The organism is Pseudomonas reactans, assembly GCF_013387025.1.
In the GTDB taxonomy this organism is placed as follows: Bacteria; Pseudomonadota; Gammaproteobacteria; order Pseudomonadales; family Pseudomonadaceae; genus Aquipseudomonas; species Aquipseudomonas reactans.
On record NZ_JACAQP010000027.1, the window covers coordinates 1 to 57,671 of the forward strand.

The following is a 57,671-nucleotide window of genomic DNA, read 5'->3' on the forward strand; positions in this document are numbered from 1 at the left end:
CTACTTCAGACCATCCCTAGGTACAGCTCACGGGGAAAGCTCTCCGCTTCCTCCCACTGTTCGATGTCCGGCAGCAGCTCGCGCTCGACAAAACGGCGCACGCTGTCGCGTACCAATTGGTGGCTGGGGTCGAAGTAGTCCTGGTAGGCAGACATCGGCAAGCTCCACGGTGAGGTGAAGCGAACTTACCAAGCGCTTGCTTGGTTATCAAGCCGTGCGAAAACTCTAATGACGACATAGAACCAATGTGGGAGCGGGCTTGCTCGCGAATGCAGGGTATCAGTCAACAAAGATATTGACTGATCCACCGCATTCGCGAGCAAGCCCGCTCCCACATTTTTAACGGTGTCGCCCGTTAGAGGGCGATGGGTTTGCGGCCTGCGAAGGAATGCGCCAGCGTGCCGCCATCGACCAACTCCAACTCGCCACCCAGCGGCACACCATGGGCAATACGCGAGGTGATCAGGCCTTTGTTGGTCAGCAATTGCGCGATGTAGTGCGCGGTCGCCTCACCTTCCACCGTCGGGTTGGTGGCCAGGATCACTTCAGTGAAAGTGCCCTGTTCTTCGATGCGCGCCACCAGTTGCGGAATGCCGATGGCTTCCGGCCCCAAGCCGTCCAGCGGCGACAGGTGACCCTTGAGCACGAAGTAGCGGCCGCGATAACCGGTCTGCTCCACCGCGTACACATCCATCGGCCCTTCGACAACACACAGCAGTGTGTCGTCACGACGCGGGTCGGCGCATTGCGGGCAGAGTTCTTCTTCAGTGAGGGTGCGGCACTGGCGGCAGTGGCCGACACCCGTCATGGCCTGGCTCAAGGCCTGGGCCAACCGGGCGCCGCCGCTGCGATCACGCTCCAGCAGTTGCAGTGCCATACGCTGGGCGGTTTTCTGGCCCACACCCGGCAAAATACGCAGGGCGTCGATCAGTTGGCGAATCAGGGGGCTGAAGCTCATGGGCGAAGGGTCCGACAAAACAACGAGACGCGGTTTATACCCGCGCCCCGGATAAGCGTCAAATGCGCACGACCAACTTGCCGAAGTTGCGCCCTTCCAACAAACCGATAAAGGCCTCGGGTGCCTGCTCCAGGCCCTCGACCACATCCTCGCGGAACTTGATCTTGCCGTCGCGCACCCACGGCGCCATGGCGCTCTGGAACTCGGGCTGGCGATCACCGTAGTCATCGAACACGATAAAACCCTGGATGCGCACGCGCTTGGTCAGCAGCGTGCGTTGCAGGGCCGGCAGCCGGTCGGGGCCACTGGGCGCTTCATGGGCGTTATAACCGGCGATCAGCCCGCACAGTGGAATGCGCGCCTTGGGATTGAGCAGCGGCACCACGGCATCGAACACCTTGCCGCCGACGTTTTCAAAATAGATGTCGACGCCCTTGAAGCACGCGAGGGCCAAATCATTGGCGAAGGTGGCGCTCTTGTGGTCGATGCAGGCATCAAAGCCCAACTCGTCCACCACATAGCGGCACTTGTCTGCGCCCCCCGCGATGCCGACCACGCGCAAGCCCTTGAGCTTGGCCACCTGCCCCACCACCGAGCCCACCGCACCCGACGCTGCGGCGACGACCAGGGTTTCCCCGGCCTTGGGCTGGCCAATGTCCATCAGGCCCATGTAGGCCGTCATGCCTGGCATGCCCAGCACACCCAGGGCCATTGACGGGCTGGTCAACCCCTTGGGCACCGGCATCAAGTTGCTTCCATCGGAAATGCTGTGGCTCTGCCAACCGGTCGAGCCGACAACCACGTCACCCACTTCAAATTTCGGATTACGCGATTGCTCGATACGGCTGACAGCCCCACCGGTCATCACTTCGTCGATTTCCACCGGCGCTGCGTAGGACGGTGCGTCGCTCATGCGTCCGCGCATGTAAGGGTCCAAGGACAGGTACAACGTCTTCAGCAGGACCTGGCCGTCTGCCAACTCCGGCAGATTCACGCGCTCCAGGCGAAAATTTTCCGGGGTCGGTGCGCCTTGGGGGCGTGAGACCAGGACAATGCGCTGGTTCAGGGTCGGTTCTTGAGGCATGAAGGGGCTCCTTTATCGAATCCATCGGTATAGGGTGCAGACCATGCGTGCCGTGCCAGGGTTCGATCAGATTTGGCACAAACAAAAATGCCAGGCACAAGGCCTGGCATTGGAGTCTAGCCAAAACTACCGGATCAGAACGGCAGCTTCATGCCCGGTGGCAATTGCATGCCAGCGGTCACACCGCCCATTTTTTCCTGGCTGTTGGCTTCGATCTTGCGCACGGCGTCGTTGACGGCCGCGGCGAACAAGGCTTCGAGCATTTCCAGGTCATCTTCACCAACGCCTGGCAGCACGCTTGGGTCGATGCTCACGCGCTTGATGTCGTGACGACCGGTCATCACCACGCTGACCATATCGCCACCGGCTTTACCGGTGACTTCGGCGTTGGCCAGTTCTTCCTGCATCTTGGCCATCTTTTCCTGCATCTGCTGCGCCTGCTTCATCAGGCCGGCCATGCCACCTTTCATCATGGGAATCACCTCAAAAGTACGTGGATCAAGTTAGTAGCCCGGTGTCAGGACGCCTGGGGCACCGGGGCTTCGACAGGTTCAATAGTATCGTGACGGACGACCGCACCGAACTGTTGCATCATTTGCTGGATGAGCGGATCACCGTGGATCGAGTCCTCGGCCTCACGCTGGCGGTTGATACGCCGGCGGGTCGCGGCCTGGGCCGGGGTTTCCTGCTCCGGCTTGATCAGCTCGATGGTAATGGTCAGCGTACGCTCATGGTACTGGTTCAGTGCGTCATTCAGGCGACGTTGCTGGGTTGCGTTGAACAGGGCGCTGTGGGCCGGGTCCAGGTGCAACAACCAGTGATCGCCGTCAATGGAAATCAGGGTGCAGTTGGCGGCGATGCTACCGGTCATGCCGGAAATCGGCAGCTTCGGAAACAATTCCAGCCATTGCAGGGCCAAGCCAGTGGCCGGCGCGGCAGCGGGTTCCGCCTCGGGTTCAGGGGCCGGCTCGGCGGTGTGTTCGCTGGCCAGGTCGTCCAGGTAGCTGTAAGCCGAATCCATGTCCGGCTCGATGTAGTCCTCGTCCAACGGCGGCTCGTCGTCGAGGTCGATGCCCGGCGTGGCGGCTTCCACTTGGGCCACGGTCGGCTCGGGAACCGGCGCGGACACCCATTCTGGCGCGTCCGGCACCACACTGTCCGGGGTCGGCGTGGGCATTGGGGTCAGCTCGGGCTGCTCGCCGGTGGTTTCCAGCACGGGCTCCACGGCGGGCGCTTGCTCGGCTTCGACTTCAGCGTCTACCGGGTCATTCCAAGGCAGGTCTACGACCGCTTCAGGTTCGACAATGGGATCCGGCTCGGGCACCGGCGCAGCGACCACAGGCTCAGGCTCGGGCACCGCAGCGGCCGGCGCAGGCGCAGCAACCACTGGCGCGACCACCGCTGCGCCAGCCACTGGTTTGGCGGAATCAACTGTGGCCTGGCTGATCCCCACTGGCTTTAGCGGCTGTCTCGGCGCATCGGCCGAATCGGCGGGCCGGAACGCCAGCATCCGCAGCAGCACCATTTCGAAGCCGCCACGCGGGTCGGGCGCCAGGGGCAGGTCGCGGCGGCCGATCAGGCCCATCTGGTAGTAGAACTGTACATCTTCGGCCGGCAACGCCTGGGCCAGGGCCAACACACGGTCGCGGTCGCCATGGCCATTGTCGACACCCTCAGGCAGGGCCTGGGCGATGGCAACGCGGTGCAACACATTGAGGATTTCCGAGAGCACGCCATTCCAGTCCGGGCCTTGCTCCGACAAGTGGCGCACGGCTTCGAGCAACGCCTTGGCGTCGCCTTCGATCAGCGCATGCAGCACGTCGAATACCTGGCCGTGGTCGAGGGTACCAAGCATGGCGCGCACATCGGCGGCCATGACCTTGCCTTCGCCAAAGGCGATGGCCTGGTCGGTGAGGCTCATGGCATCACGCATCGAGCCATCGGCAGCACGGCCGAGCAGCCACAGCGCGTCGTCTTCGAACGGTACGTTCTCGACACCCAGCACGTGGGTCAAATGCTCGACCACCCGCTCAGGGGTCATGTTTTTCAGGGAGAACTGCAAGCACCGCGACAGAATCGTTGCAGGAAGTTTCTGCGGGTCGGTGGTGGCCAGGATGAATTTGACGTAGGGCGGCGGCTCTTCCAGGGTTTTCAACAGGGCGTTGAAGGAATGGCTGGAGAGCATGTGCACTTCGTCGATCAGGTAGACCTTGAAGCGGCCACGGCTCGGCGCGTACTGCACGTTGTCGAGCAGCTCGCGGGTGTCTTCGACCTTGGTGCGGCTCGCGGCGTCGATCTCGATCAGGTCGACGAAACGCCCTTCGTCGATCTCCTTGCACACGGAACAGGTGCCGCACGGCGTGGAAGTGATACCGGTTTCACAGTTCAGGCATTTGGCGATGATGCGCGCAATGGTGGTCTTGCCCACCCCCCGCGTACCGGTGAACAGGTAGGCGTGGTGCAGCCGCTGGCTGTCCAAGGCATTGATCAGAGCCTTGAGCACATGGGTCTGGCCGACCATTTCGCGGAACGAGCGCGGACGCCATTTACGTGCAAGAACCTGATAACTCATCGAAAACCGTCGCAACTGGGAAACAGAAGCCGGTAATGCTAGCGGAGCAAGGGGGAAATTGCATCCGGCACGCTTGCCTAATCTGACTAAGCTCATGTGACTGGCCCCGAAAAGGCCTGAACCCGGAGAGCTTATGCGCGCAGTCCTGGGCGTTTTATGGATGATTGCCACGACCAGCCTTGCAGCGCCCGCACCGCTGCGCTTCTCGGTTTCCGACAGTTGGGCGATGCCCATGGTCCAACTGGAGGACGGCCGGCCTACCCAGGGCATTTTGTATGACGTGATGTTAAGCCTGGCCACCCAGGTCGGCCACCCTGCGCAATTCCATGTACTGGCCCGGGCGCGCATCTCCAGCGCCATGGAACACGGTGATATCGATGTGCGCTGTTATGTCACCCAGGCCTGGGTCGACGACCAGTCCGGCGACTACACCTGGAGCGTGCCACTGATGATGCAGCGCAACCTGTTGGTCAGCACCCACATCCCCCCGCAGCCCATACACATCGACACGCTCGCGCCACAAGCCATCGGCACCGTGCTCAATTACCGCTACGCCACTTTGGACCCGCTGTTTGCCAGCGGCCAACTCAGCCGCGACGATGCGCGCAGCGAAGAGCAGGTGCTGCACAAACTGGTGGCCGGACGTTTCAAGTTCGCGGTAATCAATGAATGGATACTCGACCGCTTCAACCAGCGAATGCCGGTGGGCAAACGCCTGCACAAGGTGGCCGTGATCGATGAACAGAACCTGGGCTGCACCGTGCGCAATGACCCGAAACTGCCGGTGCAGCTGATCCTGCGCACGTTGTTGCGGATGAAGATGTCGGGCGAAATTGACCAGATCATCCAGCTCTACACCGGTGAGACTCCTGACAAGAACTGACAGCACCGCCTTATAGACTCGGCTCCCTCACCACACGCGCTTCCAAGGAGCCCGCATGCACACCGTCGCCCATTACTTTTTGCTCTACGTCGACAGCCCGGCCACCAGTGCCAACTTCTATAGCCGCCTGCTGGACAAGCCGCCGGTGGAACTCAACCCGACTTTCGCCCTGTTCATTCTCGACGATGGCGTGAAGCTGGGACTGTGGTCACGCCATACCGTGCAACCGGCAGCGCAGCTCACAGGCGGTGGCGGCGAAGTGGGGTTGTCCCTGGCCGACAAGGCCGCGGTGGATGCCCTGCACGACCTGTGGGTAGAGCGCGGCGCGACGATCATTCAGTCACCGACCACCCTGGATTTCGGCTACACCTTCGTCGCCGAGGACCTCGACGGCCACCGCCTGCGCGCGTTTTGCCTGAGCGACTGACCGCCAGCGCCCTTCCAGGCTGATGGCAGCCACGCTGGCCAACACGATCACACCGCCCAGCACCACTTGCAGGGCGATGCGCTCAGCCAGTAGCGTCGCCGCCATCGCCATGGCCACGGGCGGGATCAGGTACATCGCCACCGAGGCACGGCTGACCTCGACATGTTTCAACACATAACCCCAGGCCAGGTACGCCAGGGCACTGGGGAAGATCCCGAGCACCAGCACCGCGAGGTTTTCCGGCAATGGCGCCTGCATCACGGCAGCGGGCAGGCCCGGTAGATTCACGCAGAGCATCAAGGTGCCCGCCCACACCATGTAGCACGCCATCGTCAGCGGGCTATAGCGATGGGCGTAGTGTTTCTGGATGGCGAAGTACAGGCTCCACGACACCGCCGCCAGCAGGATCAACAGGCCGCGCGGGTCGATATCGCCCATGCCATGATCACCCCAGATCACCACCAGCACACCCAGCAGGCCGAGCAACACACAGCTCCAGCGCCAGAGGCTGACCCGTTCCTTCAAGCAGAAAAACGCGATCAATACGCTGAACAATGGCGCCGATTGCGCCAGCACGCTGGACGCCGCCGCCGTCACGAATTGCTGCCCGTAATTCAGGCTGGTGTGATGCAGGAACACCCCGAAAAAACTCAACACCAGCAGCCACGGCAGATCCCGCAGGCGTGGCCGACCAATGCCCATCACCAGCGCCACACCGGCCATGAACACCGAGGCGATCAAGAACCGCAGCAACGCCAGTTGGCCAGGGCTGTAGCTGTGCAGCCCCATGTGCACGCCAATCGGCGAATAGGCCCAACAGAGGATGACGCTGGCGATGACTAGCGTAAGCTTCAGGGGTGACGGGGTGTTCATCGACGGCATCCGAAAACTGAGAAGGAATGCCGTCAGTCTTGGCCCGCACAAGGCGTAGGACAATTAACCGTTTCTGACTTCTGAAATCACTGGAACTGAGCAATGGAACTGGCCCAACTGAAAATGGTGCGAGCCGTGGCGCAAACCGGCAGCGTGGCCCAGGCCGCCGTGCAACTGCATTGCGTGCCGTCCAACATCACCACGCGCATCAAGCAACTGGAAAGCGAGTTGGGCACGCCGCTGTTCATCCGCGCCGGGCGTGGGCTGGCGATCAGCGCGGCGGGGGAGATTTTCCTCGAATACTGCGAACGTATCCTGGCCCTGGTGGACGAATCCAAACGCGCCGTGGACGCCAACGCCATCCCCCGCGGCACCTTGCGCATCGGCGCGGTGGAGTCCAGCGCCAGTGGCCGTCTGCCGCCGCTGCTGGCGGAATACCACCGACGCTACCCGGATGTCAGCCTGGAACTGGTGACCGGCGCCTGGGGCGAGTTGCTCGATGACCTGCAACACCATCGCCTGGATGTGGCGCTGGTGGCCGCCGGCAACAAACGCGCAAAGCTCGAACACAGCGTGGTCTACAGCGAGCGCCTGGTGTTGATCGCCAGCGCCTCCAGCGAACCGATCCGCAGCGCCGAAGACCTGGCTGGCCGCACCTTGCTGGTATGGCCACCGGGTTGCCCCTATCGGGCAGCGCTGGAGAACTGGGTCAAGCCCCATGCCTTCAAGCCGACCATTGCCAGCTATGCCAGTTGGGGCACGATCATTGGTTGCGTGAGTGCCGGGATCGGCGTCGCCCTGGCGCCGGAAGGCATCCTGGCCCGCTATGAGCAGGCCAATCAGTTGGCGTCGTATCGCTTTTACGAATTGCAGGCAGTGGACAACCTGCTCTTCTGGCACAAGGACACCCAGCGGCATCTGGCGCGGGATGCGTTTGCCGGGTTGTTGCGTGAGACCTTTGGCTGATCAGCTTTTTGGGGCTGACAAACGGCTGTACTGATCTTGGCTGATCCACCCGATAAACGAGCGGTCATCGGCATTGATGAACTCGACCTGGGCCCAGCCATCCTTGAAAGCCAGCACACCGACCACGTCATTCTTGACGATGTAGGGGCGCTTGGCGGCCTTGGCACTTGGGGTTTTCAGCAGGTAAGCCTTGGCAGCGGATACCTGCACCAGGCCGATCCACTTCTTGTTGGCGGTCTGGGTCAGGTCCAGGCCGGTGGCGATCTCTGGCATCAGAACACTCAAGCAACCGGGATGCTGGCGACCCTGTTCCACGGTCAGGGTCACGCCGTCCGAGGAAGGCGCCACGCTGCCGGGGTAGGCAGTGTCGTTCCAGGTGGTCAGCGCTGAGGGCTTGCCTTGCAGGTAGAACGTGCAACTGCGAGTAACGCCCTCGCCCATCTCTTCCGCGTAATAGCCTTCCACCTGATGCTCAGGCGTCACCGCCAGCATCAGCCCTTCGTATTTTCCGGAATGCAACGCAGGCGAACCGGCAAATGCGGGGACAACGGCGCACAAAGACAACACACCCACTGCTAGAAAACGGATCATCTTATTTTTTTCCTTCAAGTTTCTCGTAGGCTTCTTTCATCAGGACGTCATAGTTGCCGTAGTCCTTGCCGTTATAGTTACGGGCCATCGAAGTGAAATCCTTGGCTTTCATGGCCGTCATCAACGCCGGGCTGTTAGCGCAAAACGCGAGAAACGCCTTCAGTTGATTACCGACATTCACTTTTAATGCCGCGGCAAACTCAAACACCGTTTTGTAACCGCATGAGGCGTAGTTGAAGCCCATGGTCTGAAACATGCCCCACGACGCCGACATCAACGCCGCTTCCTGGTCCAGGGCGAATGCAGTGGCCATGGTTTCCCAGGCCTTGACCTGGTCCTTGTTATTGACCTGCCACTGCGGCCCGGCCTTTCTCACATAGATGTACGAAAGCAGCGGATGCGCCTGGTCGTAGATATGTTTGGTGTACTTGCGAAATTGGTGCCCTTCAAACGCAATGATCGGCAACTTGGCCGGCCCAAAACCCGAGCGACCACCGGACTCCACCGTGGCGAAGGCCCTGATGACATTCACCGAAATGCCGTTGCCCAACTGCTTGGCGGCATTCTGAAAATCCGTATCGGTGAGCGTCATGCCGCCATCGCACGTGGCCTGCAGCATCAATTGGCGATTGCGCCGCTCAGCCTCGATCATTGCCCGCATACGGTCCAGGTACACGTTGACGGTGGCTTGCACCGCGTCACCCTGGTTGTTACCGAATGCATTCAGAAAGCTTGGAATACGCATGCTCGGAAAGGCTTTCACCGGTACCTTCACCGCCTCTTCGATCAGGCTGTTGAAGGTTTTACCGGTCGGGTCAATCACACCATCGGGGTGCGCGTATTTGAGATGACGGAACTGATACTGGCTGATGCACTGCACCAACTGACCGTCGCACTTGCCGTTTTCGGCCAGTGGGAAGCCCAGTTTGGGAATGATCAGATTGAATAAATATTGGATGCACTGCACATCGGAAGGCAAGTTGCGGGCTTTACCGGGCGCGCCTACCGAAGCACTAATAAGACGCGGCAACCCTTGCAGGCTTTTCATCACAGACATCCTTGTTAGTTAAAGAAGTGATAGCACTTCAATATCAATTCCACACCCTTGTCATACTCTGAAACAAGTGGCTGGCGGAAACTAACAAGGTGGTTTTAGGTTGTCCAGAGCGACCGCTGAAAGTTGTGAAACAGCCGAATTAAATAAGTCAGTAACCGTGAAATTCACGGGTTTTCTGATACGTGTGGAAATCAATCCACTCAACCACGTCGTAAGGCAGGTAAAGCTGCATCCGCGCCCGGGAAATGGCGATGTACACCGCGCACAGTCGCTGGTCGAACGCGTAGGCGTCCTTGAACTTCACGTTGGTCAGCAGTTCGGGCGTCAGCAGCACCCGGTCGAACTCCATGCCGCCGGCCTCCTCCGCCAACATCAGCAGGCAGCGTTTGCCGGGGACACCGCTGAGGCGGTTCAAGCGCGTGATATCGGCAACGTTGAAACCTTTTTCCAACTCGCTCTCGACCCACAGGAACGACTCGTCGTACTGGCTGGCATCGCGCACCTGTTGCCAGTCGTCCATGTCGCTGAAGTAAGCATGGGGGCCGTTGTCGTTGTGCTCGTTGCTGTAGAACTCTGGCTTGAACAGCGCGATGACGCTGATCATGAAGCGCTGCAGATCCTGCTGCGCGGCACTGTCGAAGAAGCCAAACGGGCAGTTAGCCTGTTGCAACTGGATGGCCCATTTCATGGTGTCCCAAGGGGACGCGGTCAACACCACGCAGCCTTCGGGCGGCACGAAACCCTGAGGGTAATGCTCAATGCCAACGTCGGCATCCCGCGCGCCTTCGAAGGGTGTCTTGCCCTTCTGCGAGTGCACGCTGATCAGCGGGTTGACCAGGCGCTCGACGTTGCGGCCCGAGCGCACCGAGTAATTGATGTCGGTGTGCCGGACTTCGCGCTTGCGCCTGACCATTACACCGCTGGCCAATTGGTACTCATCGCCAAGGGTGATCAGCACTTGCCGGCCGCGTTCGATGATCTGCAACAACGAAGGCGGAATGTCCTGGCTTTCATCGATCAGCACATGGGTGTAGCGCGGCGGCACCACGCATCCATCGAGGCTCGCGCGCTTGATCAGCAACAGGGCTGCGAAGGCCGTCTGACCGGCCCACTGCGGGTTGGCTTGAACGTACGTCCACAACCGGCTGGAGTACTCCAGCAACGCCTGGGCATCCACGCTGGACAGAGGCTGTTTGAAATGCGGCAAATGCCTGGCCGACAGACTGTGATGGTTGGAGTGGCAGTAGCTGTCGAGCACCTTCAGGCAGATATCGAGCGTGGCCGCGCCATCGTGTCCGCGCCAGCCATGGATATTCAGGGTCTGGGAGACTTCGTGTTTGCCGGGCAACCGAGTTGGCGTGGCCTGCGCGGAGGGGCGCTGCCCCTGCAACAGCGCCTTGGCGAAGGCGGCGAAGGTCGAGCCGGTCTTGCTGTCCTTGGCCAGCCCCATGCGCTCACGCAGGGTGGCGAGTTTTGCTCCGGTGCGCGCCAGTATCAAGGTCTGGGCGGGCCGCAGGCACTCCATCAAGGCGCCGAGCAGGTGGCTCTTGCCGATGCCGGCGTAGCCCTGGACATGCAGGTCTTCGTTCAGGTTGGCGCGGAAGGTCCGCACCAGCTTGTCCTGCGCCGGGCTGAGCCAGCGCTCGCGGTGCCGGGGCGTGACCATCTGCTGGCTGAATGGATCGTTGCTGCGCAAATGGCGGACCTTGTAGCCGATATCCCATTTACCCGTAGGCAGCAGGTAATCCCGCGCCGCGACTTCTTCAGCCGAGAGCAGGCGCAGATTGACGGTTTTAAGGGCATTGAAGCCGAAGTACAACTTGCGTGGATCGAACAGCCGCTGGGCTTCGGAGAGCAAGGTCGCGGGGCCCTCTACCTGCGTATCCACTGCCCAATCGAGCAACTTGGCCAAGATGCGCTCGGCACCCGCGCAGGTCAGGTCCTTTTCCGCCGCCTGGGCCAGGTTCTGGATAACCAGCACCGCGGCCAGCTCCGGATCTGTCAGACCGACCAGGGCCGTGGCAGCGTCAGCGCCAAGCAGGGCCGTGCAGGTTTCCTCCGTGACAGGCAGGAAGACGGGGCTGGATAAATCAAAGTGTTCCGGTTGCATAACGCCTCGCCGCCAGGGAATCAGGCATTGCCCTGACCGCCCAGTTCAAACCGATACTCCCCCAGGGAGCCCGACATACCGCCGCAATGAGGGCCTGCGTCAGCCGTAGCAGCCATCGCGCTGACCTGCTGCTGGAGTTCGAAGACCGCCATATCCAGCAGCCGGCGCAGGTCCTCGGCGCTCTGTGCGGCTACATTCAATTGCAGCGTATAGGCGCCCGTAAGAGGCGGCGGCACTGGATCGGCGGGCGGTGCGGGCTCATTGGCCACCTCCCCCGTCCGGATCATTTCCGCCTGGCTGAGGATTTCCGCGTGCTCGTCGTCCATAAGGTCCAGCACCCGCGACAATTCCAGGGTCTGTTCAGGATGGGATTGAATGCGGTCCTTGATCTCCAGGCGCCGCATCTGCCACTCCCGCAGCTTTTCGCGCGTGAGGTCGTCGACTTTTTCCACGTGTATTGTCTCCGGATGCCAGGCACTGGAGTATGCCGCCATGGACTGCCCGATGGCAGATGGCTTGAAAGCATTTTTTTGAATTGATTTTGAGGAGGTGTTGCAAGGAAGAGCGTTATGGAGGCAACCCCACCAGCCACACCCCGGCACACAATGTTCCCGCTGTGGCTGCTGCCTTCCGGCTCTGACCAGGTTCACGGGTAATCGTTGCGGGGGGACCGATGGGGTCACCATAACGACGCCTGCCTCTCGGCAAGCGGGGCCATTGTACCGATCTCATCGGAAGTTACAACCGTTGGGGGCGGATTAAAAATATTCGATGGTTCAAGCACTTGACTGGTGGATTCACATAATTCTCCGTAGGAGCGAGCTTGCTCGCGAAAAACTAGAGAGCGTCTCGATAAACCAGGAACACTGCGTCATCGTTGACGTTCTTCGCGAGCAAGCTCGCTCCTACAAAAGAACGGCTTCGTCGGCTCGGCCACCTTCTTCCTGAATCACCAGGTGGATGAAGTGCAGCTTGGCAATCACCGCCGGTGGCAGCACAAAGGGATAGAAATCCGGCTGGCCCATGCTGCGCGACAGTTCATTGAGCATGCCGGCCAGTTCGATCCAGGCGTTGACGAACGACAGGAATGCCACGCCGCCAGGGTGCTCGGGGTCGTAGAGGGTGGTGAGCGGGAATGGCTGGTAATCCAGGTCCATTTCGCGGGCGCTCATGCCAAAGCCGAGGGCGGTGTCGACGGCGTCCATCATGTGCAGGTAATGCGCCCAGGTTTCGGCCCAGTCTTCCCAAGGGTGCATGGTGGCGTAGGCACTGACACAGGTTTGCTGCCAGTCCGGGCGTGGGCCATTCTGGTAGTGCTGATCGAGGGCGTCGGCGTAACTGGCGCGTTCGTCGCCGAAAAGGTGGCGAAACGATTCAAGCCAATGGGTATTGGCGATCAGCCGGTCCCAATAGTAGTGGCCGACTTCATGGCGAAAGTGCCCGAGCAGGGTGCGGTAAGGTTCGCGCATTTGCACGCGGACTTTTTCGCGGTGGGCGTCGTCGGCTTCCTTGATGTCCAGGGTGATCAGGCCGTTCGAGTGGCCGGTCATGGGGGCATTGCCTTCCAAGTCGATACCCACGAAATCGAAGGCCAGGCCGGTATCTTCGTCGACGCTTTTGGGCACCACCTGCAAACCCAGGCTGATCAGTTGCGCCACCAGACGGCGCTTGGCAGTTTCGACTTTGCGCCAGCGTTCGTGGTTTTCCGGGATCGATAAGTCAGGAATGGTGCGGTTCAGGCTGCACGCCACGCACAGCGGCGCGGTGCTGTGCGCCGGAATCAGCCAGTTGCAGGCGGCCGGCGTGTCGAGGTTGGCACAACGGCGGAAAGCGCCGGCGTCGAGGTTGCCGTCCTGTAGCCAGGTGCCTTCGACCGGGCCGGGTTGCAGGGAGGCGAGTCGACTTTGTTGGGGTTGATAGCCCAGCAGGGCCTGGCAGGCCAGGCACTGGCTGTTGCGAAAGAACAGCGATTGGCCACAACGGCACTGCCAAACTTTGCTGTCGCGGGAGCTGCCGGCTACGAAGGGGGCTGCAATGCGCGAACTGAGTTGCTCGAAGTAGCGGAACATGGCGATCTCTCCCTGGGTGACTGAGACTAGATCATTTCCCGTTACCGATCGTTCAACATGCCTTCTGTAGGAGCGAGCTTGCTCGCGAAGAACGTCAACGATCACGCAGTGTTCCTGGTTTATCGAGGCGCTCTCAAGTTTTTCGCGAGCAAGCTCGCTCCTACAGTGGGATCGGTTCAGACGGTGATGTTGTGCTTGGCGAGGAAGGCGACGAAAGCCTCTTCGTCCAATACCTTCAGGCCCAACTCGCTGGCCTTGGCCAGCTTGGAACCGGCGCCCGGCCCCGCCACCACGCAGTGGGTTTTCGCCGACACGGAACCCGCCACCTTTGCGCCGAGGCTTTCGAGTTTTTCCTTGGCCACGTCGCGGCTCATCAGCTCCAGGGAGCCGGTGAGCACCCAAGTATGCCCCGCCTCCGGCAAGCCTTCGACGACTTTCTTCTCGCTGTTCCAATGCATGCCGAAGTCTTTGAGCTGCTGCTCGATGGCCAGGGCGCGGCGGGCATTCTCGGCGTTATCGAAGAACTCGCGCACGGCCTTGGCTTGTTTCTCGGGCAGGGCCTGGCGCATGTCCAGCCAGTCGGCCTTGATCACGCCTTCAAGGGTGACGAATTTATCCGCCAGCTTCTGCGCCGCGCCGGGGCCGACGCTCGGTACGTGCAGCTTGTCGAGCAACCCGCCCAGGGTGGTGCTGGCGGCGAACTCGGCACTCAGGTCGCCCTGCTCCTGCAATTGCAGGCCACACTCTTGCGGCGACAGCAGCGCGCCGATCACGTCCTGGTTATGGCTGTCTTCAAAGAAACTATGAATCTCATGTGCCACTTCCAGGCCCACGTCCGGCAAGTACGTCAGCACTTCCGGCAAGGCCTTCTGCACGCGCTCCAGCGAGGCCAGGGAGCGCGCCAGCACCTTGGCGGTCTCCTCGCCCACATCGGGAATGCCCAGGGCGTAGATAAAGCGCGCCAAGGTCGGGGATTTGCTGTTTTCGATAGCGGTGATCAGTTTCTTGCTGGAAATGTCGGCAAAGCCTTCCAGGTCGATGATCTGTTCGTACTTGAGTTTGTAGAGGTCGGCCGGCGAGCCAATGAGCTTTTCATCCACCAACTGCTCGATTGTCTTGTCGCCCAAACCATCAATGTCCATGGCGCGGCGCGAGACGAAATGGATGATCGCCTGCTTGAGCTGCGCGCCACAAGCCAGACGCCCGACGCAACGGTATACCGCGCCTTCGCTGACGGTTTCCTTGCCCTTGCTGCGCTTGACCAGTTGCGTGCGCTCCACGTGGGAACCACACACCGGGCAGCGCTCGGGGATCGGCACCGCACGGGCGTTCTCCGGGCGGCGCTCAAGCACCACCGAGACTACCTGTGGGATCACATCCCCGGCGCGGCGGATGATCACGGTATCGCCGATCATCACGCCCAGGCGCGCCACTTCATCCATGTTGTGCAAGGTGGCGTTGGACACGGTGACACCCGCGACCTTGACCGGTTTAAGGCGCGCCACCGGCGTGACGGCACCGGTACGGCCGACCTGGAACTCCACGTCGAGCAATTCGGTCAGCTCTTCCAAGGCAGGGAATTTGTGGGCGATGGCCCAGCGTGGTTCGCGGGCACGGAAACCCAGTTCACGCTGGGAAGCGATGCTGTTGACCTTGAAGACCACGCCGTCAATCTCATACGGCAGGCTGTTACGGCGCTCGCCAATATCGCGGTAGTAGTCCAGGCAATCCTGGATGCCCTTGGCCAGCTTCAGCTCATGGCTGATGGGCATGCCCCATTTCTGCAACTGTTGCAGGTTGCCGATGTGGGTGTCGCTGATATCAGTGGTCACGCCGTAGCAGCAGAATTCCAAGGGTCGGCTGGCGGTGATCTTCGAATCCAACTGACGCAGGCTGCCGGCAGCGGCGTTGCGCGGGTTGGCGAAAGTCTTGCCGCCTACTTCCAGTTGCGAGGCGTTGAGCCGCTCGAAACCGGCCTTGGACATGAACACTTCACCGCGCACTTCCAGGGTCGCCGGCCAGCCGCTGCCGTGCAGTTTCAACGGGATATTGCGCACGGTGCGTACGTTGACGCTGATGTCTTCGCCGGTGGTGCCGTCGCCACGGGTTGCGCCGCGTACCAGTTCGCCGTCCTGATACAGCAGGCTGACCGCCAGGCCATCCAGCTTAGGTTCGCAGCTATATTCCACCACCGCGCCACCGCCAAACAGATCGCCGGCCGGCAGGTCGAGGCCTTCGGTGACCCGGCGATCGAATTCCAGCATGGTTGTTTCGTCAAAGGCGTTGCCGAGGCTGAGCATGGGGGTCTCATGCTTGACCTGGGTGAATGCCGACAACGCCGCACTACCGACCCGCTGCGTCGGAGAATCGCGCGTGACCAGGTCCGGGTGCTCGGCCTCGAGGGCCTTGAGTTCATGGAACAGCCGGTCGTACTCGGCGTCCGGGATGCTCGGCTCGTCGAGGACGTGGTAGCGGTAGTTGTGCTGATCCAGTTCAGCGCGCAGTTCGAGGATGCGGGTGTGGGCGGCGGTCATGGGTGTTCTCTCAGAAAGCAAAAGAGCAGCCGAAGCTGCTCAATATGTTAGTGCGCTTATTCTATCCGACAACGCCGAGGAGCAATCCTCAGCGTTTTTGTGTCAGGGCGCGACGCTCGAACTCGACGATGCGCTGACGGTAATGCTCGATGGTCTGGGCGGTCAGGACGCTGCGCTGGTCGTCCTTGAGTTCGCCATTCAGTTCCTGGGACAGCTTGCGGGCTGCGGCCACCATCACGTCGAACGCCTGTTTCGGGTGACGTGGGCCTGGCAGGCCAAGGAAGAAGCTCACCGCTGGAGTGCTGAACAGGTCGATATCGTCCAGGTCGAAGGTGCCCGGTTTGACCGCGTTGGCCATGGAGAACAGCACTTCGCCGTTGCCGGCCATGCTTTCGTGGCGGTGGAAGATATCCATCTCGCCGAAACGCAGGCCGCTTTCCAGAATATTTTGCAACAAAGCCGGGCCCTTGAAGCCGGCGGCGTCGCGGCAGATCACGCTGATCACCAGCACTTCTTCGGCGGCAGGCTGGTCGTTCACGGATTGGCGCGGCGCGTTCTTGCCAGCGTTTTCATCCGGGAAATCATCGTCGCGGCTGCTGAAGCTCGGGCCGTCATCAACGTCCAGGTCCAGGTCGGCCTGGCGCGGTTCGGCCACCACCGGCGCGGCGCGCTTGCCACGTTTGGAAGACGGCTCGCGGGCTTCACGCACCGGCGCGCTCATCGACGGCAAGTCGTGCTCGTCCAGTTGCGGTTCTTTATGGGTATCCAGGACACGGGGCGGCCCCAGCAGCTCGGCGCTGCCGTCGTCGTCAGGCAAGTTGGACAGGTTGCGGTCCAGACGGAATTTGAGCTTGCCCTTGCCACCGCGCATGCGGCGCCAGCCATCAAAAAGAATACCGGCAATGACAATAATGCCGATGACGATCAGCCACTCGCGCAGACCGATTTCCATGTAATCCCGTGCCTCTAATAAAAAATGCTGAAAAATAAGGGGTTTAGCAACGTGCAAACCGCTTTAAAACGTGGCGCCAACTCTATGTTCTGACTGACGTTTTGCCCACGCATACGAAAATTTGACATTAAACTAGCACGACCAAAGATAACTTTACACCGTCTGTCAAAATGCCTTGAACAAATATGTCCATTTGCCACTTTCGCCAGACCGGTAAAGCGTCTTACCGCGTGCTATAAAAATTCTGTCCCGGCATGGATCAAGACTCCACCATTGCCATCGCTTCTTCCACATCCACCGCCACCAGACGCGAACAGCCCGGTTCGTGCATCGTTACGCCCATCAATTGATCCGCCATCTCCATGGCGATCTTGTTGTGGGTGATATAGATGAACTGCACGGTCTGGGACATCTCTTTGACCAACCGCGCGTACCGTCCAACGTTAGCGTCATCCAGCGGGGCGTCAACTTCGTCGAGCATGCAGAACGGCGCCGGGTTCAACTTGAAGATGGCAAATACCAGGGCCAATGCGGTCAGGGCTTTTTCGCCGCCGGACAACAAATGGATGGTGCTGTTCTTCTTGCCCGGAGGCCGCGCCATGATCGTCACCCCTGTATCGAGTAGATCTTCGCCCGTCAGTTCCAAGTAAGCGCTGCCACCGCCGAAAACTTTTGGGAATAAAGCCTGTAAACCGCCATTAATCTGATCAAAGGTATCTTTGAAGCGGTTACGGGTTTCCTTGTCGATCTTGCGGATCACGTTTTCCAGGGTGTCCAGGGCTTCGACCAGGTCGGCGTCCTGGGCATCCAGATAACGTTTACGCTCGGACTGTTGCTGATACTCGTCGATGGCCGCCAAGTTGATCGCGCCCAGGCGTTGAATACGCGCAGCAATCCGCTCAAGTTCTTCTTCGGCTTCTTTCTCGTTGGCCTGGGCGGTCAGGGTATTGAGCACGCCGTGCAAGTCGTAGCCGTCTTCCAGCAACTGGTCTTGCAGGGTTTTGCGGCGCACGGTCAGGGCTTGCCATTCCATGCGCTGTTGTTCGAGCTGGCCACGGATCAGCTGGGATTGCTGCTCGGCCTGGGTGCGGCGTTTTTCAGCGTCGCGTAACTCGCGGTCGGCGTCTTCCAGGGCGATCTGCGCAGTCTTGAGTTCTTCGTCGACGGTCATGCGCTTGTCGAGCAATTCTTCAAGCTTGAGGCGCAGCTCTTCCAGCGGCGCTTCGCCCTCTTCCAGGTTGAGGCTCAGTTGTTCGCGCTTTTCGGTGAGGCGCTCGGACTGCATCTCCAGGCGTTCAAGGGCCTGGGCCGTGGACGCGTGCTGGGCCTTGAGCGAGCCCAAGCGCACTGCCAACTGGTGAGCGTGATCCTTGTGCTGACGGGCTTCCTGACGCACGCGGTCGAGGCGTTCGCGCAGGCTGTCGCGCTGGGCCAGCAGCAGTTCGCGCTGCTCGGTGTCCAGCGCCATGCTGTCGAGGGCCTCCTGCAATTGCAGGCGTGCTTCGCCGACCTGTTCGTGTTCCAGGGCGCGTTGCTCGCCCATCTCGGCGACTTCTTCGTCGAGGCGGGTGCGGCGCAGGGTCAGTTGCTCGACCTTGGCTTTGCTGGCGGAAAGCTGGGCTTTCAGTTCGCCTTGCTGGCGCGCTTCGTCCTGCAGCAGGCGGCGCAGGTGTTCGCGGCCGGTCTCTTGCTGGCGCTGAGTGGCGCGCAGGGTTTGCAGTTCGGTTTCCAGGCTTTCCAGGGTGGCTTCGCGTTCTTCGCGTTCGGCGATCAGGTTGACGATTTCCTGGCCACGGGCCAATACGCCGCTTTCGGCTTCACTGGCGCGACGTACGCGCAGGAAGTGCCGGCCGACCCAGTAGCCGTCGCGGCTGATCAGGCTTTCACCGGCCGCAAGTTGGCCGCGTTGGGCCAGAGCCTGCTCAAGGGATTCAACCGGCTTGACCTGGCCCAACCAGGGTGACAGATCAATCGCCGCTTCTACCTTATCCAACAGACTGCCCGGCACCCGCGTGCCATCGACGGCCGGGCTGAGCAGACGCAAATCGCCTTGGGCAAAACCGGCCAGATCGAAACCAGCGAAGTCGTCGACCAATACGGCTTGCAGATCGGCGCCGAGCACGGTTTCTACCGCCAGTTCCCAGCCTGCTTCCACTTTCAAGCCTTCGGCCAATCGTGGGCGCTCGGCCAGATGCTGATCGCGCAGCCATTCGGCGGTGCCGGTGCCTGGGTCCAGCGCGGCTTGCTGCAAGGCTTCCAAGGATGCCAAGCGACCGTTGAGCCGCTGCAAATCACCCTGGGCCTGCTGCTGCGCCTGGGTCGCCTGTTGCAGCTGCTGACGCAATTGCTCCAGGCGCTCCACTTGTTGCTCTTCACTGGCTTCCAGCTCTTCCAGCGTCATTTCGCTTTCGGCCAGTTGCTCGCTCAGCTCCATGATCGCCGCGTCTTCCGGGTCGGCGGACAGCAGTGCACGCTCTTCCTGCATCCGGCGCTGGCGCTCGGCCAAACGCTCCATGCTGGTTTCCAGTTGCTGGATGCGCGACTGCTGCACCTCGGCCTGGCGGCGAGGCTCGGCGGATTGCAGGTTGAAGGTGTCCCACTGCTCCTGCCAACCATGCATGGTGGTTTCGGATTCTTCCAGGGCGGCGGCGGCTTCTTCGGCGGCGGCGCTGGTGATTTCCTGCTCAGGGGTGAGCATGTCCAGCTCTTCGCCAAGGGTCAGCAGCAAGGTGCGGTCGTGGCCCAGGTGGGATTCAGTCTCCAGGCGTGCGCGCTCGGCTTCCTTCAAATCATCCTGCAATTGGCGCAGGCGCTGCTGGCCGTGCTGGATGCTCTGCTCGACGCGGGCAATGTCGCCTCCCACCGAGTAGAACCGGCCCTGCACCAGATTGAAGCGTTCGGACAGGTCATGGTGACCGTCACGCAGGCGTTCGATGCTGGCGTCGGCGTTGCGCTGCTCGGCCACCAGGGCTTCAAAGCTGATTTCCTGGGTGCCGATGATCGCTTCACGCTGGCCGACCTGATCATTCAGCGCCTGCCAGCGCAGGGCCGAGAGTTGCGCCTTGAGCTGGCGTTCTTCGCCCTTGTATTCCTGATACTTCTCGGCGGCCTGGGCCTGGCGGTGCAGGCGTTCAAGTTGACGCTCCAGCTCTTCGCGCAGGTCAGTCAGGCGGGCGAGGTTTTCATGGGTGCGGCGAATACGGTTCTCAGTCTCGCGGCGGCGCTCCTTGTACTTGGAGATGCCGGCCGCTTCCTCGATGAAGTTACGCAGGTCTTCGGGCTTGGCTTCGATCAGCTTGGAGATCATGCCCTGCTCGATGATCGAGTAGCTGCGCGGGCCCAGGCCGGTGCCGAGGAAAATATCGGTAATGTCCCGACGGCGACACTTGGTGCCGTTGAGGAAGTAGCTGTTCTGGCTGTCGCGCGTCACTTTGCGGCGAATGGAGATTTCCGCGTAGGCCGCGTACTCGCCGATCAAGGTGCCGTCGGAGTTATCGAACACCAGTTCGATGCTGGCCTGGCTCACCGGCTTGCGGCTGGTGGAGCCGTTGAAGATGACGTCGGTCATCGACTCGCCACGCAGGTTCTTGGCCGAGCTCTCGCCCATCACCCAACGGACGGCGTCGATGATGTTCGACTTACCGCAACCATTGGGCCCGACCACCGCCGCCATATTACTGGGGAAGTTCACCGTGGTCGGGTCGACGAAGGATTTGAACCCCGCCAGTTTGATGCACTTGAGCCGCACGTTTAGGCGTCCGCCAACGCAGCGATGACCAGCGAGCAACTACGTTCGCCGTAGGCCGACAGCACTTGGCGGATCTGCGGCAGGTCACGGGCCAGTACGGCGGCGAGCAGTTGCTCGAACAGCACCAGGTACTCGCTCATGGACGCCTTGCGTTGATCCAGCGCCAGGTAGTAAGCGCGGTTCATCGCCGGTTGCAGGTTCTCGACGGTTTCTTGCAGGTACGGGTTGTTGGCAAACGGGTACGCGGCGCGCATCACGTTGAAGCTTTCTTCGACGAAGGCACGGATGTCCTGGCGTTCGAAGCTGGCGATCAGGCGCTGCTGGATCTGCATGAACGGCGCCATGTCGGCCTGGGTCTGCCAGCCTTGGGCCACCGCGTTGCCGAGCAGGATGTACAGCTCGCCCATCAAGGTGCACAGGCTCTGCACCTTGTGCGCCGTGAGTTCGGTGACGTGGGCGCCACGGCGCGGCAGGATCGCGATCAGGTGGCGACGTTCGAGGATCAGCAAGGCTTCGCGCACGGAACCACGGCTGACATTGAGTGCCAGCGTGACCTTTTGCTCCTGGATCCGCTCCCCAGGCTTGAGATCGCCGCGAATGATGCGTTCGGCGAGGTGGTGAGCAATTTGCTCGGCGAGACTGTCCGGCGCCTTGAACGTCATGTTTTCCCTTCAAAATCTTCTATCGGTACAAGCGCGGCAGTGTAGCGCATTGGCTGGCTGATGGCGCTACGCCCACCTTTCAGAATTTGGCACGGAATAAGCAATGATGAACACCCACAAGCCCCCAAAAACGCCGGTTCCAGAAGACTGGACCATAATTGAAAGTGTTGCGACTGCATTTTCTTGACCTTCTGGTCAGAAAATCGTTGACCGAAAAGTCAGACATGACTAGATTCGGCGCAAAGCGGTTAACAACAATAATGAGTCTGCGAGGCCTTCCGTGATCCAGTTTTTACTTAACCAGGAACTCCGTAGCGAGCACGCCCTGGACCCCAACCTGACGGTGCTCAACTATCTGCGTGAGCATCTGGGCAAATCCGGCACCAAGGAAGGCTGCGCCAGCGGCGATTGCGGTGCGTGCACCGTGGTGGTCGGCGAACTGCACACAGATGATCAAGGCGCCGAGCAGATCCGCTATCGCAGTCTCAATTCGTGCCTGACCTTTGTGTCGTCGTTGCACGGCAAGCAACTGATCAGCGTCGAAGACCTCAAGCACCAGGGCCAACTGCACAGCGTCCAGCAAGCCATGGTCGAATGCCACGGCTCGCAATGCGGCTTTTGCACCCCAGGCTTCGTGATGTCGTTGTTCGCCCTGCAAAAGAACAGTGATGCGCCCGACAGCCAAAAAGCCCACGAAGCCCTGGCCGGCAACCTGTGTCGCTGCACCGGGTATCGCCCGATCCTTGCGGCCGCCGAACAGGCCTGCTGCAACAAACCCCAGGATCAGTTCGACAGCCGGCAGGCCGAGACCATTGCCCGCCTCAAAGCCATCGCGCCGACGCAAACCGGTGAACTCAACAGCGGCGACAAACGCTGCCTCGTGCCGCTGACCGTCACCGACCTGGCCGACCTTTATGACGCCTACCCGCAAGCGCGCTTGTTGGCGGGCGGCACCGACCTGGCGCTGGAAGTCACCCAGTTCCACCGCACGCTGCCGGTGATGATCTACGTCGGCAACATTGAAGAAATGAAGCGCATCGACGACTTCGACGACCGCCTGGAAATCGGCGCCGCCACCGCCCTCTCCGACTGCTACACCGCACTGCACCATGAGTACCCGGACTTCGGCGAGCTGCTGCACCGCTTCGCCTCCTTGCAGATCCGCAACCAAGGCACCCTGGGCGGCAACATCGGCAACGCCTCGCCGATTGGGGATTCACCGCCGCTGTTGATTGCCTTGGGCGCGCAGATCGTCTTGTGCAAAGGCGAAACCCGCCGCACCTTGGCGCTGGAAGATTACTTCATCGACTACCGCGTCACCGCGCGCCAGGACAGCGAGTTCATCGAGAAGATCATCGTGCCCAAAGGCCACACGCTGTTCCGCGCCTACAAAGTCTCCAAGCGCCTGGACGATGATATTTCCGCCGTCTGCGCCGCGTTCAACCTGAAGATCGAAAACGGCGTGATCAACGAGGCCCGCGTCGCGTTCGGCGGCATGGCTGCCACGCCAAAACGCGCCAAAAGCTGCGAAGCCGCGTTGGTTGGCGCCACCTGGAACTCCGCCACCGTGGAAAAAGCCTGCGCCGCCCTGGCCGAGGATTTCACCCCGTTGTCGGACTTCCGCGCCAGCAAGGAATACCGCCTGCTCAGCGCGCAGAACCTGCTGCGCAAATACTTCATCGAACTGCAAACGCCGCACATCGAGACTCGGGTGACCGCTTATGTCTAACCATCACGCCGTCGTTAAAACCCAGGCCGAACTCACCGAGCTGTTCGCCCAGGACCTCACTTCCGGGGTCGGTCGCAGCGTCAAGCATGACAGCGCCGCCAAGCACGTGTCCGGCGAAGCGCAGTACATCGATGACCGCCTGGAATTCCCCAACCAACTGCACCTGTATGCGCGGATGTCCGACCGCGCCCACGCCCGCATCCTCAGCATCGACACCGCGCCCTGCTACGCCTTTGAAGGCGTGCGCATTGTCATCACCCACGAAGACGTGCCGGGGCTGAAAGACATCGGCCCATTGATGCCGGGCGATCCATTGCTGGCCATCGACACCGTGCAGTTCGTCGGCCAGGTCGTGCTGGCGGTCGCCGCCCGTGACCTGGAAACCGCGCGTAAGGCCGCCATGGCCGCCGTGATCGAATATGAAGACCTGGAACCGGTGCTGGACGTGGTCGAGGCCTTCCGCAAGAAGCATTTCGTGCTGGACAGCCACACTCACCAACGCGGCGATTCGGCCGGCGCCTTGGCCACCGCAAAAAACCGCATCCAGGGCACGCTGCATATCGGCGGCCAGGAACACTTCTACCTGGAAACCCAGATCTCCTCGGTAATGCCCACCGAAGACGGCGGCATGATTGTCTACTGCTCCACGCAGAACCCCACCGAAGTGCAGAAACTGGTGGCCGAAGTGCTGGACGTGTCGATGAACAAAATCGTCGTGGACATGCGCCGCATGGGCGGTGGTTTCGGCGGCAAGGAAACCCAGGCGGCCAGCCCGGCGTGCCTGTGCGCGGTGGTTGCACGCCTCACCGGTCAGCCGACCAAGATGCGCCTGCCGCGCGTCGAAGACATGCTGATGACCGGCAAGCGCCACCCCTTCTATATCGAATATGACGTGGGCTTCGACGACACGGGGCGCCTGCACGGGATCAACCTGGAGTTGGCGGGTAACTGCGGCTGCTCGCCGGACCTGTCGAACTCGATTGTCGACCGTGCGATGTTCCACTCCGACAACTCGTATTACCTGGGCGACGCCACGGTCAACGGCCATCGCTGCAAGACCAACACCGCCTCCAACACCGCTTATCGCGGTTTCGGCGGGCCACAAGGCATGGTCGCCATCGAGGAAGTGATGGACGCCATCGCCCGCCACCTGGCCCTCGATCCGCTGGCCGTGCGCAAGGTCAATTACTACGGCAAGACCGAGCGCAACGTCACCCACTACTACCAGACCGTCGAGCACAACATGCTCGAAGAGATGACCGCCGAGCTTGAAGCCAGCAGCCAATACGCCGAGCGCCGCGAAGCGATCCGCCTGTACAACGCCCACAGCCCGATCCTGAAAAAAGGCCTGGCGCTGACCCCGGTGAAATTCGGCATTTCGTTTACCGCCAGCTTCCTCAACCAGGCCGGTGCGCTGATCCATATCTACACCGATGGCAGCATCCACCTGAACCATGGCGGCACCGAGATGGGCCAGGGTTTGAACACCAAAGTTGCGCAGGTGGTGGCCGAAGTGTTCCAGGTCGAAATCGACCGCGTGCAGATCACCGCTACCAACACCGACAAGGTGCCCAACACCTCGCCAACGGCGGCTTCCAGCGGGGCCGACCTGAACGGCAAGGCTGCGCAGAACGCCGCCGAAACCATCAAGCAACGCCTGGTGGAATTCGCCGCACGCAAGTACGACGTGAGCGAAGCAGACGTGGAATTCCACAACGGCCATGTGCGCGTGCGCGATCAGATCCTCACCTTCGAGGCGCTGATCCAACAGGCGTACTTCGCCCAGGTTTCGCTCTCCAGCACCGGCTTCTACAAGACCCCGAAAATCTTCTATGACCGCAGCCAGTCGCGCGGTCGGCCGTTCTACTACTTCGCGTTCGGTGCGGCCTGTTGCGAAGTGATCGTCGACACCCTGACCGGCGAATACAAGATGCTGCGCACCGACATCCTCCACGACGTCGGCGCCTCGCTGAACCCGGCAATCGACATTGGCCAGGTCGAAGGCGGCTTTATCCAAGGCATGGGCTGGCTGACCATGGAAGAGCTGGTGTGGAACAACAAGGGCAAGCTGATGACCAACGGCCCGGCCAGCTACAAGATCCCGGCCGTGGCGGATATGCCGCTGGACCTGCGAGTGAAGCTGGTGGAAAACCGCAAGAACCCGGAAGACACGGTGTTCCACTCCAAGGCCGTGGGCGAGCCGCCGTTCATGCTCGGGATTGCTTCGTGGTGCGCGATCAAGGATGCGGTGGCGAGCCTGGGTGACTATCGCCATCAGCCCAAGATTGATGCGCCGGCGACACCGGAGCGGGTGTTGTGGGGGTGTGAGCAAATGCGCAAGTTGACGGCGGCGAAGGTGGTTGAAGCTGATACCGAGATGGCTTCGCTTTAGACCGAGGCGCGGCCTTCGCGAGCAAGCCCGCTCCCACATTTGTAATGCATTCCCATGTGGGAGCGGGCTAGCTCGCGAAGACGGCCGAACTGACAACAGAAATGTTGAGGTAGACATGAACAACTGGATCAGCGCCCTCGCCGACCTGCAGAACCGGGGTGAACCCTGCGTATTGGTAACCATCATCGAAGAACTCGGCTCCACGCCGCGCAATGCCGGTTCGAAGATGGTGATCAGCGCCGCGCAAACCTTCGACACCATCGGCGGCGGGCACCTGGAATACAAGGCGATGCAGATCGCCCGCGACATGCTCGTACGCGGTCAGCAGAACACCCACCTTGAGCGCTTCAGCCTGGGCGCCAGCCTGGGCCAGTGCTGCGGCGGCGTGACCGTGCTGCTGTTCGAACCCATGGGCCAGGTGCAGGCGCAGATCGCGGTGTTTGGCGCCGGCCACGTCGGCCGCGCGCTGGTACCGTTGCTGGCCAGCTTGCCGTGCCGGGTGCGCTGGATCGACTCCCGTGAACAGGAGTTTCCAGAACATATCCCTCAGGGCGTGCGTAAAATCGTCAGCGAAGAGCCGGTCGACGAAATTGCCGACCTGCCAGTGGGCAGTTACTGCATCGTCATGACCCATAATCACGCGCTGGACCTGGAACTCACCGCCGCCCTGCTCAAGCGCAATGACTTCGCCTACTTCGGCCTGATCGGCTCGAAGACCAAGCGGGTCAAGTTCGAACACCGTCTGCGTGATCGCGGCTTCGACGCCGCACAGTTGCAACGCATGCGCTGCCCCATGGGCCTCACCGAGGTGAAGGGCAAGTTGCCGGTGGAAATCGCCATCTCCATCGCCGGCGAAATCATCGCCACCTATAACGCCAATTTCGGCCAGCACACCGCCAGCGCCGAACCTATTGCCAAACTGCTGCCGGCTTCACGTCGCAGCCAAGCCCTTTGAATTGAGATCACCATGCCTTTGACTCGCAAAGCCTACCGTGCCGCCCTTCTGCACAGCATCGCCGACCCTGCTGAAGTGGGGATCGACGCCTCCTACGAATATTTCGAAGATGGCCTGCTGGTGATCGAAAACGGTCAGATCAGTGCTGTTGGTCATGCCAGCGATTTGCTGCCAACTCTGCCTGCCGACATCGAAATCACCCATTACCAGGACGCACTGATCACGCCCGGCCTGATCGACACCCACATCCACCTGCCGCAAACCGGCATGGTCGGCGCCTATGGCGAGCAGTTGCTGGACTGGCTCAACACCTACACCTTCCCGTGCGAAAGCCAGTTCGCCGACAAGGCCCACGCCGAAGAAGTCGCGGATATTTTCATCAAGGAACTGCTGCGCAATGGCACCACCACCGCGCTGGTGTTTGGCAGCGTGCACCCACAGTCAGTGAATGCGTTCTTTGAAGCCGCCGAGAAACTCGACCTGCGCATGATCGCCGGCAAGGTGATGATGGACCGCAATGCGCCGGACTACCTGACCGACACCGCCGAATCCGGCTACCAGGAAAGCAAGGCGCTGATCGAACGCTGGCACGGCAAGGGTCGCCTGCACTACGCGGTCACCCCACGTTTTGCACCGACCAGCACACCCGAGCAACTGGCGCTGGCTGGGCAACTGCTGGGGGAATACCCGGACCTGTACATGCAGACTCACATCAGTGAGAACAAGCAGGAAGTCGAGTGGGTGAAGGAACTGTTCCCGGAGCGCAAAGGCTATCTGGATGTGTACGACCACTACAAACTGCTGGGCGAGCGCTCGGTGTTTGCCCATGGCGTGCACCTGTGTGATGACGAATGTGCGCGGTTGGCGCAAACCGGTTCGGCTGTCGCGTTCTGCCCGACCTCGAACTTCTTCCTCGGCAGCGGTTTGTTCAACCTGCCGATGGCTGAGAAGCACAAACTGAATGTGGGCTTGGGCACGGACGTGGGCGGCGGCACCAGTTTCTCGCTGCTGCAAACCCTGAACGAAGCCTACAAGGTCATGCAATTGCAGGGCGCGCGGTTGAGCCCGTTCAAATCGCTTTACCTGGCAACGCTGGGCGGCGCGCGTGCATTGCGCTTGGAAGACAAGATCGGCACGTTGCAACCGGGCACCGATGCGGACTTCCTGGTACTGGACTACAACGCGACGCCGCTGCTGAGCTATCGCCTGAAGCAGGCGAAGAACATTGCCGAGACGTTGTTTGTGCTGATGACGCTGGGGGATGACCGGACGGTGTTGCAGACCTATGCGGCCGGGCAGCTGGTGCACCAGCGCTAGTCCCAAGAACACCATAAAACAAATGTGGGAGCGGGCTTGCTCGCGAATGCGGGGTGTCAGTCAACAGATGTATTGACTGATCCACCGCATTCGCGAGCAAGCCCGCTCCCACATTTTTGTCCCCGGTGAATCAGGGAAATTACAGCTTTATTGAGGAGCGACCCGGCTTCTTGGTCTGCAACAAATGCGAGAACACTGCATGCAGATCATCCGACGCGCTCTCTTCATCGAGGTTGAGCTTGCTGTCGATGTGGTCCATGTGATGCATCATCAGGTTCACCGCCAACACCGCGTCCCGCGCTTCGATCGCATCGATCAGTTGGGTATGCTCGTCGTAGGAGCAGTGCGAGCGGTTGCCGCTTTCGTACTGAGCGATGATCAATGAGGTCTGGGACACCAGGCTGCGCTGGAAGCTGATCAGCGGCGCGTTCTTCGCCGCTTCGGCCAGCTTGAGGTGGAATTCGCCGGAGAGGCGGATACCGGCGCCACGATCGCCACGGGAGAAGCTGTCGCGCTCGTCGTTGACCATCTGGCGCAGCTCGGCCAGTTGTTCGGCCGTAGCGTGTTGTACCGCCAACTCGGTGATCGCCCGCTCCACCAGACGCCGCGCAAGGAACACCTGGCGGGCTTCTTCGACGCTCGGGCTGGCCACCACCGCACCGCGATTGGGCCGCAGCAGTACCACGCCTTCATGGGCCAGGCGCGACAAGGCGCGGCGAATGATGGTGCGGCTCACGCCGAAGATTTCGCCCAGTGCCTCTTCACTCAATTTGGTGCCGGGTGCCAGGCGTTGTTCGAGGATCGCCTCGAAGATATGCGCGTAGACGATATCGTCCTGGGTTCCGCTGCGACCGGCCTTGCCGGCTCGCGGTTGTTTCTTGAGAGGTTGCAACTGTTCGTTCATGGGCACTCGGGTTTGGAGAACGGCGGCGAATTAACGGTAATACGGCAACAGCGGGTCGCTGGCAAGTATCACCTAAAAACAGGGCACATTGTACACAACCGGATGCGCCAACACACTGTACGGCTGTTTGCGGCGTCGGCTGTATTGCAATGAGTCGTTACGTTTGAGTTTAGGCTTGAATCCAAGATTTCCCATGAACGACATCCCACTGTAGGAGCGAGCTTGCTCGCGAAGAACCTGAGAGCGCCACGACCATCCCGTATGCCCGCGTCAGCATTGACGTTTTTCGCGAGCAAGCTCGCTCCTACAGTAGTCTAGCCAAGGAACACCTCTTGATGACTGACGCCGCCCAAGCGCCTCTGCGCCCATTGGCCGACACCTCTCCCTCGGCCATCGTCGCCGGCTTCATCGCCATGATGACCGGCTACACCAGCTCCCTGGTCCTGATGTTTCAGGCCGGGCAAGCCGCCGGTTTGACCACGGCGCAGATTTCTTCATGGATCTGGGCGATTTCCATCGGCATGGCGGTGTGCAGCATCGGCTTGTCCCTGCGCTATCGCACGCCGATCACCATTGCCTGGTCGACGCCGGGCGCGGCACTGCTGATCACCAGCCTGGGCGGCGTGAGTTATGGCGAGGCCATCGGTGCCTACATCACCTGTGCGGTGCTGGTGACGATCTGCGGGCTGACCGGCAGCTTTGAAAAACTGGTCAAGCGCATCCCGGCGTCACTGGCGGCGGCCTTGTTGGCGGGGATTCTGTTCAAGATCGGCAGCGAAATCTTCGTCGCCGCGCAGCATCGCACCGGGCTGGTGCTGGGGATGTTCTTCACTTATCTGGTGATCAAGCGCCTGTCGCCGCGTTATGCGGTGCTGGCGGCATTGGTGATCGGCACCGTATTGTCCGGATTGATGGGGTTGCTGGACTTCAGTGGTTTTCACCTGGAAGTGGCGACGCCGGTGTGGACCACGCCGCACTTCTCGCTGGCTGCCACCATCAGCATCGGCATCCCGTTGTTCGTCGTGGCGATGACATCCCAGAACATGCCCGGCGTCGCCGTGCTCAGGGCCGACGGTTACAACGTACCCGCCTCGCCGCTGATCACCGCCACCGGCCTGGCCTCATTGGTGCTGTCGCCGTTCGGCTCCCACGGCATCAACCTGGCAGCGATCAGCGCGGCCATCTGCACCGGTCCCCATGCTCATGAAGACCGTAACAAGCGCTACACCGCCGCCGTGTGGTGCGGGGTGTTCTACGGGATTGCCGGGGTGTTTGGCGCGACCTTGGCGGCCTTGTTCGCAGCTTTGCCCAAGGAACTGGTGCTGTCGATTGCGGCATTGGCACTGTTTGGCTCGATCATCAATGGCTTGAGCATCGCCATGAATGAGCCGAAGGAACGGGAAGCGGCGCTGATCACCTTTATGGTTACCGCGTCTGGCTTGACGCTGTTTTCCATCGGGTCGGCGTTCTGGGGAATCGTGGCGGGGGTGTTGACGTTGCTGATCCTGAACTGGCGCAAGGTATAAAAAAACGGCGACCCTGAGGTCGCCGTTTTTTTCAGTATCACTTAGCCGCGTTGATCGGCTTTTCCGGATACCACACGTCCAGCAGCGGGCTGACTTCAGCCTTGGTCAGCTCGGAACGGGTTTTCAGCCAGGCTTCAACAGCAGCACGCTGCTCTTCGGAGACCGAGCCGCGCTTCTGCAGGCAAACCAGACCGAAGTCATCGCCGCCCACATAGCCCAGACCGTTGGCTTCCATGGCTTCTTTGATGAATGCTTCGAGGAAAGCGTCGATAGCTTCTTCACTCAGGCCTTCGTTGAAGTCCAGGTTCAGTTCGAAACCCAGCTCTTGAAATTCATCAACGCACAGTTTTTTGCGCAGACGCTGGGAACGGTTAGTCGCCATTGGAACAATCCTCATAAGTAATAACGGGCGGCACTTTAGCAGTTTAAGGCGGCGATTGCCCGACTCTCTGGGACAGGCGGCACTTTGCGTGTAAAAAAACGCCGAATTCCAGCTATCGTTCAGCTACAAGTGGATCCACCTTGGGGCATAATGCCGACACTTTCATGACCATTGAGGGATTTTTCTTATTTACCCCTCGCCTTTTTCACCCTCCTCAGCAGTAGGGTTTTACTTCTTATGATCAAATCTTTGCGTTCAGTGTTTTTTGCCGGTCTTATTCTGCCACTGGCCTTTTCCGTCTCCGCTGCCCCCGTCAACAACACCCTGCCGCCCAATGTTCAACAGGCGCTGGCCAAAGCCAAGCTGCAAAATACTGCGTTGTCCCTGGTGATGATCCCCCTGAATGGCCCGGGCACGCCCACCGTCTTCAACGCCGACGTGTCCGTGAACCCGGCCTCGACCATGAAGCTGGTCACCACGTACGCGGCCCTGGAAATGCTCGGCCCCAACCACCAGTGGAAAACCGAGTTCTACACCGACGGCACCCTCAGCGGTGGCGTGTTGCACGGCAACCTCTACCTCAAGGGCGGCGGCGACCCCAAGCTGAACATGGAAAAACTCTGGCTGCTGATGCGCGACCTGCGTGCCAACGGCGTGCAGCAAGTCACCGGCGACCTGGTGCTGGACCGTGGTTTCTTCAACCAGCCGCTGTTGCCGGAATTCAATGACGACGGCAACGACGAGAACAAACCGTTCCTGGTCAAGCCGGACGCGCTGCTGGTCAACCTCAAAGCCCTGCGTTTTGTAACGCGTAATGATTCCGGCCGCGTGCTGGTGTCAGTCGAACCGCCGATTGCGAGCATCCGCATCGACAACCAGGTCAAGGTCTCCAACGCCAAGCAGTGCACTGGCGATGTGCGCTACAACCCGGTCACCGCCGCCGATGGCAGCGTGACGGTCACGGTCAGCGGCCAATTGGCCGATGGCTGCAGCTCGCAGACTTATCTGTCCTTGCTCGATCACGCCACCTACACCGCCGGCGCCGTGCGGGCGATCTGGCAGGAACTGGGCGGCACCATCCAGGGCCGTGACATCCAGGCACCCGTGCCCAAGGATGCCAAGGTGCTGGCCCGGGCGTTCTCACCGGACCTGGCGGAAATCATCCGCGACATCAACAAATACAGTAACAACACCATGGCCCAGCAACTGTTCCTGAGCCTGGGCGCGCAGTTCCGCAACGACGCCGACGGCGACGATGCCAAGGCAGCCCAACGTGTGGTGCGCCAGTGGCTGGCGAAGAAAGGCATCACCGCGCCGCACCTGGTGATGGAGAACGGCTCTGGCCTGTCGCGTGCCGAACGCGTCAGCGCCCGTGAAATGGCGGCCATGCTGCAAGCCGCGTGGAAAAGCCCTTACGCCGCAGAGTACATCAGCTCGATGCCGATCGCCGGCACCGACGGCACCATGCGCAAACGCCTGAAGACCACTGCCATGCGCGGCGAAGCCCACGTCAAGACAGGTACTTTGAACACCGTACGTGCCATCGCCGGGTTCAGCCGCGACAACAACGGCAATACCTGGGCCGTGGTGGCGATCCTCAACGATCCGAAGCCATGGGGCGCTTCGTCGGTGCTGGATCAGGTGTTGCTGGATTTGTATCGCCAGCCGAAGGTGGTGGCGGCCGCTCCGGTACTCTGATTTATTGAACGGGACCGCTGCGCACTCCAGCGGGAGCAAGCTCCCTCGCCACAACTTCCACCCGGTCCCTGCCCGCCTGCTTGGCCACATACACGGCCGAGTCGGCGCGTAGCAGCAACCCGTCAATGCCTTCATCCACCCGCCAGCTGGCCACGCCAAAGCTGGCGGTGACGATGCCCACCGGTTCCATCGGCGCACTGCGCAGCGACGTCCACAATTCCATCGCCAGGCTGTAGGCCTGTTCGCCATCGGTGTGCGGGCACAGCACCATGAACTCCTCGCCACCCAGGCGACAGAACACATCGGTGCGCCGCAGGCGCTGGCTGATGCGTTTGCACAACTCCTGCAACACCCCATCGCCGACGGCGTGTCCGTGCTGGTCATTGATGCGTTTGAAGTGATCGATATCCAGCATGATCACCGACAAGTTGCCCGAAGTCCGGTTGAGCCTCACCATCTCGGCCTTGAGGCGATCCTGGAAATAGCGGCGGTTATGGATGCCAGTCAAAGAGTCGGTGATGGAGAGCGCACGCAGTTCTTCTTCCACCCGCTTCAAATCGGAAATATCCGACACGTAGCCATGCCACAACGTACCGCCTGCGGGTAATTCTTCCGGAGTCGCCTCGCCCCGAATCCAACGCAGGCCGCGTTGCGGCAACAGCACGCGGTATTCCTCGCGCCAATGGCTCAACTGCAATGCTGACAAGCGGATCGAAGCACGCACGCGTTCCGCATCCAGCGGGTGGATGCGCTCGAAGACCTGCTTCGCATCCTGCTGCAACACATTCGGTTCGATTTCATAGATGTCGCGCATGCCGTCGCTGGCGTAGATGAATTTCCAGTTGTCCTGGGGTTCCAGGGTGAACTGGAAGATCCCGCCGGGCACATGGGCGCTGAGTTTCTTGAGCAGGCGGTCGCGGGCCGCCAAGGCCTCGTAGGCACGTTTCTGTTCGGTAATGTCCAGGTAGATCGCCAGGTGGCCGATCCACAAACCATGGTCGTCCAGCAACACCGTGGCCAGCATGTTCACAGTCAACTGGGTGCCGTTTTCGCGGATCAAGGTCCATTCGCGGGCTTCGTGCAGCGTGTCCGGGCTCTCTACCAGCATCGCCTGGCTGGCGGGAATACGCTTGCCCAACGCCACACTCAGGCTGGCTGCGCGCGCTTCCAGCTCCGACGCCAGGTGCAGGCTTTCCAAGGTGTGGGTGCCCATCACGTGCTCGGCCTTGAAACCCAACATCTGCTCGGCACCGGCGTTGAAGGTATTGATCACGCCGCGCAGGTCGGTGGCAATGATCGCCACCTGGGTCGCGGCATTCAGCACACTGCGCAATTGGCCATGGGCGCCACGCAATTCCTGTTCACGCAGGCGCAACTGGGCAGTGCGTTGTTCCACCAGCTTCACGGCGCGCTGGCGTTGGCTGACCAGCACATAAAGCAAGGCACTGAGCAGCAGGCTGAGCAGGCCGCCCATGGTCAGGATGGTGTTCAGCGAGGAATGGTTGGCTTGGTCGAACACTTGGCTGGGGCGCAGTTTCAAGGCGTACACATGGTCGCCGAGCGTGAGACGACGCGCACCGACCAGGTCGCTGCTGCCTACATCATTGCTGGATTCGAAGAGCACGCGCTTCTGCAGGTCGGACGTGTCGATGATCTGCATCACCAGGTTGTCCCGCTCCGGCTTGGGCAGACCGTCGGCCACCAGTTGGCGCATGCTGATCACCGCCATCACATAACCATAGGGCTCGTTCTGCGACTGATCGGAGGTGGGCAGGTGGCTCACCGGCGCAACCAGTAAAACTCCGGTGGCATACGCCGGCTCCACTCCCACCAATTGCATGGGCTGGGACACTGCCAGCTTGCCGGTCTTTTGTGCACGTTCAAGGGTTGAGCGGCGCAGAGGCTGGGCCAAAAGATCAAAGCCAAGGGGCGCGCCCAACAGGCTTTGGGTCTGGCTGTACAGCACTGGCACGTATTCGTCACGCTCTGGCGCAGGGGCCAGCTCACCGGCTGTATTCAGTTCACGGATCACGAAAGGTAGGCCGCGCTGGCTGGAGACGTCTTGCTCAAACTGGCTGCGCTGTTCGCGATACACCCGTGGCGCCCAGGAGTAAGCGCGAGCGCGCAATAACAGGGGCTGGGCAAAACCGTCGAATTCTTCGCGAGACACATCATCGGAGTTGACGAAGAAGCGCCGCAGGCTGTTCAGCCGTTGCTCCTGGTCTTCGAAACGCTCCTGCAGGCGGGTGTAGCGCTCATTGACCAGCAACTGAAAGCGCTGGCGCACCTGTTGCTGATAGAGGTCGGCAGCCGCCCAGGCGACAATCGCCGTCAAGGCAAACCCTGCCAACAACACCACCAATGCCACCAGCCAAGCCGACGCCTGCTCACTGATAAAGCCTAGGATTTTCGGGCGAACGGCTTGCAACGGCATAGGCAACACTCACAACGCCAGCGTGCGGGGGGTGTCACTTTGGCTAGGCCTTAAGTTATAGCCATCGGCCCGGTATTTGACCAGCCAAAAGAACTGTAGGAGCGAGCTTGCTCGCGAAGAACTTGAAGGCGCCGCGTTTATTCAGAAAAAACGCGTCGTTCTTGAGTTTTTCGCGAGCAAGCTCGCTCCTACAAGGGGCGATCAGCGTGCGGTGATTTTCCACGCCCGATGGATCTTCGCGTTGCGCGCAAAATCCGGGTCGATGGTCTTGTCGCTGATTTCCTCGACCGCATAACGTTCGCTGAGGTTGTCCTCCAGCGCGAACTTGCGGAAGTTGTTCGAGAAGTACAGCACGCCGCCCGGTGCCAGGCGCGCCATGGCCAGGTCGAGCAACTGCACGTGGTCGCGCTGTACGTCGAATATGCCTTCCATGCGCTTGGAGTTGGAGAAGGTCGGCGGGTCGATGAAGATCAGGTCGAACTCATCGCGGCTGGCCTCCAGCCACGCCATTACGTCACCCTGCTCCAGGCGGTTCTTGTCGGAGAAACCGTTGAGCGAGAAGTTGCGACGCGCCCAATCCAGGTAAGTCTTCGACAAATCAACGCTGGTAGTGCTGCGCGCGCCGCCCTTGGCTGCATGCACGCTCGCGGTGGCGGTGTAGCAATACAGGTTGAGGAAACGCTTGCCCGCCGCTTCTTTCTGGATGCGCATGCGCATCGGGCGGTGGTCGAGGAACAGGCCGGTGTCGAGGTAGTCGGTGAGGTTGACCAGCAACTTCACGCCGCCTTCGCTGACTTCGGTGAATTTGCCCTGGGCGCTCTGGCGCTCGTACTGCTTGGTGCCGCTCTGACGCTCGCGACGCTTGACCACCACGCGGCTCTTGTCGATGTTCAGCGCCTGGGGAATCGCCGCCAGCGCATCGAACATACGCGCGGAGGCTTTTTCCGGGTCGATGGATTTCGGCGCGGCATACTCCTGCACATGCACCCAATCGTGGTACAGGTCGATAGCCATGGAGTATTCCGGCATGTCGGCGTCGTACACACGGTAGCAATCCACGCCTTCACGCTTGGCCCACTTGCCCAGCAGCTTGAGGTTCTTCTGCAGGCGGTTGGCGAACATCTGCCCGCCTTCACTCAGGCGCGCCTGCTCGACCACCGGGGCCGGAGCAGGTTTGATCGGGTTGCCGTTCTTGTTGTACTGGCGCTCTTGCGGCTCGGCCGGGGCTTGGTCGTAAGCGGCTTGCTCACGTTCGGCCTGGCGCTGTTCCGGGGTGCGACGCTCGCCGGTGACAAACTGGTCTGGGTTGACTTTGATCAGCAGCAACTTGCACGGCAATGCGCCGTTCCAGAACGAATACTGTTTGTGGCTGCGAATGCCCATGCGTTTGCCCAGGTCCGGCGCGCCGGTGAACACCGCCGCCTCCCAGCCCATGCACGCCTGGCGCAGGCGCTCACCGAGGTTCTGGTAGAGGTACAACAGGCTGGCTTCGTCGCCCAGACGCTCGCCGTACGGCGGGTTGCAGATGACCAGGCCTTTCTGGTTCTGGTCCGGACGCGGCTCGAAGGTGCCGACTTCGCCCTGGTACACCTTGATCCAATGGCTCAGGCCTGCGCGCTCGATGTTGTTGCGTGCGGGTTGGATAAGGCGTGGATCGGCTTCGTAGCCTCGGATCCACAGGGGCGGCTTGTTCATGCCGATGGCGGCGCGTTCGGCAGCCTCTGCGTGCAGCTTCTTCCACAGCGCCGGGACGTGGCCCAGCCAGGTGGTGAAACCCCACAGTTCGCGGTTGAGGTTGGGCGCCATGTCGGCGGCAATCATCGCGCCTTCCACCAGAAAGGTGCCCACGCCGCACATCGGGTCGCTCAGCGCGCCGCCTTCAGCGGCAATGCGCGGCCAGCCTGCACGGATCAGGATCGCGGCCGCCAGGTTTTCCTTCAACGGTGCCGCACCCTGCTGCAGACGGTAACCGCGCTGGTGCAGGCTGTGGCCGGACAGGTCGAGGGACAGGATGGCTTCGCCACGGTCCAGGCGCAGGTGGATGCGCAGGTCCGGGTTGATCTTGTCGATGGACGGGCGTTCGCCGGTCGGGGTGCGCAGCTTGTCGACGATCGCATCCTTGACCTTCAGCGCGCCGAAGTGGGTGTTGTCGATGCCCGAACCGTGACCACTGAACTCAACGGCCAGGGTGCCGTCCGGGACCATGTGGTCGGCCCACTCGATGTCCAGCACGCCGTGGTAGAGGTCTTCGGCGTCCTTCATCGGGAAGCGCTTGAGCACCAGCAGCACGCGGTTGGCCAGGCGCGACCATAGGCAGAGGCGGTAGGCGGTTTCCATGTCGGCCATGCCGCGCACGGCCGAGGTGTGCTCGCGGGCTTCCTCAAGGCCAAGCCCGACGGCTTCCTCGATCAGCAGGCCTTCGAGGCCCTTGGGGCAGGTGAGGAAGAGTTCAAAACGGTCCGACATGGGGCATTCCAGGCTTTTCAGCAATAAATGAACGGGCGACGCATCGCCAGCTCGGTTTTCAATCAAGCACTTTTCTTGAAGAGTGCTCGCGTGGCACGAATGTGCCGTCCCACCCCGTCCGACAGGCGCTTGGGCCTTTATTGACGGGGCAGATAAACAATTAGCTGTAACAAAAAGAAATATTCCGACCCTTCGTCGAATAATAACCGACTGCAACGGGCGGGCATTCTCACTAAAGGATTAAACCCATCCTCTTTGCAGGGTGCATCATAGCTGGGTTTGCCACACAAATGGGGCGAAAAGCCATCCCAGCTTATGGCTATAGCATCGTTATCGTTACGTGCTTATGACAAAACGATCATTGAATCCATGTGACCTATTGGTTAGAACTCAACACAGGTTGGCGCCGTAACGACGCCGACACATAGGCTCGCCACGCCGGCAGCGAGCCCACCAACGGCAGAAAAACTCTGCCCGGCCTCGGACGAGGCCGAAGGATATCAAGACAGTCAACAAGTGAGGGAAACACCCTATGAGAAGACTTAAGCGTGATCCGTTGGAAAGAGCATTTTTACGCGGATATCAATATGGCGTTCATGGCAAATCCCGTGAGCTTTGCCCATTTACTCTACCGTCGGTACGCCAAGCCTGGATCAACGGCTGGCGAGAAGGACGCGGCGACAACTGGGACGGTATGACTGGCACTGCGGGCATCCACAGACTCAACGAACTTCACGCCGTCGGCTAATCAAGGGCAACTTATTCCGACACCACCTTTGAATATGTAACGACTTACCATGCACGCCCCATCCGGGCGGCGGGCTTCGGCCCAGGGGGCTCCTTAAGGGAGCCCTTTTTAATGGGTCCAGTTCAGGCTTTTGGCAGTGCTGCGATAGCGTCCACCGACTGGCGGATCAACGCCGGACCCTTGTAGATAAAGCCGGAGTACAACTGGACCAGGCTGGCACCCGCAGCGATCTTCTCGGCTGCGTGCTTGCCTTCGGTGATGCCACCGGCGGCGATGATCGGCAAACGTCCAGCCAGCTCGGCGGCCAGCACCTTGACGATATGGGTGCTTTGCTCACGTACCGGCGCCCCCGAAAGACCGCCTGCCTCATCACCATGGGCCAGGCCTTCGACACCCACGCGGCTGAGGGTGGTGTTGGTCGCGATCACCGCGTCCATGCCGGAGTCCACCAAGGCTTGGGCGACCAGTACGGTTTCTTCGTCGCTCATGTCCGGGGCAATCTTGATCGCCAGCGGCACGCGCTTGCCGTGGCGCACGGCCAGATCTTCCTGGCGCTGGCGCAGCGCTTCAAGCAGTTGCTTGAGAGAGTCACCGAACTGCAGGCTGCGCAGGCCCGGGGTGTTGGGCGAGCTGACGTTGACCGTTACGTAGCTGGCGTGGGCATAGACCTTGTCCAGGCATATCAGGTAATCGTCGACGGCACGCTCGACCGGCGTATCGAAGTTCTTGCCGATATTGATACCGAGGATGCCCTTGTACTTCGCCGCCTGAACCCGCGACAGCAGATGATCAACGCCCAGGTTGTTGAAGCCCATACGGTTGATGATCGCCTCGGCCTCCGGCAGGCGGAAGATGCGCGGCTTGGGGTTGCCCGGCTGTGGTCGTGGGGTCACGGTGCCGATTTCGACGAAACCGAAACCCAGCTGTGAAAAGCCATCGATGGCCGCACCGTTTTTATCCAGGCCAGCCGCCAACCCGACCGGATTGGGGAAGTCGAGCCCCATCACCGACACCGGCATTTTTGCCGGAGCCTTGCATACCAGGCCATTGAGCCCCAGGCGTCCACCCGCACCGATCAGGTCCAGGGACAGATCGTGGGAAGTTTCCGGGGAAAGTTTGAACAACAGCTGGCGGGCCAGGGTATACATGGGCGGGCTAGACTCGGAGGCGGCGAAAGGTGGCGGCGATTATAGCCGGGGTGACAGGTAGCGCGCGAGGCGTGAACCTCAATCGTCAGTAACGGTGCGCGACCAACTGCTCGTAATACGCCCAGATTTTCTGTGCATATTGCAGGCGCAACGCCTCACGCTCGGGCCCGGAGCCTGTCCCTACGTTGTAGGAACCCACTGCCGTCCAGTTGTAGCCAAAGCGCTGGATGAACTCGGCCAGGATCGACGCTCCCACCTCAATTGACAGACAGGGCTCATTGATCAAGCGATCCTCGGTAATACCCTGCTTGAGCAAGCGTGGCAGGTGAATGCTGTTGATCTGCATCAGGCCGATGTCCCGCGTGCCATTACGGTTGGCGTGATTCATCGCTTGCGCACGATTACCCGACTCCACGACCGCGATCGCCTGCAGCAACTCCGGCTCGATGCTGTATTGACTGGCAGCCTCCTCCCAGCAGTAGGCCAACGCTTGATTGCTGGTCATCAAGGCAACCAGCAGCCAGCCCTTGATCCAGAACCTAGCCACGTTTCAACACCCCCTGGCTGACTCGGCCACAAGCGGAACACACCTGCTCCGCACGCCCCGACACGGCACTCACCGGACAGGTGAAACGATACCCCCGACCGTAGATCGTCTTGATAAACCCCTTATCGGCACCAAGGTACTTGCGCAGCGAGTAAATGCAGCGGGTCAAGGACTCCTCGGCGACTTCTTCCTGGGGCCAGGCCAGTTCCAACAAGCGATCCTTGGTCATCAACGCACCACCGGAGACCAGCAACAGCCGTAACACCTGCCATTCCTTAGGCGGCAACTGGACATCCGAACCCTCCCCCGTCAGGCGACCATGGTCATGCAAAGTCCAATGCGCAAAAACCAGGGAAGTCGTCGTCCCTCCATCATCCATGACGCTACCCCGACCTGCGACTACTGACATTGACGTCCTCATTTCAATCACTGGCTCATGTGCCCACGTCATGACTATAAAAACCTGCCTCACTGCTCGCCCGAGGAAAAAACCCATACATCAGGCGTTTTTTTACATCGCGCCGTAGGACATTCCGCTACCCTCCTCCAGGCAACCACGTCTGATACACCTCATGCAGCTCAACCCCGAGCCGGTCTTCCAATTGCACCAACTCGCCCAACGCCAACAATTGCCCATTTACCCGGACCTCCACGCAATGGATGATCTGCGGCATCAATGGCAACACCTTCCCGGGCGCAAAGGCTGCCAGGCGCCTGCGGCTGATCAGTTGTTCCTGTAGAAGAATTTCCAGATGCATGGGTTAACACCTTGTTTACGGTGAAACATCGCGCTGCTGTCGTACAAACGCACGCTGAACATGTTGGTACTGCGTAGGCGTCAAAGGTGGCGGCTGGCCCGTCTCTTCAAGCCCCTTTGATTCGCTGCCCACCGGCCTGGCCTGGATGACAAACAAGCGCACTTGGGCCGGGCGACCAGCGCCCCGCCCTTCCGACTCCCGTTGAAACGTGCCCAACCATAGGCGCCTACCCGGTGGCAAACGCACCACACTGTTGACGCCGACTCGCCCAACCGCTGTGTTTCCCCCGCGCGGCTCCGCCACACTCGTCCGGCGGTCTTCTTCGACATCAAGGCGCATCTCGATCTGGTTAGCCTCGGCAAAACGCGGCAGCACACTCACCTGGGTGCCATAACGCACCGGTTTCCAGTCAGCGCGGTCATCTGTGCGGGCTGGCAGATAGAACGTATGGCTATCCTGGAACACCGCAGGCACGTTCTCCTGGGTGAGTATCACCGGCAAAGTGGTTACCTTCGCTCGTCGACGGCGTTCCAATGCACCGATTTTTGCCATGAGGCGGCTGTCGTCCAAAGGGGCCAAGACACGCGAGGCCGACGCCTGGGTTTCCCCATCCCAGTCCAGACCCAGCTTTTTCAGTTCGTCGCGCTCAACATCCACCAGCCACAGCGAGACCTCGATCTCTCGCTTGGGGATGTCGAGTTCCGCCACCAGTTTCTGGATGAAGTTCACCTGGGCCGGCTTGCCCTTGATCAACAGGCTGTTGCTATCCGGATAAGCGATCACGCCAAGGCTCTTGTCCGAGAGCGCCCCCTTGTACTCACTGGCCAGCAGGGTTTCGATCATCGACGCCATCCCCGGCACGGTGACCGGCTTGCCACCCGTGCCGTACTGTCGGTCCACCACATCGGCGTTGAGCACCTGGACGACTGCAAAGGACTGCGCGCCCACTCGCAGATCCCCCCTTTGCCGGTCCATCAACTGGGCCAGGCGCAGCACATGGTCGACGTAATTCGGTGGGCCGGATACATAGAACGTGCGCGTTCCGCTTTCACGCAGGGGATGGCGTGACTCATCAAGGCCCGATCGGCGCATCAGGCCACGCAGCCTGTCGACCGAGATATGCCGCAAGGTGACCGCAGAGCTTTTTGCCTCGCCGGCGTCATAGACATACAACGCCTGCCCATCGCTGTACCAGATCAACCCTTGTTCACGTGCAAGCGCCTCCAGGGCCTGCTGTGGCGCTTCGAAATCCAGGCTGGCACTGAGGCGTTTACGGGCGACCTCGCGACTGACGACAATGGGTAGCCCAAGTGGCTCCGACAGGGCGGTGAGCACGGTATACAGGCTTTCGTCCTTTGCCTGATAAAGCGCCCCCCAGGCCATTGCACTTCCCAGCAACAGTGCAGAAAACAACAACCCACGGCAGTACTGGCGGCAGGAAGTCGTTGCGAGAAAGTCGGCGTGCACCGTGGGGAGTTCCTGGACGATTGGGCATTGAAGGTGCGGCCATACTGAGAGCCCGTCCGCTTTCAATCATGATGGAAAGTTGATGAACCTCCAGACCCACCCAGCCGTGGCATGTGCCTTGCTATGAACTCTGTATCAGAGCACGCGCCAGCGGCGGCGCGAGCTGACGGACAAAGGCGTCGTTACCCGCGTTGGCTTACATCGCCATCTGAGGGAACGACGCTTTTTTTTGAAAGAAAAGGTAGGTGTTGATGAACGATTCGGTTGGCAACAGCCCGACGAACGACCCGCTGGCCTGGGTCAACGGCAGTGATGCACCGGAAAAAAGCAGCCTCGACCTAGGCTTCATTGCGTTGAGCGATTGCGCCTCGATGGTGGTGGCGGCCACCCAGGGCTTCGCTCAACCTTATGGGCTGACCTTGAACCTCAAGCGTCAATCGTCCTGGGCCAACTTGCGCGACAAACTGGTCAGCGGTGAACTGGACGCCGCCCATAGCCTGTACGGCCTGATCTACGCCGTGCACCTGGGCATCGGCGGTGTTGCACCCACCGATATGGCGGTGCTGATGGGGCTCAACCAGAACGGCCAGAGCATCAACCTGTCCCACGGTTTGCAACAACTGGGGGTGACCACTCCTGAGGCACTGGATCGCCACGTGCACCAAAGCCGAACAAAACTGACCTTCGCCCAGACATTTCCCACAGGCACCCATGCGATGTGGCTGTATTACTGGCTGGCAAGCCAGGGCATTCATCCATTACAGGATGTGGACAGCGTAGTGGTCCCACCACCGCAAATGGTTGCGCACCTGCAAGCCGGGCGCATCGATGGGTTTTGCGTCGGCGAGCCCTGGTGCGCCAGCGCGGTCAAACAGAACCAAGGGTTTACCCTGGCGACGACCCAGGCGATCTGGCCGGATCATCCGGAAAAGGTGCTCGGCTGCACCCAGGCGTTCGTGGATCAAAACCCGAACACGGCACGCGTGCTGGTGAGGGCAATCCTGGAAGCCAGTCGGTTTATCGAAGAAAGCCGCGAAAACCGCCGCTCCACCGCGCAACTGCTCAGTGGCTGCGACTACCTCGATGCCCCGCTCGACTGCATCGAGCCGCGCCTGCTGGGGACCTATGACGACGGCCTGGGCAATCAGTGGCAGGACCCCCACGCTCTGCGCTTCTTCGCCGGTGGCGAAGTAAACCTGCCGTACCTCTCCGATGGCATGTGGTTCATGACCCAGTTTCGGCGCTGGGGCCTGCTGCGTGAAGACCCCGACTACCTCGGCGTTGCGCGCCAGGTGCAACAGCTGGCGCTGTATCGCCAGGCAGCCGATGGACTGGGTATTGCCACGAACGACCAGGACATGCGCAGCAGCCAACTGATCGACGGCAAAATCTGGGACGGTTCCGACCCCGCCAGCTATGCCCGCAGCTTCCGGCTGCATGCGCTGGCCGATCCGACCCACCGCCAAGCCTTGCGCTGACAGGAGGACCTCCATGCTGCGAATCCTGCTGATCAACGACACCCCACGCAAGGTAGGCCGACTCAGGACTGCGCTGATCGAAGCCGGTTTTGACGTGATCGACGAGTCCGGCCTGACCATTGACCTGCCCGCACGCGTCGAAACGGTGCGCCCGGATGTGATCCTGATCGATACCGAGTCACCGGGGCGCGATGTGATGGAGCAAGTGGTGCTGGTCAGCCGTGACCAACCCCGGCCCATCGTGATGTTCACCGACGAACACGATCCGAACGTGATGCGCCAGGCGATCAAGTCCGGCGTCAGCGCCTACATCGTCGAAGGCATCCAGGCCCAGCGCCTGCAACCGATCCTTGATGTGGCCATGGCCCGTTTCGAAAGCGACCAGGCCTTGCGCGCGCAGCTTCAAGCCCGCGACCAGCAGTTGGCCGAGCGCAAGCGCATCGAGTTGGCCAAGGGCATGTTGATGAAAATGAAGGACTGCAACGAGGAAGAGGCCTACACCCTGATGCGCCGCCAGGCCATGAGCCGCCAGCAGAAGCTGATCCAGGTGGCGGAGCAGATTATCGCCATGAGCGAATTGCTCGGCTGATGTGGCGCAGCTCTTGCTAAGCATTCACCACAGGTAGCCAACGGCGGTTGCCCCTCCCCGACAAAGACGTCGCACACCCGGTTTGCCCTCGCGAACCCGGTGGCGGCGTTTTTTCGTTTTGGCCTTCTTGCAAGACTCCCAACCGTTGAGGTGCGTGATGAAATCAAGCTTCTGGAAATCCGGGCACACCCCGACCCTGTTTGCCGCGTTCCTGTATTTCGACCTGAGCTTCATGGTCTGGTACCTGCTGGGCCCCTTGGCGATACAGATTGCCGCCGACCTGCACCTGACCACTCAGCAGCGTGGCCTGATGGTCGCAACGCCGATCCTCGCGGGCGCGATTTTGCGCTTCTTGATGGGCATGCTGGCGGACAAGCTGTCGCCCAAGACTGCCGGCCTGATTGGCCAAGTGATTGTGATTTGCGCCCTGTTCGGCGCCTGGAAACTCGGGATTCATAGCTACGAACAAGCGCTGTTGCTGGGCGTGTTCCTTGGCATGGCCGGCGCCTCGTTTGCCGTTGCACTGCCGCTGGCCTCCCAGTGGTACCCGGCTGAACATCAGGGCAAGGCGATGGGTATCGCCGGTGCGGGGAACTCCGGCACCGTGTTCGCCGCGTTGCTGGCACCGGTATTGGCGGCCGCCTTTGGCTGGAGCAACGTGTTCGGCTTCGCGCTGATCCCCCTGGTGCTGACCCTGATCGTCTTTGCCTGGCTGGCACGCAATGCCCCGGAACGCCCGAAGGCCAAGTCCATGGCCGACTATTTCAAGGCCCTGGGTGACCGGGACAGTTGGTGGTTCATGTTTTTCTACAGCGTGACCTTCGGCGGCTTTATCGGCCTGGCAAGCGCCCTGCCCGGCTATTTCAATGACCAATACGGCCTGAGTCCGGTGACAGCCGGCTACTACACCGCCGCCTGCGTGTTCGGCGGCAGCCTGATGCGCCCGCTGGGCGGCGCGTTGGCGGACCGTTTCGGCGGGATTCGCACCTTGCTGGGCATGTACAGCGTAGCGGCGATCTGCATCGCGGCGGTGGGTTTCAACCTGCCGAGTTCCTACGCAGCGCTGGCGCTTTTCGTCTGCACCATGCTGGGTCTCGGCGCAGGAAATGGCGCAGTGTTCCAACTGGTGCCGCAGCGTTTCCGCCGTGAGATCGGCGTGATGACCGGCCTGATCGGAATGGCTGGCGGTATCGGCGGCTTTGCCCTGGCAGCCGGCATGGGCGCGATCAAACAAAGTACCGGCAGCTATCAGATGGCGTTGTGGTTGTTCGCCAGCCTGGGCGTATTGGCCTGGTTCGGCCTGCACGGCGTGAAGCGTCGCTGGAGAACCACCTGGGGCTCGGCTGCCGTGACGGCTGCGCGGGTCTGATGAGCCTGCAACTGAGCGTCGCCCAGGCCAGTGCCATTGGCCCTCGGGCGGAAAACCAGGACGCGTTGCGGGTGGTCACGCCCGTGGCCGAACTGGCGGCGAGCAAGGGCTACCTGTGCGCCATCGCCGACGGCGTGAGCCAGTGCGCCGACGGCGGCCTGGCTGCGCGCTCGACCTTGCAGGCACTGGCCCTGGATTACTACGCCACGCCGCAAACCTGGGGCGTGGCGCAGGCCCTGGAGCGTTTGTTGCTCGCGCAGAATCGCTGGTTGCAAGCCAATGGCGGTGGTCAGCCGCTACTCACCACTCTGAGTGCACTGGTGTTTCGCGGCCAGCGCTTTACCCTGGCGCATGTCGGCGATTGCCGGGTGTATCGTTGGCTCGACGGCCAATTGCAGCGCATCACCGAGGATCACGTTTGGGAGCAACCGGGCATGCAGCATGTGCTCAAGCGCGCCCTTGGCCTGGATCAACACCTGGTGGTGGATTTTCTGGATGGCCAGTTGCGTGAAGGCGAATGTTTCCTGCTGCTCAGTGATGGTGTGTGGGCAACCCTGGGCGATCACAGTATCCAGGCGATTCTGCGCGAGCAGACGGATATGGAATTGGCCGTCAACACCCTGGTGATTGCCGCGCACCTGGCCGGCAGCCAGGACAATGCCAGCGCGCTGCTCGTGCGTGTCGACACCCTTGGCGCAGCCACCCTCGGTGATGCGCTGGTGCAGTTGCAGCAATGGCCACTACCACCGCCATTGAAAGCCGGGCAGCATTTTGAAGGCTGGCAGGTGGAAAGCGTGTTGGCGCAAAGCCGGCAGTCATTGCTCTACCGGGTGCGCGATGCCCAGCAGCAACCGTGGCTGCTGAAAACCCTGCCGCTGAGCCGCGACGATGATCACGATGCCGGTCAGGCCTTGCTGTCGGAGGAATGGTTTCTGCGCCGGGTTGCGGGGCGAGCATTTCCTGAAGTGCATGCCGGCAACGGGCGTCAGCATTTGTACTACGTGATGCGTGAATATTCCGGCCAGACCCTGGCCGTACTGTTCCAGCATCAAGGCCCCTTGCCCTTGGCACAATGGCAGTCGATTGCCGAGCGTTTGCTACGGGCCGTGGGCATGCTGCATCGGCGGCAGATCCTGCATCGAGATATCAAGCCGGAAAACCTGCTGCTGGGGGACGACGGCGAATTGCGGGTGTTGGATTTCGGCCTGGCGTATTGCCCAGGCCTGTCGGAAGACCACGCCCATGCGCTGCCGGGCACGCCTAGCTTTATTGCACCTGAAGCCTTCAATGGCGAGCGTCCTACCCCACAACAGGACTTATACAGCGTCGGCGTCACCCTGTATTACCTGCTGACTGGACATTATCCCTACGGCGAAATCGAGGCCTTCCAACGTCCCCGGTTCACTCAGCCTGTCAGCGCCAGTCGCTACCGTCCCGACCTGCCGGATTGGCTGCCCCTCAGCCTGGAGAGGGCAGTCGCGGCCCAACCTGCACATCGCTACGAGACCGCCGAAGAATGGTTGCGGGTGCTGGAACAGGCTGACCGCCAGGAACTGAGCATCCGCCCCAAGCCGTTGCTGGAGCGCGAGCCGATTAAGGTCTGGCGCACCCTGGCGCTGCTGTCGATGCTGATCAACTTGGTACTGCTGTATTCACTTTTTCACAGCTGACGTCATCCCTGGACGAGGAAAACTCTATGAATGCAAAAGTCTGGCTGGTGGGCGCGGGACCCGGTGACCCGGAGCTGTTGACCCTCAAGGCGGTACGCGCCCTGTGTGAGGCCGATGTGGTACTGATTGATGACTTGGTCAACCCGGCAGTGTTGGAGCATTGCGCGGACGCGCGGGTGGTCACCGTGGGTAAACGCGGCGGCTGCCGGTCAACGCCGCAGGATTTTATCCACCGCCTGATGCTGCGCTACACGCGCCAGGGCAAGTGCGTGGTACGGCTCAAAGGCGGCGACCCGTGCATTTTCGGACGCGGCGGTGAAGAGGCAATGTGGCTACGTGAGCGCGGCGTCGAGGTGGAGTTGGTCAACGGCATTACTGCGGGGCTGGCGGGTGCGACGAATTGCGCGGTGCCGTTGACTTTGCGCGGGGTGAGTCGTGGCGTGACCCTGGTCACAGCGCATACCCAGGACGACAGTAGCCTGAATTGGCGTGCGCTGGCAGAAGGTGGGACCACTCTGGTGGTGTACATGGGCGTGGCGAAACTGGAGGAAATCCGCCAGCAACTGCTCGACGGTGGAATGGCAGCGGATATGCCGGTGGCGATGATCGAGAATGCATCGTTGCCCCAGCAAAGGGAATGCCGCAGCGAACTGGTGCACATGCATCGAGATGCGCTGGCATTTGCCTTGAAGAGCCCGGCCATCCTGGTGATCGGCCGTGTTGCCGCCCCGGGGCAAGTCGCTTGCCTCGCTCAAGCCGCCAGCGCCTGAGGCAAATTCCAGGCAAAAAAAAGCCCGGCCTAAGCCGGGCTTTTTTCTACCACTCAGTAATTACTGAGCTTGAGCTTCAACCGACGCTTCTACGCGACGGTTAACAGCACGACCTGCTTCAGTTGCGTTGTCAGCAACTGGGCGGGATTCGCCGTAACCTACTGCGGTGATACGGCTAGGAGCAACGCCGTCTTTAACCAGGACTTGCTTAACAGCGTCAGCACGACGCTGGGACAGCTTCTGGTTGTAAGCGTCTGGACCGACGGAGTCAGTGTGACCAGCAACTTCTACGTTGGTAGCTGGGTACTGAGCCATGAAGTCGGCCAGGTTTTTCACGTCGCCGTAGCTGTTAGGCTTAACAACCGACTTGTCGAAGTCGAACTTAACGTCCAGCTCAACACGTACAACCTGGGCAACTGGAGCTTCTGGCTCTGGAGTTGGCTCTGGAGCTGGTGCTGGGGTAGGAGCTGGAGCAACTGCGCCAGCGTTACCGCCGAAGTTTACGCCCAGGCCGACCAGTGCGGAGTAGTCCCACTTGCCGTTGTCCAGACCGTAGTCAGCTTCAACACCGGCACGAGCGTACAGGTTGTTGGTGAAGTAGTACTTCACGCCAGTACCAACGGTAGCGAAGGTAGTCTGATCGCGACCGCTGTGGCCGTCAGCTTTGACGTTGCCACGGCTCTGGTGGCCGAAACCGCCTTCTACGTATGGACGCAGGCTGTCTACGCCAGCTTGACCGAAGTGATACTGGGCAACCAGGCTGCCGGTATCGCCTTTGATCTTCTGGTTACCAGTACCGTCGTTCGAACGGGTGTGGTTGGTTTTGTCGTAGGACAGGTTCAAGGACAGGTCGTCGGTCAGGAAGTAACCGATGCGAGCGCCAGGATTGAAGCCGTCTTCGATGTGCTTGACGCTATCGTTGTACTGCTTCTTGTAGAACAGCTCGCCTTCAACTGCGCCTTGGCCTTGTGCCAGAACGCCGAAAGAAGTAGCGGCAATAAGAGAACCAATGGCCAAGCCCAAGGTGTTTTTCAGTTTCATCCGTTAAATCCCCATCTGGTGATTGTAAAGCAGTCCCACAAACCGGGGGACAACTCGGCGACAAGTCTAACAGAACTTGCCTACACGTAAGAGATATTTGCCACGCACTAAGTTTCAGTCTCGCCCGCAAATTTCTCACGTAATTTATCAAGAGCACGTTTGTAACGCATTTTTGTAGCACTCAAACCCATGTGCATGATGTCAGCGATTTCCTGAAATTCCAGCTCTGCGACAAATCGTAGCACCAGAATTTCCCGGTCAATCGGGTTCACATACACCAACCAGCGATCAAGTCCGCCCTTCTCCTCGGGTGCCGGCGCCTTCTCTTCAGACGCTTCCTCAAGGGGGTCCAGACTCAACGCGTCCATCAAGCGACGCTTTCGCCGTTCCTTACGATACTGCGTGATGCACTCGTTGTACGTGATGCTATATAGCCATGTCTTGAACTTCGATTTGCCCTCGAAGTTCTTCAGGCCATACAGCACCTTGAGCATCACTTCCTGACAGACATCATCCGCATCTCTATCGTTCCCTAAATACCTTGAACAAACGTTGAACAGAGTGCGTTGATATCTGCGCATCAATTCTTCATACGCGCGAGTTACGTGAAATAGCTCCGTGTGCGCGCGCGCGACCAACTCCTCATCAGAGAGCTCACGGGGGTCATAGCGCGTGGACAGCGTTTGGGCTTTATTCAAAACAAGTCGTGCCGACAGTCAGGTCAATGTCCGCCACAGCCCGGTAAGCCGGGTTTGCGGCGGCGTACATTAGCAGGGTTTGCCGGATTAGCGGCTACTGACCTGCTGCTCCAGGAGAATCCGATTGGACAACGACACCAGGTCGCCGTCATCGGTCAGCACCGTCGTCTTGACTGTGCCGATCTCCTCGATTTGCCCTTCGACCTCGCCCACACGCACCTGTTGCCCCACTTGATACAACTCACGCACATAGATTCCCGCGAGAATCTGACCGGCAATTTCCCGGCTTCCCAAGCCCATGGCCAGCGCAACGGCCAGACCAACGGTAATCAAAACGATCACAATCACGTGGTTGAGCAGGTCAGTCTTGACCTCCAACTGGCTGATCGCGACCGAAATGCTGATGATGATCACCAAGCCCTGGGCAATTCGCCCCAGGCCCGCAGCATAGTCCAGCCCCACGCCTTCAGCGGCGCCGCGCACCAGCCCATTGGCCAGTTGCGCCAGCAAAACGCCTACCAGCAGCACCAGCGCGCCGCCGAAAACCTTCGGCAAATACAGCGCCAGCATGTCGAGCGTAGCTGAAACTCGCTCAAGTCCAAGGGATTGAGCCGCAGAAACCAGAAAAATCAGCAAAACAAACCAATAAACGATCTTGCCGATCAAGGTGGAGATCGGCACTTGCAGGCCGGCTCGGCCCAGCAGTTTGGTCAGGCCGGTACCCGCCATCAACCGATCGAGGCCCAGTTTTGCGAGCAGTTTGGACAGCAGGGTGTCGAGCAGCTTGGCTACGACAAAGCCCAGCAATACCAGGACCAGGGCACCAAACAGGTTGGGAATGAAGTTCGCCACCTTGGTCCACAATGCGGTCATCGCGGTGACCAGGCTCTGGGTCCAGAGATCAAGTTCCATATTCAATCAGCCTTATCAGCAGTGCGAGCAAGAGGTTTACGACGGGAAACCGGCGATACGTGGGCCGAACCGTTGTTCAGGGCCATCATCAACGCAGGCAGCCAGCGGCCGAGCAGACCGAACAGGTCACCCGCACCGACCTGGCGGTTGGCGGTTTTCAACACGCGGCCCAGGCAGGCATCGTCGTCGCGGTTGGACGGCGAAGCATTGAGCATGTCACGCAAAGACTGTTCGAACGGATCGTGCATAAAGACCTCTCGCAAGTGATTTAAAAGACGAGGGTAAAATTCTTGAGGTCACATAGGACCGTGCGTACGTTCAGGTCATATTCAGCTCAAACCCAGCGCAATCGTCGAAAAAGCCACCATTGTCCCAGTGCAACCGAGACCATCAACAGGCACGCCACCATGAATCCATAGGGGCTGGCGGAGAACGGAATACCGCCCACATTGATCCCCAGCAGACCGGTCAAAAAACTCATCGGCAGGAAGATCCCGGTGATGATCCCGAAGCGGTACATGGTGCGGTTCATGCGCACGCTCAAACGCCTGTCTTCGGCCTCCAGCACAAGCCCCACGCGCTCCCGGGTCAATTCGAGTTCTTCCAGGTAGCGGGTCAGGCTGTTGTTCAATTCGTTCCAGTAATCGGCATCGTCGTCACAGAACCAGGGCAATTTGATCCGCGTGAGCTGGGCAAAAATATCCCGCTGCGGCGCCAAAAATCGCTTCAGGCCAGCCGCTCGTCGGCGGATCTGCAGCACGCTGCCATGCTCCGGCGTATACCGTTCGTCGGTATCGAGTTTTTCTTCCTCGGCGTCGACGATTTCAGACAGGTCGGAGACCAGATCCTGCACTTTATTGGTCAGGTACTGCGCCATATAAAGGATGAGTTCCGACGCGGTCTTAGGCCCCTTGCCGTCCGCCAGTTGCACCAACAGTTCGTCAGTGGCGCGCAACGGGCGCAGGCGTAGGGAAATCACGCGGCTGGCGGCAGCAAAGATGCGTACCGAGACCATGTCTTCCGGCTCCGCACCGGGGTTAAGGTTGACCCCGCGCAGGAACAGCAGCAATTCCGAGTCCGGCAGCGGCAACAGGCGCGGGCGGGTGTTCTCTTCCAGCAACAAGTCACAGGCAAATTCGCTCAAGCCGCTGGATTTGCGCAGCCACGTCTGGGTTTGCGGATGGCTGCGATCCCAATGCAGCCACAGGCTCTCCTGGGGCTGCAGTTGCAAGTCGTCGAGCTCTGTCCGGGCAATCGAACGCGCACCGCCTTTACCGTCCAGCACGAGGGCATGCACCAGGCCCCATTGCGCGTTTTCTTCCTCGAACATCCTTACTCCTGTCTTATTCGGGCATTTTCAGCGGACTGGGGGAAACGATCACGCCATTGTTATCGGCGTAGATGTATTCACCCGGACGAAAGGTCACACCCGCGAAGGTGACGACCACATTCAGGTCGCCAATACCGCGCTTGTCAGTCTTCATCGGATGGCTGGCCAAGGCCTGTACACCCAGGTCGGTCTGGGCAATGACGTCTACATCGCGGATGCAACCGTAGATCACCAGCCCTTCCCAACCGTTTTTCGCCGCTTTCTCGGCAATCATGTCGCCCAGCAGCGCGCGACGCAGGGAGCCGCCACCGTCGACCACCAGCACCTTGCCGGCACCCGGCTGATCGGCTTGTTCCTTGACCAGGGAGTTATCTTCGAAGCATTTGACGGTGACGATCTCGCCGCCGAACGAATCCCGGCCGCCGAAGTTGCTGAACATCGGTTCGAGCACCTGCACCAGGTCCGGGTAGGCGTCGCACAGATCGGGGGTCACGTAATGGTTCATTGAAAAATTCCTTTCCGTCAAAGAGGTGTCTTTCGAAAGAAGCGCCAGCCAGAGCAGGTGCGAAACATCCCATTCGCCTCGCCGCAACGCAATAGCCACTGCGCGACTGAATATGACCAGAAGCGTTTAACGCGTCATATCTTAGCCGCAACCACACACGAGCGAAACGCCCTTGGCAGAGCGTTGCGTCAAACCGTGGCCAACACCTGCGCCTGCGCACCGGGCAACGGTGTGAGCGGATCTTTCAACCACTGCACCACCAATGGCCACACTTCGGCCTGGGCGGCTTTGCTCACCAGCATCTCGACATGCCCGAAATCCCCGGTAAAACCTTGCTGACGACCCAGGCACAGGTACTGACGATGCTCCGAGCCGACTTGCTCGAACAGCTTGCGACAGGCCCAGTCGGGGTCTTGATGATCCCCGGCTGCACTGACCGACAACAGCGGCACATCGACCTCTGCCAAGCCTTTCCACCAATCGTTCTTACCTTCGCCAAAGCGACCAAACAGTCCATTCCAGCGCATGGCTTCGATCATCACGCCCGCCGGCTCGTCCTCGGGGCCACGTTTCAGGCGCGAGCCGGACACTTCGCCAAAGCGCTTCAACAGCAGGCGGCCGGTCCACTCCACCGGTGGCAGTTTCAACGGCCAGTGGGTGCGACTGACCTGGCAGCCAAACAGTGCCACCGAAGCCACGGCCGGCGTGCCTAGGTGCTGACCGCCTAGCGCCGCTGCCAAGCTGGTGCCACCCAGGGAATGGCCGATCCAGTGGGGAATCTGCCCGCTTTGCTCACGCACGAACGCGCCGATGGCCGGCAAATCGTAACGTGCATAGTCAGCGACGCGGTTGCGGGCGTAGTCATGATTGCGCTTGGACAGGCCATGGCCGCGCATTTCCGGGATCCAGACATCAAACCCCTCGCGCGCCAGGTAAGCGCCCAGGCCGATCCCCTTGGGCGAATACCAGAAGCGTCGGTTGGAAAAACTGCCGTGCAATAAAATAACCGGGATGCCCCGGTTTTCCGGGACGTCGGCCAGGCCTAAACGGGTAACCGCCAGCTCGACGGTGCCGTCGGGGCTGTTACCGGGTTTGAGGCGATACACGTCTTCACTCAGGTCGCCACGACGTTCAGCGCTGATCAGGGCGACGGGAAACAGGTTGCTGCTGCTTTGCATAATGCTCTTGCACAAAAAAGGGCGACGTCCGCAAGGATTCCGCCCTGTACAGATAAGAATGCCGGTCACCCACGACGGGTGACCGGCACTTTTGACGTAACGACCTTAGACGGACGCTTGGCCTTCCGCCAGGAAGAACCAGGTTTCCAGCACGGAATCGGGGTTCAGTGACACGCTTTCGATGCCCTGCTCCATCAGCCATTTGGCCAGGTCCGGGTGGTCGGAAGGGCCTTGGCCGCAGATACCGATGTACTTGCCAGCCTTGTTGCAGGCCTGGATGGCGTTGGCCAGCAGCTTCTTGACCGCAGGATTTCGCTCGTCGAACAGGTGCGCGATGATCCCGGAGTCACGGTCCAGGCCCAGGGTCAGCTGGGTCAGGTCGTTGGAGCCGATGGAGAAACCGTCGAAGAACTCCAGGAATTCTTCGGCCAGGATGGCGTTGGACGGCAGTTCGCACATCATGATCACGCGCAGGCCGTTTTCACCACGGGACAGGCCGTTCTCAGCCAGCAAGTCCACCACCTGGCTCGCTTCGCCCAGGGTGCGCACGAACGGTACCATGATCTCGACGTTGGTCAGGCCCATCTCGTTGCGCACGCGCTTGAGGGCGCGGCATTCGAGTTCGAAGCAGTCACGGAACGCTTCGCTGATGTAGCGCGAGGCGCCACGGAAGCCCAGCATCGGGTTTTCTTCTTCCGGCTCGTAAAGCTTGCCGCCGATCAGGTTGGCGTATTCGTTGGACTTGAAGTCCGACAGACGCACGATGACCTTTTTCGGGTAGAACGCCGCCGCCAGGGTGCTGATGCCTTCCACCAGCTTCTCGACGTAGAAACCCACCGGGTCGTTGTAGCCGGCGATACGCTTGTCGACGCTTTCCTTGATGTCCAGCGGCAGGCCGTCGTAATTCAGCAGGGCCTTGGGGTGCACGCCGATCATGCGGTTGATGATGAACTCCAGGCGGGCCAGGCCCACACCGGCGTTTGGCAATTGCGCGAAGTCAAAGGCGCGGTCCGGGTTGCCGACGTTCATCATGATCTTGAACGGCAGGTCCGGCATAGCGTCGATGGAGTTCTGCTTGATATCGAAGCCCAGCTCGCCTTCAAAGATGAAACCGGTGTCGCCCTCGGCGCAGGAAACAGTCACGCCTTGGCCGTCTTTCAACAGCTGGGTCGCGTTGCCGCAGCCCACGACCGCAGGAATCCCCAGTTCACGGGCGATGATCGCCGCGTGGCAGGTACGCCCGCCACGGTTGGTGACGATGGCGCTGGCGCGCTTCATCACTGGTTCCCAGTCCGGGTCGGTCATGTCGGAGACCAGTACGTCGCCTGGCTGGACTTTGTCCATCTCGGACACGTCCTTGATGATCCGCACCTTGCCGGCGCCGATGCGCTGGCCGATGGCACGGCCTTCCACCAGCACGGTGCCGGTTTCTTTGAGCAGGTAGCGCTCCATGACATTGGCCGAGGTACGGCTCTTCACGGTTTCCGGACGGGCCTGCACGATGTACAGCTTGCCGTCGTCACCGTCCTTGGCCCACTCGATGTCCATCGGGCACTTGTAGTGCTTTTCGATGATCATCGCTTGTTTGGCCAATTCGCTGACTTCAGCGTCGGTCAGGCAGAAACGCGCGCGTTCGGCCTTGTCGACTTCAACGGTTTTCACCGAGCGACCGGCCTTGGCCTCGTCGCCGTAGATCATCTTGATGGCCTTGCTGCCCAGGTTGCGGCGCAGGATGGCCGGGCGGCCGGCTTCAAGCGTGTGCTTGTGTACGTAGAATTCGTCGGGGTTGACCGCGCCTTGTACGACGGTTTCGCCCAGGCCGTAGGCGCCGGTGATGAACACCACGTCACGGAAGCCCGATTCGGTATCGAGGGTGAACATCACGCCAGCAGTGCCGGTTTCCGAACGCACCATGCGCTGCACACCGGCAGACAGGGCCACCAGCTTGTGGTCGAAACCTTGGTGCACACGGTAGGAAATGGCGCGGTCGTTGAACAGCGAGGCGAACACTTCCTTGGCCGCGCGGATCACGTTTTCAACGCCGCGGATGTTCAGGAAGGTTTCTTGCTGGCCTGCGAAAGAAGCATCCGGCAAGTCTTCGGCGGTGGCCGAGGAGCGCACGGCAACGGCGACGTCCGGGTTACCGGCCGACAGCGCGGCGAAGGCGGTGCGGATTTCTTCGTTGAGCTTCTCGGGGAACTCGGCTTCCATGATCCATTGGCGGATCTGGGCGCCGGTCTTGGCCAGGGCATTGACGTCATCGACGTCCAGGGCGTCCAGCGCGGCGTGGATCTGAGCGTTGAGGCCGCTCAGTTCGAGGAAATCGCGGTAAGCCTGGGCCGTGGTGGCGAAACCACCGGGCACCGACACACCAGCGCCTGCAAGATTACTGATCATCTCGCCGAGGGATGCGTTCTTGCCCCCCACGTGCTCTACATCATGGACGCCGAGCTTATCGAGGGAAACTACGTACTCTACCAAGGTGATCTCTCCACTAACTGTGTTGGAAAAGCTCAGGACGCCGGCTGCTCAGTAGGAGCGAGTGCCAGCGCTTGTGGCCTGGACCTGGAAAATAAGTGAGAATGCGGCCCACTGCGGGACGGCAAAATCGCGCCTATCATATCCAAGATTCGCCATCAGCTTAAGGCCCAGGGCTCAAATGAAACGATCTGCTTTCTTTATCTCCGACGGCACCGGTATCACAGCCGAAACATTGGGTCAAAGCCTGCTCGCGCAGTTCGAAAACATTACCTTCGCCAAATTCACGCGACCGTACATCGACAGCGTGGATAAAGCGCGGGCCATGGTACAACAAATCAATCTGGCGGCTGAAAAAGACGGTTTTCGCCCGATCATTTTCGACACCATCGTCAATCAAGACATCCGTGAGATTCTCGCAACGTCGAATGGTTTCATGATCGACATCTTCTCGACGTTCCTGGCGCCACTGGAACAAGAGCTGAGTGAACACTCGTCGTACTCGGTAGGAAAGTCCCATTCCATTGGGCACAACTCCAACTATATGGAGCGTATCGAGGCGGTGAACTTCGCCCTCGACAACGACGACGGCGCCCGCACCCACTACTACGACAAGGCCGACCTGATCCTGGTGGGCGTGTCCCGCTGCGGCAAAACGCCCACCTGCCTGTACATGGCCATGCAATTCGGCATCCGCGCGGCCAACTACCCGCTGACCGAAGACGACATGGAGCATTTGACGCTGCCGGCCGCCCTGCGCGCGCATTCGCACAAGCTGTTCGGGCTGACCATTGATCCGGATCGGCTGACGGCGATCCGCAATGAACGCAAGCCCAACAGCCGGTACTCCAGCTATGCGCAGTGCGAGTTCGAAGTACGTGAAGTAGAAAATCTGTTCCGTCGCGAGAATATTGCGCACATCAATTCCACGCATTTTTCGGTGGAAGAGATTTCGGCGAAGATTCTGGTGGAGAAGGGTGTGGAGCGTAGGTTCAAGTAATCCACGACCACTTGTAGGAGCGGAGCTTGCCCGCGAAAATCGTCAACGATAACGCGGGGAAACCTAGAAAACCGCGGCGCCCAGGCGTTTTTTCGCGAGCAAGCTCGCTCCTACAGTTGAAACCTGCCTCCCCCTTGCCCCAGCGCCGTCGCCAACGCATCAAACCCCGCCCGCAACAACTGATCATCCCCCGACGTATTGCAGATGCTCGCCCGAATAAATTGCGGCACGGCCGTCTGCCCCACGGCAAACGCTTCGGCGGTGGCGATCAGGTAATTATTCTGCTTGAGCTCCGCCTCGATTTCCGACGCCCGCCATGGCTCCGGCACTTCGACCCAGAAATGCGGGCTATTGAGATGGGTGCGATATTCCAGACCGGCCAGCAGGTCCCGGACCAAGGCCTTACGCCGGCTGATCTCGTTGATCTGTTGGCGCAACAGGTACTCCGCCGTGCCGTTTTCGATCCACTGGGTGGCAAGCTCTAGAGTGACAGGCGTGGCCATCCAGCAAGTCGAACGCAGCGCCGCCGAAATACGGCTGACCAACGCCGGTGGCGCATGCACATAACCCACACGCAGCCCGGCCGACACGGCTTTGCTCAGGCTACTGATCAAAATCGTACGCTCGGGGGCGAAATGGCTGAGAGGCGGCGGCCGGTCCTCGACCAGTACACCGTGGGCCTCGTCCTCAAGAATC

The 57,671-nt window shown here is 60.5% G+C and carries 48 protein-coding genes, 1 other RNA gene and 1 pseudogene (1 of these 50 running past the window's edge); 16 read left to right on the forward strand and 34 right to left on the reverse strand.

What is annotated here, in order from left to right; all coding sequences use genetic code 11:
* Window positions 1-17: 17 nt before the first annotated feature.
* The 5 genes and pseudogenes from HX793_RS21860 to dnaX form a co-directional block, all read right to left on the reverse strand.
* Window positions 18-155 (reverse strand): annotated as a pseudogene (locus HX793_RS21860) (acyl-CoA dehydrogenase family protein); the annotation flags it as partial.
* Window positions 156-355: 200 nt separating this feature from the next.
* Window positions 356-958: a recombination mediator RecR gene (recR, locus tag HX793_RS21865; RefSeq protein ID WP_028617479.1), complete on the reverse strand. Its 603-nt coding sequence runs from the start codon at window positions 956-958 to the stop codon at window positions 356-358.
* Window positions 959-1,016: 58 nt separating this feature from the next.
* A complete protein-coding gene (curA, locus tag HX793_RS21870; protein WP_177052429.1) occupies window positions 1,017-2,042 on the reverse strand; it encodes an NADPH-dependent curcumin/dihydrocurcumin reductase in 1,026 nt (341 codons plus the stop codon).
* Between the two features lie 134 nt (window positions 2,043-2,176).
* Window positions 2,177-2,515, reverse strand: a complete 339-nt coding sequence (locus HX793_RS21875; RefSeq protein WP_003175481.1) for a YbaB/EbfC family nucleoid-associated protein — start codon at window positions 2,513-2,515, stop codon at window positions 2,177-2,179.
* 44 nt (window positions 2,516-2,559) lie between these two features.
* Window positions 2,560-4,614, reverse strand: coding sequence for a DNA polymerase III subunit gamma/tau (gene dnaX / locus HX793_RS21880; protein ID WP_177052428.1), 2,055 nt, complete (start codon window positions 4,612-4,614; stop codon window positions 2,560-2,562).
* Between the two features lie 133 nt (window positions 4,615-4,747).
* Here dnaX and HX793_RS21885 point away from each other — a divergent pair, with 133 nt between their 5' ends.
* Both HX793_RS21885 and HX793_RS21890 read left to right on the forward strand, forming a co-directional pair.
* Window positions 4,748-5,497, forward strand: a complete 750-nt coding sequence (locus HX793_RS21885; protein ID WP_177095728.1) for a substrate-binding periplasmic protein — start codon at window positions 4,748-4,750, stop codon at window positions 5,495-5,497.
* A gap of 55 nt (window positions 5,498-5,552) precedes the next feature.
* Window positions 5,553-5,924 (forward strand): VOC family protein, encoded by a 372-nt coding sequence (locus HX793_RS21890; protein WP_177095730.1) that lies wholly within the window; start codon window positions 5,553-5,555, stop codon window positions 5,922-5,924.
* Here HX793_RS21890 and HX793_RS21895 read toward each other — a convergent pair.
* Window positions 5,838-6,797, reverse strand: coding sequence for a DMT family transporter (locus HX793_RS21895; RefSeq protein WP_177095732.1), 960 nt, complete (start codon window positions 6,795-6,797; stop codon window positions 5,838-5,840). The genes HX793_RS21890 and HX793_RS21895 overlap by 87 nt on opposite strands.
* A 102-nt stretch (window positions 6,798-6,899) precedes the next feature.
* Here HX793_RS21895 and HX793_RS21900 point away from each other — a divergent pair, with 102 nt between their 5' ends.
* Window positions 6,900-7,763 (forward strand): LysR family transcriptional regulator, encoded by an 864-nt coding sequence (locus HX793_RS21900; protein ID WP_177095734.1) that lies wholly within the window; start codon window positions 6,900-6,902, stop codon window positions 7,761-7,763.
* On the opposite strand, the gene HX793_RS21905 is transcribed toward HX793_RS21900, so the two are convergent.
* From HX793_RS21905 to HX793_RS21950, 10 genes are all read right to left on the reverse strand, one after another.
* Window positions 7,764-8,354 (reverse strand): hypothetical protein, encoded by a 591-nt coding sequence (locus HX793_RS21905; RefSeq protein WP_177095736.1) that lies wholly within the window; start codon window positions 8,352-8,354, stop codon window positions 7,764-7,766.
* Window position 8,355: 1 nt separating this feature from the next.
* A complete protein-coding gene (locus HX793_RS21910) occupies window positions 8,356-9,402 on the reverse strand; it encodes an N-acetylmuramidase family protein (protein ID WP_028617487.1) in 1,047 nt (348 codons plus the stop codon).
* A 157-nt stretch (window positions 9,403-9,559) separates the two neighbouring features.
* Window positions 9,560-11,521, reverse strand: a complete 1,962-nt coding sequence (locus tag HX793_RS21915) for an AAA family ATPase (protein ID WP_177095737.1) — start codon at window positions 11,519-11,521, stop codon at window positions 9,560-9,562.
* A gap of 20 nt (window positions 11,522-11,541) precedes the next feature.
* Window positions 11,542-11,973, reverse strand: coding sequence for a hypothetical protein (locus HX793_RS21920; RefSeq protein ID WP_016979289.1), 432 nt, complete (start codon window positions 11,971-11,973; stop codon window positions 11,542-11,544).
* A gap of 127 nt (window positions 11,974-12,100) precedes the next feature.
* Window positions 12,101-12,197: signal recognition particle sRNA small type (gene ffs, locus HX793_RS21925), an RNA gene on the reverse strand.
* Between the two features lie 229 nt (window positions 12,198-12,426).
* Window positions 12,427-13,590, reverse strand: coding sequence for a zinc-binding metallopeptidase family protein (locus HX793_RS21930; RefSeq protein ID WP_016979288.1), 1,164 nt, complete (start codon window positions 13,588-13,590; stop codon window positions 12,427-12,429).
* 176 nt (window positions 13,591-13,766) lie between these two features.
* On the reverse strand, window positions 13,767-16,124 hold the full coding sequence (gene ligA, locus HX793_RS21935; RefSeq protein ID WP_177095739.1) for an NAD-dependent DNA ligase LigA: 2,358 nt from the start codon (window positions 16,122-16,124) through the stop codon (window positions 13,767-13,769).
* Between the two features lie 88 nt (window positions 16,125-16,212).
* Window positions 16,213-17,076, reverse strand: a complete 864-nt coding sequence (gene zipA, locus HX793_RS21940; RefSeq protein WP_016979286.1) for a cell division protein ZipA — start codon at window positions 17,074-17,076, stop codon at window positions 16,213-16,215.
* Between the two features lie 259 nt (window positions 17,077-17,335).
* Entirely contained in the window at window positions 17,336-20,824 is a 3,489-nt protein-coding gene (smc, locus tag HX793_RS21945; RefSeq protein WP_177059829.1) for a chromosome segregation protein SMC, read from the reverse strand.
* A 2-nt stretch (window positions 20,825-20,826) separates the two neighbouring features.
* Window positions 20,827-21,486, reverse strand: a complete 660-nt coding sequence (locus HX793_RS21950) for a GntR family transcriptional regulator (protein ID WP_016979284.1) — start codon at window positions 21,484-21,486, stop codon at window positions 20,827-20,829.
* A gap of 280 nt (window positions 21,487-21,766) precedes the next feature.
* Between HX793_RS21950 and xdhA the strand changes: the two genes are divergently transcribed.
* The 4 genes from xdhA (at window position 21,767) to guaD (ending at window position 27,879) form a co-directional block, all read left to right on the forward strand.
* Window positions 21,767-23,215 (forward strand): xanthine dehydrogenase small subunit, encoded by a 1,449-nt coding sequence (xdhA, locus tag HX793_RS21955; protein WP_177052324.1) that lies wholly within the window; start codon window positions 21,767-21,769, stop codon window positions 23,213-23,215.
* Window positions 23,208-25,607, forward strand: coding sequence for a xanthine dehydrogenase molybdopterin binding subunit (gene xdhB / locus HX793_RS21960; RefSeq protein WP_177052325.1), 2,400 nt, complete (start codon window positions 23,208-23,210; stop codon window positions 25,605-25,607). The genes xdhA and xdhB overlap by 8 nt, the downstream gene beginning before the upstream one ends.
* A gap of 115 nt (window positions 25,608-25,722) precedes the next feature.
* On the forward strand, window positions 25,723-26,562 hold the full coding sequence (xdhC, locus tag HX793_RS21965) for a xanthine dehydrogenase accessory protein XdhC (protein ID WP_177052326.1): 840 nt from the start codon (window positions 25,723-25,725) through the stop codon (window positions 26,560-26,562).
* Window positions 26,563-26,574: 12 nt separating this feature from the next.
* Entirely contained in the window at window positions 26,575-27,879 is a 1,305-nt protein-coding gene (gene guaD, locus HX793_RS21970; RefSeq protein ID WP_177052327.1) for a guanine deaminase, read from the forward strand.
* Window positions 27,880-28,018: 139 nt separating this feature from the next.
* Here the strand turns inward: guaD and HX793_RS21975 are convergent, their stop codons facing one another.
* Entirely contained in the window at window positions 28,019-28,783 is a 765-nt protein-coding gene (locus HX793_RS21975) for a GntR family transcriptional regulator (RefSeq protein ID WP_016979279.1), read from the reverse strand.
* A gap of 335 nt (window positions 28,784-29,118) precedes the next feature.
* Between HX793_RS21975 and HX793_RS21980 the strand changes: the two genes are divergently transcribed.
* Window positions 29,119-30,309, forward strand: a complete 1,191-nt coding sequence (locus HX793_RS21980; protein WP_177052328.1) for a benzoate/H(+) symporter BenE family transporter — start codon at window positions 29,119-29,121, stop codon at window positions 30,307-30,309.
* Window positions 30,310-30,346: 37 nt separating this feature from the next.
* On the opposite strand, the gene HX793_RS21985 is transcribed toward HX793_RS21980, so the two are convergent.
* Window positions 30,347-30,691, reverse strand: a complete 345-nt coding sequence (locus HX793_RS21985) for a YggL family protein (protein ID WP_016979277.1) — start codon at window positions 30,689-30,691, stop codon at window positions 30,347-30,349.
* Window positions 30,692-30,928: 237 nt separating this feature from the next.
* Here HX793_RS21985 and dacB point away from each other — a divergent pair, with 237 nt between their 5' ends.
* Window positions 30,929-32,389: a D-alanyl-D-alanine carboxypeptidase/D-alanyl-D-alanine endopeptidase gene (dacB, locus tag HX793_RS21990; protein WP_038847815.1), complete on the forward strand. Its 1,461-nt coding sequence runs from the start codon at window positions 30,929-30,931 to the stop codon at window positions 32,387-32,389.
* Window position 32,390: 1 nt separating this feature from the next.
* Here the strand turns inward: dacB and HX793_RS21995 are convergent, their stop codons facing one another.
* Both HX793_RS21995 and rlmKL read right to left on the reverse strand, forming a co-directional pair.
* The gene (locus HX793_RS21995) at window positions 32,391-34,823 is read right to left on the reverse strand and encodes a sensor domain-containing diguanylate cyclase (RefSeq protein WP_177095741.1); all 2,433 of its coding nucleotides are present in this window, start codon (window positions 34,821-34,823) and stop codon (window positions 32,391-32,393) included.
* A 201-nt stretch (window positions 34,824-35,024) separates the two neighbouring features.
* A complete protein-coding gene (gene rlmKL, locus HX793_RS22000; RefSeq protein ID WP_016979274.1) occupies window positions 35,025-37,289 on the reverse strand; it encodes a bifunctional 23S rRNA (guanine(2069)-N(7))-methyltransferase RlmK/23S rRNA (guanine(2445)-N(2))-methyltransferase RlmL in 2,265 nt (754 codons plus the stop codon).
* Between the two features lie 532 nt (window positions 37,290-37,821).
* Between rlmKL and rmf the strand changes: the two genes are divergently transcribed.
* Window positions 37,822-38,037: a ribosome modulation factor gene (gene rmf / locus HX793_RS22005; RefSeq protein ID WP_002553055.1), complete on the forward strand. Its 216-nt coding sequence runs from the start codon at window positions 37,822-37,824 to the stop codon at window positions 38,035-38,037.
* Window positions 38,038-38,159: 122 nt separating this feature from the next.
* Here the strand turns inward: rmf and HX793_RS22010 are convergent, their stop codons facing one another.
* The 5 genes from HX793_RS22010 to sctC form a co-directional block, all read right to left on the reverse strand.
* Window positions 38,160-39,185: a quinone-dependent dihydroorotate dehydrogenase gene (locus tag HX793_RS22010; protein ID WP_016979273.1), complete on the reverse strand. Its 1,026-nt coding sequence runs from the start codon at window positions 39,183-39,185 to the stop codon at window positions 38,160-38,162.
* Between the two features lie 85 nt (window positions 39,186-39,270).
* A complete protein-coding gene (locus tag HX793_RS22015) occupies window positions 39,271-39,732 on the reverse strand; it encodes a transglycosylase SLT domain-containing protein (protein ID WP_016979272.1) in 462 nt (153 codons plus the stop codon).
* Window positions 39,725-40,141: a winged helix-turn-helix domain-containing protein gene (locus HX793_RS22020; protein ID WP_177095744.1), complete on the reverse strand. Its 417-nt coding sequence runs from the start codon at window positions 40,139-40,141 to the stop codon at window positions 39,725-39,727. Before HX793_RS22020 ends, HX793_RS22015 begins: the two co-directional genes overlap by 8 nt.
* Before the next feature lie 127 nt (window positions 40,142-40,268).
* Window positions 40,269-40,490 carry a FliM/FliN family flagellar motor switch protein gene (locus HX793_RS22025; RefSeq protein ID WP_016979270.1) on the reverse strand — a complete coding sequence of 74 codons (222 nt, stop codon included), beginning with the start codon at window positions 40,488-40,490 and terminating at the stop codon, window positions 40,269-40,271.
* Between the two features lie 15 nt (window positions 40,491-40,505).
* A complete protein-coding gene (gene sctC, locus HX793_RS22030) occupies window positions 40,506-41,957 on the reverse strand; it encodes a type III secretion system outer membrane ring subunit SctC (protein ID WP_438810858.1) in 1,452 nt (483 codons plus the stop codon).
* A gap of 251 nt (window positions 41,958-42,208) precedes the next feature.
* On the opposite strand from sctC, the gene HX793_RS22035 reads away from it, so the two are divergent.
* From HX793_RS22035 to cobA, 5 genes are all read left to right on the forward strand, one after another.
* Window positions 42,209-43,435: a CmpA/NrtA family ABC transporter substrate-binding protein gene (locus tag HX793_RS22035; protein WP_177052330.1), complete on the forward strand. Its 1,227-nt coding sequence runs from the start codon at window positions 42,209-42,211 to the stop codon at window positions 43,433-43,435.
* Between the two features lie 13 nt (window positions 43,436-43,448).
* Window positions 43,449-44,024, forward strand: coding sequence for an ANTAR domain-containing response regulator (locus tag HX793_RS22040; protein WP_010208501.1), 576 nt, complete (start codon window positions 43,449-43,451; stop codon window positions 44,022-44,024).
* Window positions 44,025-44,181: 157 nt separating this feature from the next.
* Window positions 44,182-45,393 carry a nitrate/nitrite transporter gene (locus tag HX793_RS22045; RefSeq protein ID WP_016979267.1) on the forward strand — a complete coding sequence of 404 codons (1,212 nt, stop codon included), beginning with the start codon at window positions 44,182-44,184 and terminating at the stop codon, window positions 45,391-45,393.
* Window positions 45,393-47,063 (forward strand): bifunctional protein-serine/threonine kinase/phosphatase, encoded by a 1,671-nt coding sequence (locus HX793_RS22050; RefSeq protein ID WP_177095802.1) that lies wholly within the window; start codon window positions 45,393-45,395, stop codon window positions 47,061-47,063. Before HX793_RS22045 ends, HX793_RS22050 begins: the two co-directional genes overlap by 1 nt.
* A gap of 26 nt (window positions 47,064-47,089) precedes the next feature.
* Window positions 47,090-47,833, forward strand: a complete 744-nt coding sequence (gene cobA / locus HX793_RS22055; RefSeq protein WP_177095745.1) for a uroporphyrinogen-III C-methyltransferase — start codon at window positions 47,090-47,092, stop codon at window positions 47,831-47,833.
* 60 nt (window positions 47,834-47,893) lie between these two features.
* Here the strand turns inward: cobA and HX793_RS22060 are convergent, their stop codons facing one another.
* The 8 genes from HX793_RS22060 to ppsA form a co-directional block, all read right to left on the reverse strand.
* On the reverse strand, window positions 47,894-48,874 hold the full coding sequence (locus HX793_RS22060) for an OmpA family protein (protein WP_177004544.1): 981 nt from the start codon (window positions 48,872-48,874) through the stop codon (window positions 47,894-47,896).
* A gap of 107 nt (window positions 48,875-48,981) precedes the next feature.
* On the reverse strand, window positions 48,982-49,572 hold the full coding sequence (gene sigX, locus HX793_RS22065) for an RNA polymerase sigma factor SigX (protein ID WP_003175518.1): 591 nt from the start codon (window positions 49,570-49,572) through the stop codon (window positions 48,982-48,984).
* Window positions 49,573-49,659: 87 nt separating this feature from the next.
* Window positions 49,660-50,484: a mechanosensitive ion channel family protein gene (locus tag HX793_RS22070; RefSeq protein ID WP_003175519.1), complete on the reverse strand. Its 825-nt coding sequence runs from the start codon at window positions 50,482-50,484 to the stop codon at window positions 49,660-49,662.
* Between the two features lie 2 nt (window positions 50,485-50,486).
* Entirely contained in the window at window positions 50,487-50,732 is a 246-nt protein-coding gene (locus HX793_RS22075) for a hypothetical protein (RefSeq protein WP_005790375.1), read from the reverse strand.
* A gap of 86 nt (window positions 50,733-50,818) precedes the next feature.
* Window positions 50,819-51,814, reverse strand: a complete 996-nt coding sequence (gene cmaX / locus HX793_RS22080) for a divalent cation transporter CmaX (RefSeq protein WP_016979263.1) — start codon at window positions 51,812-51,814, stop codon at window positions 50,819-50,821.
* A gap of 13 nt (window positions 51,815-51,827) precedes the next feature.
* Complete coding sequence (gene rraA / locus HX793_RS22085) at window positions 51,828-52,319, reverse strand: ribonuclease E activity regulator RraA (protein ID WP_028617513.1); 492 nt, start codon at window positions 52,317-52,319, stop codon at window positions 51,828-51,830.
* 188 nt (window positions 52,320-52,507) lie between these two features.
* Entirely contained in the window at window positions 52,508-53,497 is a 990-nt protein-coding gene (locus HX793_RS22090) for an alpha/beta fold hydrolase (RefSeq protein WP_177095747.1), read from the reverse strand.
* A 105-nt stretch (window positions 53,498-53,602) separates the two neighbouring features.
* Entirely contained in the window at window positions 53,603-55,978 is a 2,376-nt protein-coding gene (gene ppsA, locus HX793_RS22095) for a phosphoenolpyruvate synthase (RefSeq protein WP_016979260.1), read from the reverse strand.
* Between the two features lie 178 nt (window positions 55,979-56,156).
* Between ppsA and ppsR the strand changes: the two genes are divergently transcribed.
* Window positions 56,157-56,975 carry a posphoenolpyruvate synthetase regulatory kinase/phosphorylase PpsR gene (gene ppsR, locus HX793_RS22100; RefSeq protein ID WP_003193298.1) on the forward strand — a complete coding sequence of 273 codons (819 nt, stop codon included), beginning with the start codon at window positions 56,157-56,159 and terminating at the stop codon, window positions 56,973-56,975.
* A 110-nt stretch (window positions 56,976-57,085) separates the two neighbouring features.
* Here ppsR and HX793_RS22105 read toward each other — a convergent pair whose 3' ends face one another.
* Window positions 57,086-57,671 carry the final stretch of an aminotransferase-like domain-containing protein gene (locus HX793_RS22105; protein WP_177095749.1) on the reverse strand. Its footprint extends 839 nt past the window's final position, so only the last 586 of its 1,425 coding nucleotides appear in the window; the start codon falls outside the window, past its right edge — the gene reads right to left on this strand; its stop codon occupies window positions 57,086-57,088.

Bases quoted from the DNA above. Each gene is read 5' to 3' on its own strand.
- recR (WP_028617479.1), bottom strand. From the start codon at position 958: ATGAGCTTCAGCCCCCTGATTCGCCAACTGATCGACGCCCTGCGTATT.
- curA (WP_177052429.1), bottom strand. From the start codon at position 2,042: ATGCCTCAAGAACCGACCCTGAACCAGCGCATTGTCCTGGTCTCACGC.
- HX793_RS21875 (WP_003175481.1), bottom strand. From the start codon at position 2,515: ATGATGAAAGGTGGCATGGCCGGCCTGATGAAGCAGGCGCAGCAGATG.
- dnaX (WP_177052428.1), bottom strand. From the start codon at position 4,614: ATGAGTTATCAGGTTCTTGCACGTAAATGGCGTCCGCGCTCGTTCCGC.
- HX793_RS21885 (WP_177095728.1), top strand. From the start codon at position 4,748: ATGCGCGCAGTCCTGGGCGTTTTATGGATGATTGCCACGACCAGCCTT.
- HX793_RS21890 (WP_177095730.1), top strand. From the start codon at position 5,553: ATGCACACCGTCGCCCATTACTTTTTGCTCTACGTCGACAGCCCGGCC.
- HX793_RS21895 (WP_177095732.1), bottom strand. From the start codon at position 6,797: ATGAACACCCCGTCACCCCTGAAGCTTACGCTAGTCATCGCCAGCGTC.
- HX793_RS21900 (WP_177095734.1), top strand. From the start codon at position 6,900: ATGGAACTGGCCCAACTGAAAATGGTGCGAGCCGTGGCGCAAACCGGC.
- HX793_RS21905 (WP_177095736.1), bottom strand. From the start codon at position 8,354: ATGATCCGTTTTCTAGCAGTGGGTGTGTTGTCTTTGTGCGCCGTTGTC.
- HX793_RS21910 (WP_028617487.1), bottom strand. From the start codon at position 9,402: ATGAAAAGCCTGCAAGGGTTGCCGCGTCTTATTAGTGCTTCGGTAGGC.
- HX793_RS21915 (WP_177095737.1), bottom strand. From the start codon at position 11,521: ATGCAACCGGAACACTTTGATTTATCCAGCCCCGTCTTCCTGCCTGTC.
- HX793_RS21930 (WP_016979288.1), bottom strand. From the start codon at position 13,590: ATGTTCCGCTACTTCGAGCAACTCAGTTCGCGCATTGCAGCCCCCTTC.
- ligA (WP_177095739.1), bottom strand. From the start codon at position 16,124: ATGACCGCCGCCCACACCCGCATCCTCGAACTGCGCGCTGAACTGGAT.
- zipA (WP_016979286.1), bottom strand. From the start codon at position 17,076: ATGGAAATCGGTCTGCGCGAGTGGCTGATCGTCATCGGCATTATTGTC.
- HX793_RS21950 (WP_016979284.1), bottom strand. From the start codon at position 21,486: ATGACGTTCAAGGCGCCGGACAGTCTCGCCGAGCAAATTGCTCACCAC.
- xdhB (WP_177052325.1), top strand. From the start codon at position 23,208: ATGTCTAACCATCACGCCGTCGTTAAAACCCAGGCCGAACTCACCGAG.
- xdhC (WP_177052326.1), top strand. From the start codon at position 25,723: ATGAACAACTGGATCAGCGCCCTCGCCGACCTGCAGAACCGGGGTGAA.
- guaD (WP_177052327.1), top strand. From the start codon at position 26,575: ATGCCTTTGACTCGCAAAGCCTACCGTGCCGCCCTTCTGCACAGCATC.
- HX793_RS21975 (WP_016979279.1), bottom strand. From the start codon at position 28,783: ATGAACGAACAGTTGCAACCTCTCAAGAAACAACCGCGAGCCGGCAAG.
- HX793_RS21980 (WP_177052328.1), top strand. From the start codon at position 29,119: ATGACTGACGCCGCCCAAGCGCCTCTGCGCCCATTGGCCGACACCTCT.
- HX793_RS21985 (WP_016979277.1), bottom strand. From the start codon at position 30,691: ATGGCGACTAACCGTTCCCAGCGTCTGCGCAAAAAACTGTGCGTTGAT.
- dacB (WP_038847815.1), top strand. From the start codon at position 30,929: ATGATCAAATCTTTGCGTTCAGTGTTTTTTGCCGGTCTTATTCTGCCA.
- HX793_RS21995 (WP_177095741.1), bottom strand. From the start codon at position 34,823: ATGCCGTTGCAAGCCGTTCGCCCGAAAATCCTAGGCTTTATCAGTGAG.
- rlmKL (WP_016979274.1), bottom strand. From the start codon at position 37,289: ATGTCGGACCGTTTTGAACTCTTCCTCACCTGCCCCAAGGGCCTCGAA.
- rmf (WP_002553055.1), top strand. From the start codon at position 37,822: ATGAGAAGACTTAAGCGTGATCCGTTGGAAAGAGCATTTTTACGCGGA.
- HX793_RS22010 (WP_016979273.1), bottom strand. From the start codon at position 39,185: ATGTATACCCTGGCCCGCCAGCTGTTGTTCAAACTTTCCCCGGAAACT.
- HX793_RS22020 (WP_177095744.1), bottom strand. From the start codon at position 40,141: ATGTCAGTAGTCGCAGGTCGGGGTAGCGTCATGGATGATGGAGGGACG.
- HX793_RS22025 (WP_016979270.1), bottom strand. From the start codon at position 40,490: ATGCATCTGGAAATTCTTCTACAGGAACAACTGATCAGCCGCAGGCGC.
- HX793_RS22035 (WP_177052330.1), top strand. From the start codon at position 42,209: ATGAACGATTCGGTTGGCAACAGCCCGACGAACGACCCGCTGGCCTGG.
- HX793_RS22040 (WP_010208501.1), top strand. From the start codon at position 43,449: ATGCTGCGAATCCTGCTGATCAACGACACCCCACGCAAGGTAGGCCGA.
- HX793_RS22045 (WP_016979267.1), top strand. From the start codon at position 44,182: ATGAAATCAAGCTTCTGGAAATCCGGGCACACCCCGACCCTGTTTGCC.
- HX793_RS22050 (WP_177095802.1), top strand. From the start codon at position 45,393: ATGAGCCTGCAACTGAGCGTCGCCCAGGCCAGTGCCATTGGCCCTCGG.
- cobA (WP_177095745.1), top strand. From the start codon at position 47,090: ATGAATGCAAAAGTCTGGCTGGTGGGCGCGGGACCCGGTGACCCGGAG.
- HX793_RS22060 (WP_177004544.1), bottom strand. From the start codon at position 48,874: ATGAAACTGAAAAACACCTTGGGCTTGGCCATTGGTTCTCTTATTGCC.
- HX793_RS22070 (WP_003175519.1), bottom strand. From the start codon at position 50,484: ATGGAACTTGATCTCTGGACCCAGAGCCTGGTCACCGCGATGACCGCA.
- HX793_RS22075 (WP_005790375.1), bottom strand. From the start codon at position 50,732: ATGCACGATCCGTTCGAACAGTCTTTGCGTGACATGCTCAATGCTTCG.
- cmaX (WP_016979263.1), bottom strand. From the start codon at position 51,814: ATGTTCGAGGAAGAAAACGCGCAATGGGGCCTGGTGCATGCCCTCGTG.
- rraA (WP_028617513.1), bottom strand. From the start codon at position 52,319: ATGAACCATTACGTGACCCCCGATCTGTGCGACGCCTACCCGGACCTG.
- HX793_RS22090 (WP_177095747.1), bottom strand. From the start codon at position 53,497: ATGCAAAGCAGCAGCAACCTGTTTCCCGTCGCCCTGATCAGCGCTGAA.
- ppsR (WP_003193298.1), top strand. From the start codon at position 56,157: ATGAAACGATCTGCTTTCTTTATCTCCGACGGCACCGGTATCACAGCC.